At 72.0% G+C, this 56,769-nt stretch carries 52 protein-coding genes, 1 tRNA gene and 1 pseudogene (2 of these 54 running past the window's edge); 23 read left to right on the top strand and 31 right to left on the bottom strand.

The window, feature by feature from the left end; all coding sequences use genetic code 11:
- The 8 genes from tmk to bldG all read right to left on the bottom strand — a co-directional run.
- Positions 1-273: the start of a dTMP kinase gene (tmk, locus tag ACKUU6_RS17775; RefSeq protein ID WP_407989554.1), read on the bottom strand. The gene continues 2,790 nt to the left of window position 1, outside the view; 273 of the gene's 3,063 nt are visible here — the first part of the coding sequence; it begins with the start codon at positions 271-273; its stop codon lies off the left edge, out of view.
- Between the two features lie 171 nt (positions 274-444).
- Positions 445-3,294: a type I DNA topoisomerase gene (gene topA / locus ACKUU6_RS17770; protein WP_407989553.1), complete on the bottom strand. Its 2,850-nt coding sequence runs from the start codon at positions 3,292-3,294 to the stop codon at positions 445-447.
- 358 nt (positions 3,295-3,652) lie between these two features.
- Positions 3,653-4,108 carry a DUF3592 domain-containing protein gene (locus ACKUU6_RS17765; protein WP_407989552.1) on the bottom strand — a complete coding sequence of 152 codons (456 nt, stop codon included), beginning with the start codon at positions 4,106-4,108 and terminating at the stop codon, positions 3,653-3,655.
- 121 nt (positions 4,109-4,229) lie between these two features.
- On the bottom strand, positions 4,230-5,780 hold the full coding sequence (locus tag ACKUU6_RS17760) for a methyltransferase (RefSeq protein WP_407989551.1): 1,551 nt from the start codon (positions 5,778-5,780) through the stop codon (positions 4,230-4,232).
- Between the two features lie 31 nt (positions 5,781-5,811).
- A complete protein-coding gene (locus ACKUU6_RS17755) occupies positions 5,812-6,552 on the bottom strand; it encodes a hypothetical protein (RefSeq protein WP_407989550.1) in 741 nt (246 codons plus the stop codon).
- A gap of 44 nt (positions 6,553-6,596) precedes the next feature.
- Complete coding sequence (locus ACKUU6_RS17750; RefSeq protein WP_407989549.1) at positions 6,597-6,965, bottom strand: cyclophilin-like fold protein; 369 nt, start codon at positions 6,963-6,965, stop codon at positions 6,597-6,599.
- A 95-nt stretch (positions 6,966-7,060) separates the two neighbouring features.
- Positions 7,061-7,486 carry an ATP-binding protein gene (locus ACKUU6_RS17745; protein WP_407989548.1) on the bottom strand — a complete coding sequence of 142 codons (426 nt, stop codon included), beginning with the start codon at positions 7,484-7,486 and terminating at the stop codon, positions 7,061-7,063.
- 178 nt (positions 7,487-7,664) lie between these two features.
- Positions 7,665-8,006, bottom strand: coding sequence for an anti-sigma factor antagonist BldG (gene bldG / locus ACKUU6_RS17740; RefSeq protein WP_057232018.1), 342 nt, complete (start codon positions 8,004-8,006; stop codon positions 7,665-7,667).
- 221 nt (positions 8,007-8,227) lie between these two features.
- Between bldG and ACKUU6_RS17735 the strand changes: the two genes are divergently transcribed.
- Entirely contained in the window at positions 8,228-10,564 is a 2,337-nt protein-coding gene (locus tag ACKUU6_RS17735) for a DEAD/DEAH box helicase (RefSeq protein ID WP_407989547.1), read from the top strand.
- A 149-nt stretch (positions 10,565-10,713) separates the two neighbouring features.
- On the opposite strand, the pseudogene ACKUU6_RS17730 reads toward ACKUU6_RS17735, so the two are convergent.
- From ACKUU6_RS17730 to ssd, 7 genes and pseudogenes are all read right to left on the bottom strand, one after another.
- Positions 10,714-10,947: pseudogene (locus ACKUU6_RS17730) on the bottom strand (Rv3654c family TadE-like protein); the annotation flags it as partial.
- Between the two features lie 68 nt (positions 10,948-11,015).
- Positions 11,016-11,372, bottom strand: a complete 357-nt coding sequence (locus tag ACKUU6_RS17725; protein WP_407989546.1) for a TadE family type IV pilus minor pilin — start codon at positions 11,370-11,372, stop codon at positions 11,016-11,018.
- Positions 11,373-11,412: 40 nt separating this feature from the next.
- Positions 11,413-11,685 (bottom strand): DUF4244 domain-containing protein, encoded by a 273-nt coding sequence (locus ACKUU6_RS17720; protein WP_407989545.1) that lies wholly within the window; start codon positions 11,683-11,685, stop codon positions 11,413-11,415.
- Between the two features lie 47 nt (positions 11,686-11,732).
- Positions 11,733-12,356, bottom strand: coding sequence for a type II secretion system F family protein (locus tag ACKUU6_RS17715; RefSeq protein ID WP_407989544.1), 624 nt, complete (start codon positions 12,354-12,356; stop codon positions 11,733-11,735).
- Between the two features lie 203 nt (positions 12,357-12,559).
- Positions 12,560-13,555: a type II secretion system F family protein gene (locus tag ACKUU6_RS17710; RefSeq protein ID WP_407989543.1), complete on the bottom strand. Its 996-nt coding sequence runs from the start codon at positions 13,553-13,555 to the stop codon at positions 12,560-12,562.
- Positions 13,556-13,679: 124 nt separating this feature from the next.
- A complete protein-coding gene (locus ACKUU6_RS17705) occupies positions 13,680-14,984 on the bottom strand; it encodes a TadA family conjugal transfer-associated ATPase (RefSeq protein ID WP_407989542.1) in 1,305 nt (434 codons plus the stop codon).
- Positions 14,981-16,093 carry a septum site-determining protein Ssd gene (gene ssd / locus ACKUU6_RS17700; RefSeq protein ID WP_407989541.1) on the bottom strand — a complete coding sequence of 371 codons (1,113 nt, stop codon included), beginning with the start codon at positions 16,091-16,093 and terminating at the stop codon, positions 14,981-14,983. The genes ACKUU6_RS17705 and ssd overlap by 4 nt, the downstream gene beginning before the upstream one ends.
- Before the next feature lie 579 nt (positions 16,094-16,672).
- Between ssd and ACKUU6_RS17695 the strand changes: the two genes are divergently transcribed.
- Positions 16,673-17,599 (top strand): HAD family hydrolase, encoded by a 927-nt coding sequence (locus ACKUU6_RS17695; protein WP_407989540.1) that lies wholly within the window; start codon positions 16,673-16,675, stop codon positions 17,597-17,599.
- A 470-nt stretch (positions 17,600-18,069) separates the two neighbouring features.
- Here the strand turns inward: ACKUU6_RS17695 and ACKUU6_RS17690 are convergent, their stop codons facing one another.
- Positions 18,070-18,963, bottom strand: a complete 894-nt coding sequence (locus ACKUU6_RS17690; protein ID WP_407989539.1) for an oxidoreductase — start codon at positions 18,961-18,963, stop codon at positions 18,070-18,072.
- A gap of 212 nt (positions 18,964-19,175) precedes the next feature.
- Between ACKUU6_RS17690 and ACKUU6_RS17685 the strand changes: the two genes are divergently transcribed.
- Positions 19,176-20,162, top strand: coding sequence for an ATP-binding protein (locus ACKUU6_RS17685; protein ID WP_407989538.1), 987 nt, complete (start codon positions 19,176-19,178; stop codon positions 20,160-20,162).
- Positions 20,163-20,504: 342 nt separating this feature from the next.
- Positions 20,505-22,847: a SulP family inorganic anion transporter gene (locus tag ACKUU6_RS17680; protein ID WP_407989537.1), complete on the top strand. Its 2,343-nt coding sequence runs from the start codon at positions 20,505-20,507 to the stop codon at positions 22,845-22,847.
- A 7-nt stretch (positions 22,848-22,854) separates the two neighbouring features.
- Here ACKUU6_RS17680 and ACKUU6_RS17675 read toward each other — a convergent pair whose 3' ends face one another.
- Positions 22,855-23,409, bottom strand: coding sequence for a hypothetical protein (locus ACKUU6_RS17675; RefSeq protein WP_407989536.1), 555 nt, complete (start codon positions 23,407-23,409; stop codon positions 22,855-22,857).
- A 311-nt stretch (positions 23,410-23,720) separates the two neighbouring features.
- On the opposite strand from ACKUU6_RS17675, the gene acs reads away from it, so the two are divergent.
- Positions 23,721-25,676, top strand: coding sequence for an acetate--CoA ligase (gene acs, locus ACKUU6_RS17670; RefSeq protein ID WP_407989535.1), 1,956 nt, complete (start codon positions 23,721-23,723; stop codon positions 25,674-25,676).
- A 75-nt stretch (positions 25,677-25,751) separates the two neighbouring features.
- On the opposite strand, the gene ACKUU6_RS17665 is transcribed toward acs, so the two are convergent.
- Positions 25,752-26,900 carry a serine hydrolase domain-containing protein gene (locus ACKUU6_RS17665; RefSeq protein ID WP_407989534.1) on the bottom strand — a complete coding sequence of 383 codons (1,149 nt, stop codon included), beginning with the start codon at positions 26,898-26,900 and terminating at the stop codon, positions 25,752-25,754.
- Positions 26,901-27,261: 361 nt separating this feature from the next.
- Between ACKUU6_RS17665 and nhaA the strand changes: the two genes are divergently transcribed.
- From nhaA to ACKUU6_RS17645, 4 genes are all read left to right on the top strand, one after another.
- Positions 27,262-28,560 carry a Na+/H+ antiporter NhaA gene (nhaA, locus tag ACKUU6_RS17660; RefSeq protein WP_407989533.1) on the top strand — a complete coding sequence of 433 codons (1,299 nt, stop codon included), beginning with the start codon at positions 27,262-27,264 and terminating at the stop codon, positions 28,558-28,560.
- Between the two features lie 153 nt (positions 28,561-28,713).
- The gene (locus tag ACKUU6_RS17655) at positions 28,714-29,190 is read left to right on the top strand and encodes a phage holin family protein (RefSeq protein ID WP_407989532.1); all 477 of its coding nucleotides are present in this window, start codon (positions 28,714-28,716) and stop codon (positions 29,188-29,190) included.
- A gap of 105 nt (positions 29,191-29,295) precedes the next feature.
- Complete coding sequence (locus tag ACKUU6_RS17650) at positions 29,296-30,246, top strand: alpha/beta fold hydrolase (protein WP_407992156.1); 951 nt, start codon at positions 29,296-29,298, stop codon at positions 30,244-30,246.
- A 115-nt stretch (positions 30,247-30,361) separates the two neighbouring features.
- Positions 30,362-30,628 (top strand): hypothetical protein, encoded by a 267-nt coding sequence (locus tag ACKUU6_RS17645; protein WP_407989531.1) that lies wholly within the window; start codon positions 30,362-30,364, stop codon positions 30,626-30,628.
- A 19-nt stretch (positions 30,629-30,647) separates the two neighbouring features.
- On the opposite strand, the gene ACKUU6_RS17640 is transcribed toward ACKUU6_RS17645, so the two are convergent.
- The 4 genes from ACKUU6_RS17640 to nth form a co-directional block, all read right to left on the bottom strand.
- Positions 30,648-31,349 carry a metal-dependent hydrolase gene (locus ACKUU6_RS17640; protein WP_407989530.1) on the bottom strand — a complete coding sequence of 234 codons (702 nt, stop codon included), beginning with the start codon at positions 31,347-31,349 and terminating at the stop codon, positions 30,648-30,650.
- A 148-nt stretch (positions 31,350-31,497) separates the two neighbouring features.
- Complete coding sequence (locus tag ACKUU6_RS17635; protein WP_407989529.1) at positions 31,498-32,682, bottom strand: MarP family serine protease; 1,185 nt, start codon at positions 32,680-32,682, stop codon at positions 31,498-31,500.
- Positions 32,683-32,757: 75 nt separating this feature from the next.
- Positions 32,758-33,420 (bottom strand): NUDIX hydrolase, encoded by a 663-nt coding sequence (locus ACKUU6_RS17630; RefSeq protein WP_407989528.1) that lies wholly within the window; start codon positions 33,418-33,420, stop codon positions 32,758-32,760.
- Positions 33,417-34,241, bottom strand: coding sequence for an endonuclease III (gene nth / locus ACKUU6_RS17625; RefSeq protein WP_407989527.1), 825 nt, complete (start codon positions 34,239-34,241; stop codon positions 33,417-33,419). Before nth ends, ACKUU6_RS17630 begins: the two co-directional genes overlap by 4 nt.
- 219 nt (positions 34,242-34,460) lie before the next feature.
- Between nth and ACKUU6_RS17620 the strand changes: the two genes are divergently transcribed.
- From ACKUU6_RS17620 to ACKUU6_RS17595, 6 genes are all read left to right on the top strand, one after another.
- Positions 34,461-35,720: a hypothetical protein gene (locus ACKUU6_RS17620; protein ID WP_407989526.1), complete on the top strand. Its 1,260-nt coding sequence runs from the start codon at positions 34,461-34,463 to the stop codon at positions 35,718-35,720.
- Between the two features lie 82 nt (positions 35,721-35,802).
- Positions 35,803-36,213: a VOC family protein gene (locus ACKUU6_RS17615; RefSeq protein WP_407989525.1), complete on the top strand. Its 411-nt coding sequence runs from the start codon at positions 35,803-35,805 to the stop codon at positions 36,211-36,213.
- A 25-nt stretch (positions 36,214-36,238) separates the two neighbouring features.
- Positions 36,239-36,568, top strand: a complete 330-nt coding sequence (locus tag ACKUU6_RS17610; protein WP_407989524.1) for a helix-turn-helix domain-containing protein — start codon at positions 36,239-36,241, stop codon at positions 36,566-36,568.
- Between the two features lie 5 nt (positions 36,569-36,573).
- Positions 36,574-37,200, top strand: coding sequence for a glyoxalase (locus ACKUU6_RS17605; RefSeq protein ID WP_407989523.1), 627 nt, complete (start codon positions 36,574-36,576; stop codon positions 37,198-37,200).
- A 111-nt stretch (positions 37,201-37,311) separates the two neighbouring features.
- Positions 37,312-37,980, top strand: a complete 669-nt coding sequence (locus ACKUU6_RS17600; RefSeq protein WP_407989522.1) for a GAP family protein — start codon at positions 37,312-37,314, stop codon at positions 37,978-37,980.
- Between the two features lie 160 nt (positions 37,981-38,140).
- Entirely contained in the window at positions 38,141-38,815 is a 675-nt protein-coding gene (locus ACKUU6_RS17595; RefSeq protein WP_030392646.1) for a Crp/Fnr family transcriptional regulator, read from the top strand.
- Positions 38,816-38,907: 92 nt separating this feature from the next.
- On the opposite strand, the gene ACKUU6_RS17590 is transcribed toward ACKUU6_RS17595, so the two are convergent.
- The 5 genes from ACKUU6_RS17590 to ACKUU6_RS17570 all read right to left on the bottom strand — a co-directional run bounded on the left by ACKUU6_RS17590 (position 38,908) and on the right by ACKUU6_RS17570 (position 41,598).
- Positions 38,908-39,729 carry an MBL fold metallo-hydrolase gene (locus ACKUU6_RS17590; RefSeq protein WP_407989521.1) on the bottom strand — a complete coding sequence of 274 codons (822 nt, stop codon included), beginning with the start codon at positions 39,727-39,729 and terminating at the stop codon, positions 38,908-38,910.
- The gene (locus tag ACKUU6_RS17585; protein WP_407989520.1) at positions 39,726-39,908 is read right to left on the bottom strand and encodes a hypothetical protein; all 183 of its coding nucleotides are present in this window, start codon (positions 39,906-39,908) and stop codon (positions 39,726-39,728) included. Before ACKUU6_RS17585 ends, ACKUU6_RS17590 begins: the two co-directional genes overlap by 4 nt.
- Before the next feature lie 26 nt (positions 39,909-39,934).
- Complete coding sequence (locus tag ACKUU6_RS17580) at positions 39,935-40,780, bottom strand: NUDIX hydrolase (RefSeq protein WP_407989519.1); 846 nt, start codon at positions 40,778-40,780, stop codon at positions 39,935-39,937.
- Between the two features lie 198 nt (positions 40,781-40,978).
- Complete coding sequence (locus ACKUU6_RS17575; protein WP_407989518.1) at positions 40,979-41,443, bottom strand: RidA family protein; 465 nt, start codon at positions 41,441-41,443, stop codon at positions 40,979-40,981.
- Positions 41,443-41,598: a DUF4177 domain-containing protein gene (locus tag ACKUU6_RS17570; protein ID WP_157531528.1), complete on the bottom strand. Its 156-nt coding sequence runs from the start codon at positions 41,596-41,598 to the stop codon at positions 41,443-41,445. Before ACKUU6_RS17570 ends, ACKUU6_RS17575 begins: the two co-directional genes overlap by 1 nt.
- Before the next feature lie 165 nt (positions 41,599-41,763).
- On the opposite strand from ACKUU6_RS17570, the gene ACKUU6_RS17565 reads away from it, so the two are divergent.
- Positions 41,764-42,822, top strand: a complete 1,059-nt coding sequence (locus ACKUU6_RS17565; RefSeq protein WP_407989517.1) for an ArsA-related P-loop ATPase — start codon at positions 41,764-41,766, stop codon at positions 42,820-42,822.
- On the top strand, positions 42,819-43,955 hold the full coding sequence (locus ACKUU6_RS17560; RefSeq protein WP_407989516.1) for an ArsA family ATPase: 1,137 nt from the start codon (positions 42,819-42,821) through the stop codon (positions 43,953-43,955). The genes ACKUU6_RS17565 and ACKUU6_RS17560 overlap by 4 nt, the downstream gene beginning before the upstream one ends.
- A gap of 87 nt (positions 43,956-44,042) precedes the next feature.
- Here the strand turns inward: ACKUU6_RS17560 and ACKUU6_RS17555 are convergent, their stop codons facing one another.
- Positions 44,043-44,366, bottom strand: a complete 324-nt coding sequence (locus ACKUU6_RS17555; RefSeq protein WP_033333275.1) for a WhiB family transcriptional regulator — start codon at positions 44,364-44,366, stop codon at positions 44,043-44,045.
- Between the two features lie 400 nt (positions 44,367-44,766).
- Here ACKUU6_RS17555 and ACKUU6_RS17550 point away from each other — a divergent pair, with 400 nt between their 5' ends.
- Positions 44,767-47,004 carry a transglycosylase domain-containing protein gene (locus ACKUU6_RS17550; RefSeq protein WP_407989515.1) on the top strand — a complete coding sequence of 746 codons (2,238 nt, stop codon included), beginning with the start codon at positions 44,767-44,769 and terminating at the stop codon, positions 47,002-47,004.
- A 91-nt stretch (positions 47,005-47,095) separates the two neighbouring features.
- On the opposite strand, the gene ACKUU6_RS17545 is transcribed toward ACKUU6_RS17550, so the two are convergent.
- Positions 47,096-47,548, bottom strand: coding sequence for a GatB/YqeY domain-containing protein (locus ACKUU6_RS17545; RefSeq protein WP_407989514.1), 453 nt, complete (start codon positions 47,546-47,548; stop codon positions 47,096-47,098).
- 180 nt (positions 47,549-47,728) lie between these two features.
- Here ACKUU6_RS17545 and ACKUU6_RS17540 point away from each other — a divergent pair, with 180 nt between their 5' ends.
- Together ACKUU6_RS17540 and ACKUU6_RS17535 are read left to right on the top strand one after the other, a co-directional pair.
- The gene (locus tag ACKUU6_RS17540; protein ID WP_407989513.1) at positions 47,729-48,670 is read left to right on the top strand and encodes a metallophosphoesterase; all 942 of its coding nucleotides are present in this window, start codon (positions 47,729-47,731) and stop codon (positions 48,668-48,670) included.
- Between the two features lie 100 nt (positions 48,671-48,770).
- Positions 48,771-48,844 (top strand) — tRNA-Pro (locus ACKUU6_RS17535).
- Positions 48,845-49,188: 344 nt separating this feature from the next.
- Here the strand turns inward: ACKUU6_RS17535 and ACKUU6_RS17530 are convergent.
- Together ACKUU6_RS17530 and ACKUU6_RS17525 are read right to left on the bottom strand one after the other, a co-directional pair.
- On the bottom strand, positions 49,189-50,340 hold the full coding sequence (locus ACKUU6_RS17530) for a serine hydrolase domain-containing protein (RefSeq protein ID WP_407989512.1): 1,152 nt from the start codon (positions 50,338-50,340) through the stop codon (positions 49,189-49,191).
- A 312-nt stretch (positions 50,341-50,652) separates the two neighbouring features.
- A complete protein-coding gene (locus ACKUU6_RS17525; RefSeq protein ID WP_407989511.1) occupies positions 50,653-53,172 on the bottom strand; it encodes a PKD domain-containing protein in 2,520 nt (839 codons plus the stop codon).
- 331 nt (positions 53,173-53,503) lie between these two features.
- Between ACKUU6_RS17525 and ACKUU6_RS17520 the strand changes: the two genes are divergently transcribed.
- The 3 genes from ACKUU6_RS17520 to ACKUU6_RS17510 form a co-directional block, all read left to right on the top strand.
- On the top strand, positions 53,504-54,394 hold the full coding sequence (locus ACKUU6_RS17520) for a TetR/AcrR family transcriptional regulator (protein WP_408649636.1): 891 nt from the start codon (positions 53,504-53,506) through the stop codon (positions 54,392-54,394).
- A gap of 588 nt (positions 54,395-54,982) precedes the next feature.
- Positions 54,983-55,759: an ABC transporter ATP-binding protein gene (locus tag ACKUU6_RS17515; RefSeq protein WP_407989509.1), complete on the top strand. Its 777-nt coding sequence runs from the start codon at positions 54,983-54,985 to the stop codon at positions 55,757-55,759.
- Positions 55,756-56,769, top strand: the beginning of a protein-coding gene (locus tag ACKUU6_RS17510) for an FtsX-like permease family protein (protein ID WP_407989508.1). It continues 1,788 nt past the right edge of the window; 1,014 of the gene's 2,802 nt are visible here — the first part of the coding sequence; it begins with the start codon at positions 55,756-55,758; the stop codon falls past the right edge of the window. The genes ACKUU6_RS17515 and ACKUU6_RS17510 overlap by 4 nt, the downstream gene beginning before the upstream one ends.

Genomic DNA, 56,769 nt, shown 5'->3' with positions numbered 1-56,769 from the left:
CAGCCGGGCCGCCAGCACGGCGGCGACCGCCAGCGCCTGGCCCCGGTAACCGTGCCCGAACTGGCCGCCGACCAGCGCCGCGACCCAGGTCAGCCCGATCAGCACCAGCAGTCCGAGCCGGTCCCCCGCGCCACCGACCAGCTGGGTGATCCAGAGCCGCCGGTACGGGCGCAGCCGCAGCAGCGCCCTGGCCCGCTCGCCGGGTGTCCCGGCGGGACGCACCTCGATCAGGTCTGGGACGCTCGGCTGGGGTGGCTGCTCCTCGCTCGTCATACCGTCAGCGTAGCGGTCGGCGCCCACTGCCAAAGGGGGGAAGGCCCTCCGGATACCCGGTCATGACTGGGTTGTGACACACCGACGCAGAGCTAAGCGGTCCACCCGGAGACCTGCCGGAGGACGGACCGAGGGCCCGCGCCGTGGCACGGGCCCTCGGTTCCGACCGCGTCAGCTCTCGTCCGGAGCCGCCGTCTTCTTCGCCGCGACCTTCTTGGCGGTGGTCTTCTTCGCCGCCGTGGCCGTGGTCTTCTTCGCCGCGACCTTCTTGGCCGCCGCCTTCTTCGCCGGGGCGGCCTTCTTGGCGGTGGTGGTCTTCTTGGCGGGGGCCTTCTTCGCCACCGCCTTCTTCTTCACCGGTCCGCGGGCCCGCTTCTCGGCCAGCAGCTCGTAACCGCGCTCGGGCGTGATGGTCTCGACGTCGTCGTCCTTGCGGAGCGTCGCATTGGTCTCGCCATCGGTCACGTACGGTCCGAACCGACCATCCTTGACCACGACCGGTCGCTCGCTGACCGGGTCGTTACCGAGCTCCTTGAGCGGCGGCGCGGCCGCGGCCCGGCCACGCTGCTTGGGCTGCGCGTAGATGGCCAGGGCCTCCTCGATGGTGACCGTGAACATCTGCTCCTCGTCGGTGAGCGACCGCGAGTCGGTGCCCTTCTTGAGGTACGGGCCGTAGCGGCCGTTCTGCGCGGTGATCTCCACGCCCTCGGCGTCGGTGCCGACGACCCGGGGCAGCGAGAGCAGCCGCAGCGCGTCCGCCAGCGTGACGGTGTCCAGCGACATCGTCTTGAGCAGCGAGGCGGTGCGCGGCTTGACCGCGTTCTTGCCCGTCTTCGGGGTGCCCTCGGGCAGGATCTCGGTCACGTACGGCCCGTAGCGGCCGTCCTTGGCGACCAGCATGTTGCCGGACTCCGGGTCCTTGCCCAGCTCGAAGTCGCCGCTCGGCTTGGCCAGCAGCTCCTCGGCCAGCTCGACGGTCAGCTCGTCCGGCGGCAGCTCGTCCGGGATGTCGGCGCGCTGACCGGGCTCGCCCTCGACCTGGGACGCCTTCTCGACGTAGGGGCCGTACCGGCCGACCCGCAGGGTGATCTCGTCGTTGAGCGGGAAGGAGCTGATCTCCCGGGCGTCGATCGCGCCGAGGTCCGTGACCAGTTCCTTCAGGCCGCCGAGATGGTCGCCGTCGCCGTTGCCGGCCTCGGCCGCGCCGCCCTCGGCCGCGCCCTCGACACCGCCGAAGTAGAACCGCTTGAGCCACGGTACGGACTGCGCCTCACCGGCGGCGATCCGGTCGAGGTCGTCCTCCATCCGGGCGGTGAAGTCGTAGTCGACCAGCCGGCCGAAGTGCTTCTCCAGCAGGTTCACCACGGCGAAGGACAGGAAGGACGGGACGAGCGCCGTGCCCTTCTTGAAGACGTACTTCCGGTTGATGATCGTGTCGATGATCGACGCGTACGTCGAAGGCCGGCCGATCTCCCGGTCCTCCAGCTCCTTGACCAGCGAGGCCTCGGTGTAGCGGGCCGGCGGCTTGGTGGAGTGGCCCTCGGGGTTGAGCTGCTCGGCGGCCAGCGCGTCGCCCTCGGTGACCTGGGGCAGTCGGCGCTCGCGGTCGTCCAGCTCGGCGTTCGGGTCGTCGGCGCCCTCGACGTACGCCTTCAGGAAGCCGTGGAAGGTGATGATCTTGCCGGAGGCGGAGAACTCCACGTCCTGCCCGGTGGCGGCCCGGCCACCGACCTTGACCGTCACGGACTTGCCGACGGCGTCCTTCATCTGGGAGGCGACGGTGCGCATCCAGATCAGCTCGTAGAGCCGGAACTCGTCACTGCTCAGCCCGGTCTCGGCCGGGGTGCGGAAGCGGTCGCCGGAGGGGCGGATCGCCTCGTGCGCCTCCTGGGCGTTCTTGACCTTGGAGGCGTAGGTGCGCGGCGCGTCCGGCAGGTAGTCGGCACCGTAGAGCTGGGTGACCTGGGTCCGCGCGGCGGTGATCGCGGTCTCCGACAGCGTGGTGGAGTCGGTACGCATATAGGTGATGAAGCCGTTCTCGTACAGCTTCTGGGCCACCTGCATGGTCCGCTTGGCACCGAAGCCCAGCTTGCGGCTGGCCTCCTGCTGGAGCGTGGTGGTGCGGAACGGCGCGTACGGCGAGCGGCGGTACGGCTTGGACTCGACGCTGCGGACCGTGAAGGCGGTCTGCTCCAGCGCGGCGGCCAGCGCGCGGGCGGCCGTCTCGTCCAGGTGCAGGGTGTTGGCGCCCTTGATCCGGCCGTCCGACCCGAAGTCCCGGCCGCTGGCGATCCGCTTGCCGTCCACGGTGGACAGTCGGGCGCCGAAGCTCTCCGGGTTCGCCGCGTCGGCGGCCGTCCGGCCGGTGCCGAAGGTGCCGGTCAGGTCCCAGTACGAAGCGGTGCGGAAGGCGATCCGCTCACGCTCGCGCTCGACCACCAGGCGGGTCGCGACGGACTGGACACGGCCGGCCGAGAGCTTCGGCATGACCTTCTTCCACAGCACCGGCGAGACCTCGTAGCCGTACAGGCGGTCGAGGATGCGGCGGGTCTCCTGGGCGTCCACCAGGCGCTGGTTCAGCTCGCGCGGATTGGCGACGGCCTCCTGGATGGCGGCCTTGGTGATCTCGTGGAAGACCATCCGCTTGACCGGCACCTTGGGCTTGAGCACTTCCTGCAGGTGCCACGCGATGGCCTCGCCCTCGCGGTCCTCATCGGTGGCGAGGAAGAGCTCGTCGGACTCCTTGAGCAGCGCCTTGAGCTTGGAGACCTGGGACTTCTTGTCCGCGTTCACCACGTAGATCGGGGCGAAGTCGTGGTCGACGTCGACGCCGAGGCGGCGCACCTCGCCGGTGTACTGGTCAGGGACCTCGGCGGCCGTGCCGGGCAGGTCGCGGATGTGCCCGACGCTGGCCTCGACGATGTAGCCGGGGCCGAGGTAGCCCTTGATCGTCTTCGCCTTGGCCGGCGACTCGACGATGACGAGTCGCTTGCCGTGCGCGGTCTCACTGCTCGGGGACACCTTCGCTCTTCTCTCCCGGTCGTTATGTCTGCTGGCGGCGCGGCCGAGGACCGGTGGCGTTCGACCCGCCCCCGACCTCGTCTACTGCTCGTGGTCCTCATCCGAGGCTGCCACTGTGCGACGGCCCCACCAGCGGAGTGTGACCGTACCCTGGCCACTCTTGTCAAACGAACGGATCGCACTTTTTCACCGGCAAGGCCGACCGACGCCACTCGAACGGTAACCCGATGATGCGCGTTCCTGCCGCGCGGCGTGGGTTGCGGGGTGTCCCGGCGTCGGATTCAGGTCGTCCTGAAACGGACCGGCGCCCACGGCGGGCGGACCGGTGCCCAGGGCCCGGACCAGGTGCGGGGGCTGCCTAACCGGCCAGGACGCTGCCGAGCAGGCTCAGCCCGACGGCCAGCGAGCTGGTGCCGATCAGCGCCCAGAACACGTCGCCGGCCACCGCCGAGGCGATGCCCGGCGTGGCCAGCACCACGCGATCCGGCCGTTTCGCGTCGTATGCGACCGGTACGGTCACGCCCGGCCGCAGCCAGGACGGTCGGCGCAGCGGGGTGTGCCCGCGCGGCCTGGCCAGCGCCGAACCACCACCGTCGGTCGGGAAGCTCAGCAGCGGCGCACTGTCCAGTTCACCGGGGGCGTCCTCGTACGGCTCGCCGTACGGGTCCCGGTCGGCGATCACCCGCGCGGTCGCGGGAACCCCGTGGCGGCGCAGGTGGTGGCGTAGGCGCAGTTCGACGGCGCACCAGAGCAACAGGGCGCCACCGAAGCAGGTGAGCACCACCCCTGCGACCACCGCCGTCGGCGTCTCCATCGCTCCCCCGCCCGATCCCTGTCCACAGCCTGTGGACAGGGATCGTGGCAGGCGGCGGCCAACCGGCGGCTGCCGCCCGGCGTCCACCGGGCAACCGGCAGATGAACCGGACCGACCCCGGCTACCCGACCGGCTCGATGAAGCCCTGCTCGGTCAGCATCCGCAGCGACTCGGGAACCCGGTCCCGCAGCACCACCCGGTCCTCGCCGAGCAGTTGGGCAATGGCGTCGACGATCTCGCCGGCCGCCAGGGTGCCGTCGCAGACGCCGACGAAGCCGGCCCCGACGGTGTCCACCTTGGTGGCCCGCCGCATGCCCCGGTTGTGACGGAGGATCACGTGCTCGGGGTCCTCGGCGCCGGGCGCGCCGATCTGCTCCTGCACCACCTCGTCGGCCAGCTGGTAACGGGCCGCCAGCAGCGCCGCGTCGTCGTGCGTCCGGAGGAAGTCCTGCCGGGCGAACCAGCTCTCGATGTGCGGGCCGAGCGGCTGCTCCACGGTGTGCGGCCACTCCTCGATCCGGACCGTCGGCTCGGCCGAGCCGCCCGCGCGCAGGGTGATCCAGCCGAAGCCGACGCCCTCCACCTTGGCGGCCTCGAAGGCGTCCAGCCACTCGCCGTACCTGGCCTGGTAATCCGACCCGGGGCCGCGGTGGTCGCCGCCGTCGCGGAGCCACAACTCGGCGTACTGGGCCACGTCCTGGACCTCGCGCTGGACCACCCAGGCGTCCAGCCCGGTCCCGGCCACCCAGCCGGCCAGCCGGTCCTGCCAGTCCTCGCCCCTGACGTGCTGCCAGTTGGCGAGCAGGTGGCAGTACCCGCCCGGCTCCAGGTGCGCGGCAGCGCCCCGGACGATGCTGCGGCAGAGCTCGTCGCCGGCCATCCCGCCGTCCCGGTAGACGAAGCGGCTGCCGGGCGAGATGACGAACGGCGGGTTGGAGACGATCAGGTCGAAACGCTGCTCCCCGACCGGCTCGAAGAGACTGCCCTCGGCGGTCTCGAAGTCCGCGAAGCCGGACAGCGCCAGGGTCAGCGCGGTGAAGTGCAGCGCACGGGGGTTGAGGTCGGTCGCGGTGACGTGCCGACCGTGCCGCGCCGCGTGCAGCGCCTGCACGCCGGAGCCCGAGCCGAGGTCCAGCACCCGGCGCACCGGTCGCCGCACGGCCAGGTTGGCCAGGGTGGTGGAGGCGCCGCCGACGCCGAGCACCAGGTCCTTCCTCGCCACCCCGTGCGCGGCCTCCGCGGCCCCGATACCGCCTGCCCCGCCCACGGCGCAGCCGAGGTCCGACACCACCCAGGCATCCGCGCTGGGCAGCCCGGCCACCTCGTTGGCGTACGGGCGGACGTCCACGGTGGCCCGCACCGGTCCGTCACCCTCGCGGGTCAGCCAACGGTCCGCCAGACAGAGCTCGACCGGCAGGGCGGCCGCCGCGGCGGCGTACGGCACCGGCTGCTGGAGCAGGAACAGCCGCACCAACGTCTCCAGCGGACTGCCGCCGGTGGTCGCCCGCAGCGCGGGCACCACCTCACTCCGGGCCAGCGCGGCGTACCCGGTGGACCCGAGCAGGTCGAGGCAGCCGTCAGCGGTGTACGAGGCGGCGAGCAGCGCCTCGCGCAGCTCGGCGAGACGGGCGTGGTCGAGGACAGGGCGGTCAAGGACAGGGCTGTTGGTCACCCGCCCATTGTCGCGCGGCCACCGGCCCGGTTCAGCCGCCGGCGCTCGGCGTCGGAGAGGCGTTCCCTGCGCCGGCCGGTGTCGCGACGGGAGGTGTGGGAGCGGCCGACGAGGCGGCGGGAGGCGTCGCGGCAGGAGGCGTGCCGGGCGCGGCCGGGTCGGTGGCGGCACCGCCGCTCGCGCTCGGCGAGGTCTTCGGGGCGGCCTTGCAGCCCGGCTGCTTCGCGAGGGCGGTACCGAGCTCGCCGCTCTGCACCTTGGTGAGCGCCGCCGTGGACTGCTGCGCGAGGCGCTGGATCTGGTCGCCGATGCTGCGCAGGCCGTCCGCGAACTTCGCCTGCTCGGTGTTGGGCAGCGCGGTGAGCTTCTGCTGGACCTCCAGGTAGCCCTGGGACGCCTTCTTCAACTCGTCGACCGCGCCCTGCTGTACGGTTGCCCCGCCCTCGGTCTTCGGTGCACCGGCCTTCGAGATCGCGTCGGCGAGCTGCTGGTCGGTGGCCGCCAACACCCCCAGGTCGGTCGCCAGCCGCTGCTGCAGCTCGGGGGGTGCCTCGCCGGGCACCACCTTGGCGGTGTCGGCGAGCGCGGTCTGCGACTGCCCGATCGGAGCCTGCACGGAGTCGCAGACCTTCTTCGCCCAGGAGTCGAGCGCGGCGGTGTCGTTGCCGCCACCGCACCCGACAGCGGCCGCTGCCAGCAGCAGGCCGAGCGCGGGGGTGGCCCATCGCCGCCTTTCGAGCCTCGGGTTCTCGAGCTTCACGTCACGCTTCACGCTGCGAACCTACACGGCGGCCGTCAGCGCCCGGGGCGCAGGGCTCAGGCCCGCTCCACCCTGATCGGGTCGCCGGCCCGCACGGTGCGCAGCACCCCGGGATCGCCGTCCAGCGCACCGAGCAGGTTGCAGGGGCTGGCCAGCCGGCACTCGTCCGCCCGCGAGATCGGCGTCGGCCCGTACGGCAGCGCAAGACTGTCGCCGTCGGTCCAGAAGGCCACCGTGCCGGGCTCGACCACCTGTTGGGCATCGTCCTCGCGGGCCACCGCGACCGGGGTGCCGATGTAGACCTCCTCGCCCCAGGTGCTGGCGGTGGAGCTGACCGGAAGAGCGGCCCAGAGCGCCTCGGAGGTGGGCGTCGAACGCAGGGTGGCGGTGGCCTGACCGGGCGGCCACAGAATGCGGATCCGCATGGGAAAGGTGTCCTTCTCTCGAACCGAAACCGTCGCGCCCGAGAGCAGGGAACCCCCTACTTCAACAATCTGTCAATGTTTCGCCCTGGGTGGGGTCAGCGCTCCACCGAATCGGTGGGCACGGCCCAGCTCATCCGGATCAGGCCGCCGTTCGCACCGGAGGTCACCTCGACGTCCTCGACGAGTGCGGTGATCACCGCGAGCCCGAGCGCGTCCTCGGCGTCCTCACCCATCTCCTCGGCGGCGGAGCCGACCGGCGGGAGACCGGCAGCACCGGCCTCGTCCTCCACCTCGATGAGGAAACGCTTCTCCTGATCGGTCAGCGCGACTCGTACCGCGCCGTCCAGACCGCCCCGCTGGTGCAGGCCCACCGCACGCGAGCACGCCTCGCCAACCGCGAGCCGCACCTCGTCGAGCACCGACTCATCGACTCCGGCGCGCCTCGCCACCGCCACGGCCACCAGTCTGGCCGTCCGGACATGCTCAGGAAGTGCGCTGAACCGAAGTTCGACCGTTGCCATTGTCTTCCCCTCCGGGATCACGCCCCGGACTCGCGCGGGCAGGCAGAAGCCCCGCCGGGGCAGTGCCCACCACCCGCCACCGGCGGGGCCGAGGGCCCCGCCGGTGCACGGACGGATGAGCTCAAGTGAGAGCGCCAGGGGCCGAAACGGTCGCCCGGACCGACCCGCTGACAGCGGGTCAGTCGGTGGCGGCGACCGCGTCGTCCACCGAGGTGTGAATCGGGAAGACCTTGGTCAGACCCGTGATCCGGAAGATCTTCAGAATGCGCTCCTGGTTGCACACCAGGCGCAGCGAACCCTCATGCGCGCGAACTCGCTTGAGGCCGCCCACCAGGACACCCAGGCCGGTCGAGTCCAGGAAGTCCACGCCCTCCATGTCGACGACCAGGTGGTAGTTGCCCTCGTTGACGAGCTCGACCAGCTGCTCGCGCAGCTTGGGGGCGGTGTACACATCGATCTCGCCGCCAACCTCGACGACCGTACGGTCGCCGACAGTGCGGGTCGACAGGGACAGGTCCACGGAACCTCCAGCACCTTGCCTTGCTACGTCATTGCGATCCTCGGCCGGGTGGCCGTCACCGCTTTGGTCGCAGGCCGGGCACGGCACGGCCGTGGCAGTTGAGCCCCGGCGGTGCGACCCTCGGCCATGCGGCCGTCACGGCTTCATTCAACCACTTGCGACCATGCCCGCACGATGGCTTGGCGCGATTCTCCGCCACGCCGGTGACACACTGGGTCCCCATGCCGCCCCGTCACCACCAGCCCGAGGCCCTGCTCGCCGCCCTCTCCGCCAGTCGCGGGCGGGCGGACCGCCTCACCCATACGGAGCATCTGGCGGCCCGCGAGGCCCGCTGTGCGCCGTGGCCGGACGGGATTCGTCCCGAGATCGTGGCGTCCGCGCAGGCCCTGGGCATCGACGAGCCGTGGGCGCACCAGGCCGAGGCGATGCAATTGGCGAAATCCGGCCAAACTGTGGTGCTGGCCACAGGAACCGCCTCGGGCAAGTCGCTCGGCTACCTGGCGCCCGTGCTCAGCGAACTGCTGGAGGGCACCGAGGCCCGCAACGGCCGGGGCGCCACCGCGCTCTACCTGGCGCCGACCAAGGCACTCGCCGCCGACCAGCGCCGCCGGGCCGCCGAGTTGGCGCCCCAGCGGGTCCGGGCCGCCCTCTACGACGGGGACACCCCGCCCGAGGAACGCGAGTGGGTCCGCCAGTACGCCTCGTACGTGCTGACCAACCCGGACATGCTGCACCGCGGCATCCTGCCTGCCCACGCGCGCTGGGCCTCGTTCCTGAAGACGCTCAAGTACGTGGTGATCGACGAATGCCACAGCTACCGGGGCGTGTTCGGCTCGCACGTGGCCCAGGTGCTGCGGCGGCTGCGACGGGTGTGCGAACGGTACGGCTCCTCGCCCACCTTCCTGCTCGCCTCGGCCACCACCGCCGACCCGGCGGTCACCGCCCACCGGCTCACCGGGCTGCCCGCCGTCGCGGTGACCGAGGACGCCTCGCCGCGCGGGCCGCTGGTCTTCGCCCTCTGGGAGCCGCCGCTCACCGAGAACGTCGGCGAGCAGGGCGCGCCCGTCCGGCGGACCGCGACCGCCGAGGCCGGGTACCTGCTCACCGAGCTGGTCGAACGGGGCACCCGCACGGTGGTCTTCGTCCGCTCCCGCCGCTCGGCCGAACTGGTCGCCCTCCAGGCCCAGGACCAGCTCGGCACACCGCTGGCCGCCCGGGTCGCCGCCTACCGGGGCGGCTACCTCGCCGAGGAGCGCCGGGCGCTGGAACGCGACCTGCACTCCGGCCGGCTGCTCGGTCTGGCCTCCACCTCCGCGCTGGAACTCGGGGTCGACGTGTCCGGATTGGATGCCGTCCTGATGGCCGGCTACCCCGGCACCAGGGCCTCGCTCTGGCAACAGGCCGGACGGGCCGGACGGGAGGCCCAGGGCGCGCTGGCCGTGCTGATCGCCCGGGACGACCCTCTGGACACCTACCTGGTGCACCACCCGGAGGCGCTGTTCGCCACCCCGGTGGAGGCCACCGTGCTGGACCCGGACAACCCCCACATCCTGGCCCCGCACCTGTGCGCAGCCGCCGCCGAACTCCCGCTGACCGAGGCCGACCTGCCACTCTTCGGACCCTCCGCGCGGCAGCTGCTGACCGTGCTCGAACAGCGCGGCCTGCTCCGACAACGGACCAAGGGCTCCTGGTACTGGACCCGCCGCGAGCGCGCCGTCGACTCGGTGGACCTGCGGGGCAGCGGCGGCAGCCCGGTGCAGATCGTCGAGTCCTCGACCGGCCGGCTGCTCGGCACGGTGGACGCGGCCGCCGCCCACACCACCGTGCACACCGGCGCGGTCCACCTGCACCAGGGCCGCAGCTACCTGGTGCAGAACCTCGACCTGGAGAGCTCGGTGGCCCTGGTCGAACCCGCCGCACCGCCCTACACCACCGCCGCCAGGGACATCACCTCCATCTCGGTACTGGCCACCGACACCACGGTGGAGTGGGGCGAGGCCCGGCTGAGCTTCGGCTCGGTGGAAGTGGTCAACCAGGTGGTCGGGTATCTGCGCAAGCGGATCTCCACCGGCGAGATCCTGGGTGAGAGCAAGCTCGACCTACCGCCCAGGACGCTGCGCACCCGCGCGGTCTGGTGGTCCGTCACCGAGGACCAACTGCTCGAAGCCGACATCCCGTTCGACCGGCTGCCCGGCGCGGCACACGCAGCGGAACACGCCTCCATCGGCCTCCTCCCGCTGTTCGCCACCTGCGACCGCTGGGACATCGGCGGCGTCTCGGTGCCGCTGCACCCGGACACCCAGCTGCCGACCGTCTTCGTGTACGACGGCCACTCCGGCGGCGCGGGCTTCGCCGAACGGGGCTTCCACAACGCGGAGCAGTGGTTGACCGCGACCCGGGACGCGATCGCCGCCTGCGAGTGCGAGCGGGGCTGCCCGTCCTGCGTCCAGTCGCCCAAGTGCGGCAACGGGAACGACCCGCTGGACAAGGCGGCGGCGGTGCGGCTGCTGAACATCCTGCTGGCGGGTGCGCCGGGACGGTCGACGGAGAGCTCCTGACGACCAGCCATGTCCCTAGCGTGCAAAGGCAGATCTCGGCGGTGGTCGGCTGCCGCTGCCACCGGGTCGCCGTCGCCCCAGGCCCAGACCGGGCCCGCCCGGGAGCGCGCCCGGGCCGGGCCGACCGGCACCGGCAGGCCGGGGACCGGCACCTCGACCACCACGTCCACCGCATCGATGCCTTCCCGCACCGTGCAGCTGACCAACCGGGCCCGGTGCTCGTCGGCGATCCGGGCGGCCCGCCCGCAGCCGCCGTCCTGATCCACCATCAGGTGGCCGGCGGCAGCCAGCGCGGCGAGGTCGGCGGCCGACTCCGCCCGGTGCCGGGCCGACACCGCTGCGCCGAACGCCAGGCTGACCGCGAACACCACGCAGCCGAGCATCCCGAGCGAGACCAGCCAGATCGTCGCCGAGCCCCGGTCCGCCCGCGCACCGCAACTCCCATCGGGCCTCAGGCCGGCCATGGCGAACCTCCACCGAGCGAGCCGATCACGTCCTCCCTCTCGGCCACCGCCTCGGCGTGCAGCCGTACCGACAGCGCCCCGCCGAGACGGCCCGGTGCGGGACTCGGCGCCTCGACCGTGACGTGGACCGTTTCCCCGCCCGTCGCGACGCTCACCCTGGCCCCCGCCGGCGCGGCGGCCTGTGCCAGCGCCTCGGCGTTTCCGTCTCCCCTGGCGGCGGCCCTGGCACCCACCCGAGCCGCGTCCACGCAGCGGATCTGGGCAGCGGCGGTGACCACGCCCCAGATCAGCAGCGCGCACAGCAACACCAGCGCGGGGAGTGCCACCGCCGTCTCCGCCGTCACAAACCCGCGCTCCCGCCGGTGCCCCGGGCCCGCAGGCCGGTCAGACCGCATGGAGGGCTCGGTTGAGCAACTCGCTGAGCGCGCCGGAGACCACCCCGCTGGTCACCACCTTGTAGAGCACCGCGCCGAACGCGCAGGCTGCCACCGTCCCGACGGCATACTCCGCCGTCGTCATGCCCGCATCCGCCCGGCCTCCGCCCAGTCGGCGGGCCCGGACGGTCAGCCAACCGATCCGGCGACGCAACAACACCCGGATCCGGCGGACCGGACCGACCGACCGGCGGTCTCCGATCGGCACCACGTGAACAGTCATCAGAACTCCCTCGTCGAGATTCGAGATCGGAAAGAGCGCCCGGCCGGTCAGACCCGTTCGGCGAACAGCGCGGTCAGCCCCATCACCACCGGCACCACGCCGATCAGGACGAACGCCGGGAGGAAGCAGACCCCCAGCGGCGCGGTGGCCAGCACCCCCGCCCGCCGGACCCGGGCGTGAGCAGTACGGCCTGCGGCAGCCCGCTGGGCGTGCGCCAGGCCGACCAGCGGAGCCATCGGCGGCGAGCCGCTGACGCTCGTCCGGACCAGGCAGCGGGCCAGTGGGGCGAGCGGTGGGCACTCGGTACCGAGCCGGTCCCAGCAAAGCTCCGGCGGTGCGCCGAGCGCCAACTCCGCCGCCACTGCGGCCAACCGGCCGCTCATCGGCTGATCAACGCTGTCGGCCACTGCGGCGGCGGCCGCCGCAGGTGACGAACTGGCGCCCAGGCAGGCGGCCAGCAGCTCTGCGGCAAGCGGCAGTTGGCGGGTCAGCCGCTCCTGCTCCAGGGCCGCCCGGCGGGCGCTCGGCGACCGGACCCTCGGCAGCCAGCGCCGGGCCGCCAGACCGACCAGCAGCCCCAGCGCCAGCCCCGCCGGGCCACCGATCAGCACCGCCGCACCGGCACCCGCCGCCGCCGGAACCGCCCGGTCGAGCAGTACCACCCGGGTCACCCCGGGCGCTCCCAGCGCCGCCCCGAGCCGCCCGGACCGGCGTCGGCGCCACCGGGCGACCGGCCGCCCAGCCGGACCGCCCCACCGCCGGACCCGTCTCCTGACTCGCCGTCGGACGGACCGTCGCCGGACGGCTTCCAGCAGTTCGGCCGCGAGCCCGGCCGACACCGGCCCAGCCAGCAGACCGAACAGCAATGCCCGTCTCACCAGGCCACCTCCGCCCGGACCGCCGACAGGTCCGAGCGCATCCAGCGGTCCTGCGGAGGCGTCCCCCCACGCGTTCTGGAGAGCCCGCAGCCATCACCCGCTCTGCCACCATGCTCCGGCGCGTCCTCGGCCGCCCTGACGATCCGTGCCGTCCAGGCCAACCCGGCCGCCTCCAGCAGCGCCCCGGCCACCAGGCAGGCCAACCCGGCCGGGGTGTGCAGCAGGATCCGTACGGGCTCCGCCCCCAGCGCGGCGCCGAGCAGCAAGCCGAGCAGCGGCAACGCGGCCAGCACCGCGACCGTGGTCCTCGGGCCGGAGAGTTCACTCTCGATCTCTTCCGCCAGGGCCCGCTCCGCCCGTAGCGCGTCGGCGAGTTGGTCCAGGCCCGGAGCGAGACCGGTGCCGCTCTCGGCGGTGACCTGCCAGCAGGCCGCCACAGCGGCCGCGCCACGACCGCCGGGCAGTTCGGCGACCGACCGCAGGGCCGCCGGGACATCGCCCCCGTAACGGCCCGCCGCCAGCCGGGCCGAGGACTCGGCTCCGAGCCCCTGGGTCAGGGTCGACGCCCGGCCCAGCACCGAGTACAGGGCCTGCTGCGGCGTTGCTCCGCTGCGGAGTTCGGCGGCCAGTCCGGCACACAGCTCAACCACTGCGGCGGCCCGCCGCCGTGCCTCCGCCGCCCGACGGCGGCGGCTGCGCCAGCGCCGCACCGGCGGCACCGCGACAGCGGCCAGCACCAGCGGCACGGGTGAGCGGCTGAGCTGGCCGGCCAGCAACCCGGCTGGGAGCAGCAGGAGTTCCGGAACCAGCCAGAGCGGCCTGGCCCTCGCGAGCACCGACCACCGGCCCGTGCGCACGCTGCCCTGCGTCGGTCCGCCGAGTAGCACTCCGGCCCGGCGCACCGTCCGGGAGTGCCGCCACCGGCGGAACAAGAGCCCGCCCACAAGACCGCTGACCCCGGCCGCGACCACTAGCCACTGATCGATCGTCACTTCGTCTTCCCCGTCCAGTTCCTGAGCGCGTAGCGGGCGACGCCTGCCGCCCCGCAAAGCAGCAGTGCCCAGCCGAGCTGCCACACGCCGGGCGCCATCACCTCGGGCGTCAACACCGCGGGCGTCATCGCGCCACCGCCGTCAGCTCCGGAAGCGCGACGCCCCTCTCGCCACAGCGCCGGCGCAGCCGCTCCCACCCCGGTCCCGGCGTACAGCCGCCCTCGGCCGTGAAGGCCAGGGCCGGAACGGTCAGCGCCAGCCCACGGTCGTCGCCAGCCACCATGTGCAGCTCGGCCACCCGCCGTTGCCCGGTCCGCTGGTCGCGGACCAGGTGAATCACCACGTCCAGCGCGGCGCGCAGCTGGCTGTGCAGCGAGAGCCGGTCCAATCCGGCCAGCGAACCGAGCGCCTCCAGCCGGGCCGGGACGTCGGCAGCCGTGTTGGCGTGCACCGTCCCGCATCCGCCCTCGTGTCCGGTGTTGAGCGCGGAGAGCAGGTCCACCACCTCCTCGCCCCGGACCTCGCCGACCACCACCCGGTCCGGACGCATCCGCAGGGCCTGCCGGACCAGGTCCCGAAGGGTCAGTTCACCCAGGCCCTCCTGGTTCGGCGGACGGCTCTGCAGGCGTACGACGTGCGGGTGGTCGGGCCGGAGCTCGGCCGAGTCCTCGGCCAGGACGATTCGTTCGTCCGGCTCGACCAGACCGAGCAGCGCCGCGAGCAGCGTGGTCTTTCCCGTCCCGGTGCCCCCACTGACCAGCAGTGAGAGCCTGGCTCGGAGCACGGCGGTGAGCAGCTCCGCGCCGAACTGCGGGAGTGAGCCACCGGCCACCAACTCGTCCATGGTGAAGGGCCTGGTCCGGCAGATCCGCAGCGAGATGTGGGTACAGTCGGCCGCGATCGGCGGGAGCACGGCGTGCAGCCGGGTGCCATCGGGCAGCCGGGCGTCCACCCAGGGCCGGGCGTCGTCGAGGCGGCGGCCCGCCGCAGTGGCCAGCCGGTGAGCCAGCCGCCGGACCGACTCGACGTCCGGGAAGCGGATCTCCGGGACGCGGCGCAGCCCACCACCCCGGTCGACCCAGACCTGGTCGGGGCCGTTCACCAGCACGTCCGTCACATCGGGCTCGCCGAGCAGCGCGTCCAGCGGCCCGGCTCCGACCAGCTCGGAGCGGAGCACCCGGACGGCGTCGAGCACGTCGTCCCCGCCCAGCGGTGGGCGAGCGGCCCGCAGTGCGGCCGCCACCGAACCGGCGGTGGGTGCGGCCCCGGCTTCGGCCAGCCGGATCCGGACGGCGTCGACGAGTGCCGCCGCCCGCTCGTCCGCAGCAGGGGGAGTCCGTGGGCCAACGGCTCCGCGCCCCGGGGGCCGCCGGTGCGATCCCGCTCCCGCCCCGCCGGGCCAACCCGACCCGCGCTGGCGAATCGTCATGACGTCCCCCCTCCGGCCGCCTGGACCGGCGGCATGACCTCAGCCAGAAAGCCTCCGCAGAAGCGGGCCAGCGGCCCCTTCTCCCGGATGCCAGGCGGCGATCCGCGCTCGACGTCCACCACGAGCCCCGGCTCGGTGGGCAGTTCGCCTGCCAGGCGCAGCCGCAGCCCCCGGGCCACCTCCACCCCGGTCAGCCCGCCCGGCCCGGGCACCCGCACCACCGCCCGGAGATCGGTGAGCCGCATCCGGGCAGCGGCCGCGACCCGGTCGGCCGCCGCCATCGCGCGCAGCTCCGCGGGGACCACGAGGAGCCCGGTGTCAGCCTGTTCGAGGGCCTGCCCGGCCGCCGGATCGAGGTGTCTGGGCAGGTCGAGCACCACCAGGCCACCTCGGCGGCGGGCGGCGGCCAGTACGCTGCGCATCGCCTCGGGCGGCACGGCCAGGGTGTCGCCCCGGTCCCAGGACAGCGCGGTGAGCTGGTGCAGCGAGGGCAGCGCCTTGGCCAGTTCGGAGCCGCTCACCCGGCCACGGGAACCGGCCAGGTCGGGCCAGCGGAGACCGCCGGCCTCCTCACCGCCGAGCAGGATGTCCAGGCCGCCGCCGAGCGGGTCGGCGTCGATCAACATGGTGCGGTGACCCGCCCTGGCCGCCGTGACCGCCAGCGCGCAGGCCAGCGTCGAGGAGCCCGCGCCACCCCGGCCGCCCAGCACCGCGACGGTCAGGGCGGGTGCCCCGACGCCCTCGGCGGCGTCCGCGATCCGGTCCAGCAGCCAGGCTTGGGCGTCGGGCAGGAAGATGACGTGCTCGGCGCCGAGCTGGACCGCCCGGACCCAAACGTCGCAGTCGTCCAGATCCAGCCCGAGCAGCAGCACGCCCGCCCGGCGGGTCAGCCCCGCACAGCGCTCGGCCTGGTCGTCGCCGACCAGCACCAGCGGTGCGCTCTCCCAGAGCCCCCGGGGCGGCGGGGCGCCGGAGAGCAGTTGCGGGTCGGTGCCTGCTGCGGCGCACAGCCGCAGCAGATGCTCGGCGAGGCTCTCGTCCTCGGTGACGATCAATGGACCCCGAGCGGCCGGTCGGTCGGTGGGTCGGTGGGTGATCGGTGACGACATGGCTGTCTCCCCCGGTACGGCTGCTCCCTCTCGCGAGGTGCGGTCGGACGGTGCCCGACCGGACACCACGGTCGGGCACCACTCATCGTCCGTCAGCCGCGATCCGATTCCCTGGGGACAACTCGGGGCTGTGGATAACTTTGTTCACTCGCACGGGGGGCGATTGCCCGACGAATTGACCCGGACTTCGTCGCCGAGTAGATCCGGAAGACGCCGAAGGACACAAACGAAGATCAACCAAGCCGCGAAAGACGGCATCAGAGTCGATACACAGAGTGACGAACCAGCCTCGATGGGCGGCCCGCCGATCCGCCGTACCCGCTGCGGGGAACACCACACCGCAGACCCCTGCCCGACCCGGTAAACGGCCCCGGACGTGCGACGACCCCCGCCGGGGGGGAGAGCGGGGGTCGTCTATCCACGGTCCGACTCGGGGGGGAGGAGCCGGACCGGGTTAGCACGGTCGCGAACGATCCGTGACTTCCATGGTGTACCCGACGGCCCAGAAACACAAACCCACGTGGCCGCGAGTACGCCATATGGCGGGGTCTTTTGCCCAGCCCTCTATCCTCTGATCCCGTGGACACCACCGAGAACGCCGACACCGCCGACCACGGCGAGAACTCCGCCCCCGGTACGGTGCCGAACGGCGCCCCGCAGGGCCCGCCGCCGACCTCCGAGACGGCCGCAGTTCGCCCGTTCAGAGCAGCGCGGACCGCCGCGTTCTTCGACCTCGACAAGACGATCATCGCCAAATCGAGCGCCCTGGCGTTCAGCCGCCCGTTCTACCAGGGCGGCCTGATCAACCGTCGGGCCGTACTGAAGAGCGCCTACGCCCAGTTCGTCTTCCTGGTCGGCGGCGCGGACCACGACCAGATGGAGCGGATGCGTGAGTACCTGTCCGCCCTCACCAAGGGCTGGAACGTCCAGCAGGTCCGCGAGATCGTCGCGGAGACGCTGCACGGGCTGATTGACCCGATCATCTACGACGAGGCCGCCTCGCTGATCGAACAGCACCACCAGGCCGGCCGGGACGTGGTGATCGTCAGCAGCTCCGGCTCGGAGGTGGTGGAGCCGATCGGGCAGCTGCTCGGCGCGGACCACGTGATCGCCACCCGGCTCCAGGTCGAGGACGGCCGGTACACCGGGGCGATCGACTACTACGCCTACGCCGAGAACAAGGCGGCCGCGATCCGGGAGTTGGCCCTGAGCGAGGGCTACGACCTGACCAACTGCTTCGCCTACAGCGACTCCTCAACCGACCTGCCGCTGCTGGAGGCGGTCGGCCACCCGTCCGCCGTGAATCCGGACCGCGCCCTGCGCAAGGAGGCACAGAACCGGGACTGGCCGATCCTGGTCTTCGACCGGCCGGTCGAACTTCGCCGCCGGCTGCCGCAGTTCTCCGCCCCCAGCCGCTCCGTACTGCTCGCGGTCGCCGTAGGGGCGGCAGTGCTGACCGGCGGGCTGCTCTGGTACGCCGCGAAGCGTCGCCGACCGGTCGCCTGAACGGCGCCGCGCCCAGACGGCAGCCGGTCGGGCGAGGACGGCCGACCCCAGGCCCGCCCACGCCGCAGGAGCACGGAAAGACTTCTCGTTTCGGGTTCCCCTTTGTCCGCTTTCGCGGTAGAAAGGACTTACGGCCCGCGAGACCCGGTCAGGACCCAGAGAGGTCAAACCGACAACGCAGTTCAGGCCCCACGGACCGAGTACAGATAACTGAGCACCCACATGCAGCCGACCCGCTGTCGGGCCGCCGCACCAGGTGAACGGGCAGTAGATCCCCACCTGATGGGCAATTTCGGTGCATGCTTGGTAACCCGGTACCTGTACCAGCGGCGGCGCCCAGTTCCATCGGGCGTCGCCGCAACTCGTTGTCGCAGATGCACCTCGCGCCGTCGACCGTGAACTCTCGCCGGTCGCTCGGGCCCGCCCGTCAACCAGGCCGTGCCCGGGGAGCCGACCGCCCCCGTCGGGCCTCAGACCATCCCGCGCTGCATCGCCTCGCAGACCGCCGTACTCTCCCGGACGCCGAGCCGCAGCGCCCGCCCGCAATGCTCGATCCAGGCCGCCATGCCGTCCGCCGTGCCGCTCAGGTAGCCCTGCAGGGCGTGCCGGTAGGCCGCGGTGCCGAGTTCTGCCAGGCCCACCTCGGCGGGGCAGATCGCCTTCGGGTCCAGCCCCTCGGCGATCAGCACGATCCGCTGGGCGGCCCGGGCGATCACACCGTTGTGCGAGGCGAACGGCCGCAGCGCGAGCAGCTCGCCGTGCACCACCGAGGCCACCACGAGCGCCGGGGCGCCCACGCCAGGGGCGCGGTCGGCGCGGGCGGCCAGCAGCTGGGCCAGTTGGTCGAGCCGGGCGGCCGCCTCCTCGGCGGACGGCGCCGGGGGCAGCGGGCTTGCCGTCGGCGGCGGACCGTCGGGCCCAACCCCCTCGGCCATCGCCAGCTCCAGCGGGAACAGCTCCGGGGACTGCTCGTCAGCCCGCCTGGGCCGGCCCGCGTCGGCTTCGCTGTCGCCCACCGCGAGCAGGTGCAGCCGGGCCAGCACCTGCATGGGCGAGTGCCGCCAGACGCTGAGCAGCTGCCCGGCCTCGGCGGAGATCCGCAGCGCGCCGCCGACCGTGCGGGCCTGCGGGTCGGCGCTGAAGTCGGTCCGGCGACGGACCTCCTCCAGCGGCCAGTCGGCACCGTCCAGGGCGGCGGAGGCCCGGGCCCCGCGCAGGGCGGACTCGGAGGTCACCTCGGCGGCGCGGCGGCGCATCGCCCGGTGCCCGTACAGCCGGTCGACGGCCTTGCGCACCTCCGCGACGGCCTCGGGGACTCCGGGGAGCTCGGCCAGCGGGGCGAGGGGATCAGTTCCAGTGGTCACCTACCCGAGGGTAATGAACGCCTCCCCCAGGGCCGCACAGCAACCCCACCATCACCCGTTCGAGGCAATCCGACTTTCCCGCCCGCGCCGTCGACCAAACCCCCGATAGCATGAGCGCTATCGGTGACGATAACGATTACCAAGAGCCGAATTAGACCTGAACGCCACGAACTTCAGCCGCCCAGCGGCTGGTCCGAGAGCCGGAGTCTCAGATGAAGATCGCCTTCGTCGGCAAGGGCGGCAGCGGGAAGACCACGCTGTCCGCACTGTTCATCCGCCACCTCGCCGCAGCGGGCTGCCCGGTGATCGCCGTCGACGCCGACATCAACCAACACCTGGGTCCAGCCCTTGGGCTGACGGACGATCAGGCTGCCGCGCTGCCCTCCCTGGGTGCGCACCTGCCGGAGATCAAGGAGTACCTGCGCGGCAGCAATCCGCTGATCGGCTCCGCCGAGCAGATGATCAAGACCACGCCGCCCGGCCGGGGTTCGCGACTGCTGCGGATCGTCGAGGACAACCCCGTGTACGCCGCCTGCGCCCGGCCGGTCGCGCTGGACGAGGGCTCGGTCAGGCTGCTGGCCACCGGCGCCTTCACCGAGGAAGACCTGGGGGTGGCCTGCTACCACTCCAAGGTCGGCGCGGTCGAGCTGCTGCTGAATCACCTGGTCGACGGCCAGGACGAGTACTTCGTCACCGACATGACCGCGGGTTCGGACTCGTTCGCCTCGGGCCTCTTCACCCGCTTCGACCTGACCTTCCTGGTCGCCGAGCCGACCCGGAAGGGCGTCTCGGTCTACCGCCAGTACAAGGAGTACGCCCGGGACTTCGGCGTGGCCCTGAAGGTGGTGGGCAACAAGGTGAACGGCGCCGAGGACCTCGCCTTCCTCCGCCGGGAGGTCGGCGAGGACCTGCTCACCTGTTTCGGCCAGTCCGACTGGGTGCGCCGCCTGGAGCAGGGCGCGGAGCCGGAGCTGCGGACCCTGGAGCCCGCCAACCGGGCCGTGCTGGCGCGGCTCAGGGAGCAGGCGGAGCTGGCCTTCGCGGCCCGCGATCCTGAGCTCTGGACCAGCCAGGCCGTCCACTTCCACCTGCGCAACGCGGAGAGCTGGGGCAACGCCAAGACCGGCATCGACCTCGCCGACCAGGTGGACGCCGGCTTCGTGCTCGGCGCCGCGCAGCTGGACACAGCCGGCGTCTGAGTCGGCGGCGGCCATGGGCGAGCCATCGCCGTAGCGCACTGGGCGACCTCGGGAGACCGGGGTCGCCCAGTGCGTTCCTGCATACTCCCCGGCGGTTCGCCAACCCCCCGAAGGGGTGAATCCGGGCCTTCGCCCTATCGCTCGATTTCACGCTGTGCAAAGATCCCATTACTCTCAGTTTACCGAGTCTTGATGGTCCCAGGGGTGGACGAGCCGACCCCGCCGTGCCCGCACCCCACGACCATCCCCCGCCACACCGTCGCGACCCACGACAGCCGATCCGATCCCCCGAAGCACCGCCCGGACCTGACTGCGTTCGTTCCCCCGGAAAGACGGGACACCATGACCTTCGACGTCTCCGCCGCACCCATCGCCTCCGACACCACCGACCATGCCCCGCCGGGCCGCCGTGGGCGGCTGGCCCGGGATCTACCGGCCTCCCTGGTGGTCTTCCTGATCGCCGTCCCCTTCTCGCTCGGCATCGCGCTGGCCACCGGCGCCCCACTCACCTCCGGGCTGGTGGCTGCCGCCGTCGGCGGCGTGGTCGCCGGAGCGCTCGGCGGCACCCCGCTCCAGGTGACCGGCCCTTCCGCCGCACTCACGGTGGTCACCGCCGGGCTGATCGCCCAGTTCGGCTGGCAGGTGACCTGCGCGGTCACGGTGGCCGCCGGGCTGCTGCAACTGCTGCTCGGTACCTTCCGCGTGGCCAGGTCCGCACTGGCCGTCTCCCCCGCCGTCGTGCACGGGATGCTGGCCGGGGTCGGGCTCACCATCGCCATCGCCCAACTGCACGTGGTGCTCGGCGGATCGCCGCAGAGCGCCGCGCTGGCCAACCTGATCGCGCTGCCCGGCCAGCTCTCCGGACCGCACCTGCCCGCGCTCGCGGTCGGCGGCTTGGCGATGGCGCTGCTGTTCGGCTGGCCCCGGCTCGGGCTACTGCCCGGCAGGGCGGGCCGGATCGGCGCCGTCGCCGCCCGGATGCCCGCCGCCCTGGTCGCGGTGGCGGCCGCCACCGGGCTCTCGATCGGCCTCGGCCTCACGCTGGCCCGGGTCGAGCTGCCCAGCTGGGAGCAGCACGACTTCGCCGCCCTCCCCTCACTCGGCCAACTCAGCGCGCACTGGCCGGTGTTGCTGGCCGCCGTGCTGACCGTGACGGCGGTGGCGGGTGTGGAGTCACTGCTCTCCGCCGTCGCGGTAGGCCGGATGGCACCCGGCCCAATCGACCTGGACCGCGAGCTGCGCGGCCAGGGCTTCGCCAATCTGCTCACCGGTCTGCTCGGCGGTCTGCCGGTGGCCGGTGGCGCGGTCCGCAGCACCGCCAACATCCGGGCGGGGGCGGTCAGTCGGTGGTCCGCCGTGCTGCACGGCGTCTGGGTGCTGGTGGCCGCTCTCGCGCTCGGCGGCGGCCTCCGGCAGATCCCGCTGGCCGCACTGGCCGCCCTGGTGCTGGTGGTCGGCATCCAGATGGTCAGCTTCGCGCACATCCGGCGGGTGCACCGGCACCGGGAGTTCCCGGTCTACCTGGCCACCGTGCTCGGGGTGGTGCTGCTCGGCGTCCCGCTCGGGGTGCTGCTCGGCGGAGGGGTCGCCGCCCTGCTCGCGCTCTACCGGCTGACCCGGGCCCACGTCGACGTGCTGCCCGAGCCGGACGGCTCGTGGACGGTGCGCACACACGGCCCGCTCACCTTCGCCGTGGTGCCCCGGCTCAGCCGGGCCCTGGCCGCCATCCCGGCCGGCGCCCGGGTGACGGTCAGCCATGACGGTTCCTTCCTGGACCACGCCGCCTACGAGCAGGTGCACGCCTGGCGGGCCGACCACCAGGCGACCGGCGGGCAGGTCACGGTGCTGACCGAGCCCGACGAGCACGAACAGGTGCTGGACCCGGACGGCACCCTCAGGGTGGGCAGTTCGCCCGGCCCGCACCGCTGCCGGGCCTGGACGCCTTGGGGTGGCCACCACTGCATCGAGCCCGGTGCCGACGACCCGCACGGCCGCCTGCTGGACGGCGTCCGCGGCTTCCAACAGCACACCGCCCACCTGGTCAGGCCCGAGCTGGCCCGGCTGGCCCGGGAGGGCCAGACGCCCTCCCAACTCTTCCTCACCTGCGCCGACTCCCGGCTGGTGACCAGCATGATCACCAGCAGCGGGCCGGGCGACATGTTCACCGTCCGCAACGTCGGCAACCTCGTCCCGGCCCCGTACGAGCCCGGCGCCGCCGACGACTCGGTGGCGGCCGCCGTGCAGTACGCGGTCGAGGTGCTGGAGGTCCGCTCCATCACCATCTGCGGCCACTCGGGCTGCGGCGCGATGAAGGCACTGCTGGACGGCGTGCACCTGGCCCCCGGGCCGCCCACCGCGCTCAGCCGCTGGCTACGCAACGGCCGGGGCTCGCTGGACCGGCTGCGCCGGGCCCCCGCGATGTTCGCCGACCGGCCGGTGGTCAGTGAGGTGGAGCAGCTCTGCATCACCAACGTGGTACAGCAGTTGGACCAGCTCCTGGCCCACCCCGCGGTGGAGCGCAGGGTCGCGGCGGGCACCCTCCGGCTGGTCGGCATGTACTTCGACTTCGCCGACGCCCAGGCCTACGTGCTCGACCCGGTGCTGCGCAGCTTCGTCCCGGTGTCGGAGCGACGGCGGAGTCCGACCGCTCCTGGCCCCGGCGAGAGCACCGGCCTGGCGGCCTGACGAGCAGTCAGGCCGACGGGTCGCCGATCAGTGCGGCCAGGTCCGCCGGAGTGACGTAGCCGGGCCAGCGGCCGTCGTTGAAGAGGTGCACCCCGGCGTCCCAGTAGCACTGGTCGACCAGTTGGGAGCAGATCATGTGCCTGCTGTCGGCGACGTACCTCCTGAGCAGTGGTCCGCCCGGGAGGTGGAAGCGGAGCGCGGCCATCGCGAAGTAGTCGGCCACGCTGTACGGGGTGCCGATATAGCCCCGGGCGGCCGCGACCACCGCCCTGCGCTGCTCCCCGGTCAACGGGATCCGTCCTGTCGACCAGCGGATCGGGCGGTCGTCGTAGACGGAGAGCGGTCGGAGCTCGGCCCCGCCGGGCTGGGCTTCGACCAGCTCGCCGTTGCCGACGTGGACGAAGGCGTGCTCGAAGTCGGCGAAACCGTCGCCGTTGAGCCACTGGCCGATCCTGATCAGGTGGCCGCCGCGGCCGCCCATCCGGACCACGGCGAAGTCGCCGGGCTGCGGTTCGGAGCGGGGTGCGGAAAGGGAGTCGGTGCTCGCGGCAAGTCCGGACATGGCTGTCCCCCCACCGAGGCGGGCCGCGGTCGGCCCGGTGCCGGTCGGGGTCCCACCCGTACTGTCAGTGGAGTACCGCCCGGACGGTCCGTCAAGGTCCGCCGCACCGAGCGGGCGCCCGAAGCGGCCGCATCGCAAGCCGCCCAAACGGAACCGGCAGAGCGGCCGTACCGATCAAAGGTCTACACCAATTCTCCGACGCCTCTTGTCAACATGCCGGTTCGCCTGGTGAGCTGTGCGCTGGGACACACGGGACAATCCCTTCCGCACGGGATCCCCCGGCAGATTTGAGACTCGATGAGGAGTGCGCGTTGAGCAACGAGAGCCTGGCCAACCTGCTCAAGGAGGAGCGCCGCTTCGCTCCCCCGGCGGAGCTGGCGGCGAACGCCAACGTCACCGCGGCCGCGTACGCGCAGGCCTCCGAGGACCGGCTCGGCTTCTGGGCCGAGCAGGCCCGCCGTCTCAGCTGGGCGGTCGAGCCCACCGAGACGCTGGACTGGTCGAACCCGCCGTTCGCCAAGTGGTTCAACGACGGCAAGCTCAACGTGGCGTACAACTGCGTGGACCGCCACGTCGAGGCCGGCCACGGCGACCGGGTGGCGATCCACTTCGAGGGTGAGCCCGGCGACAGCCGTTCGATCACCTACACCCAGCTCAAGGACGAGGTCTCGCAGGCCGCCAACGCGCTGCTGGAGCTCGGTGTCCGGAAGGGCGACCGGGTCGCGGTCTACCTGCCGATGATCTCCGAGGCGGTCGTCGCGATCCTCGCCTGCGCCCGGATCGGTGCCACCCACTCGGTGGTCTTCGGCGGCTTCTCCGCCGACGCCGTGGCCTCCCGGATCCAGGACGCCGACGCCAAGCTGGTGATCACCGCCGACGGCGGCTACCGCCGTGGCAAGCCCTCCGCGCTCAAGCCCGCCATCGACGAGGCGCTGACCAAGGTCGACGGCGTCGAGAAGGTCCTGGTGATCCGGCGCACCGGCCAGGAGGTCTCCTGGACCGAGGGCCGGGACGTCTGGTGGCACGAGATCACCGAGCGCCAGTCCACCGAGCACACCCCTGAGGCGCACGAGGCGGAGCACCCGCTCTTCATCCTGTACACCTCCGGCACCACCGGTAAGCCCAAGGGCATCCTGCACACCTCCGGCGGCTACCTGACCCAGGCCGCCTACACGCACCACGCGGTCTTCGACCTCAAGCCGGAGACCGACGTCTACTGGTGCACCGCCGACATCGGCTGGGTCACCGGGCACTCGTACATCGTCTACGGGCCGCTCGCCAACGGCGCCACCCAGGTGATCTACGAGGGCACCCCGGACACGCCGCACCAGGGCCGGTTCTGGGAGATCGTGCAGAAGTACGGCGTCACCATCCTCTACACGGCGCCGACCGCGATCCGCACCTTCATGAAGTGGGGCGACGACATCCCGGCCAAGTTCGACCTCTCCAGCCTCCGGGTGCTGGGCAGCGTCGGCGAGCCGATCAACCCCGAGGCGTGGATCTGGTACCGCGAGCACATCGGCGCGAACCGGACCCCGATCGTCGACACCTGGTGGCAGACCGAGACCGGCGCGATGATGATCAGCCCGCTGCCCGGCGTCACCGAGACCAAGCCGGGCTCCGCCCAGCGCGCCCTTCCGGGCATCGCCGCCACGGTGGTGGACGACGAGGCCAACGAGGTGCCGAACGGCTCCGGCGGCTACCTGGTGCTGACCGAGCCGTGGCCCTCCATGCTGCGCACCATCTGGGGCGACGACCAGCGCTACGTCGACACCTACTGGTCCCGCTTTCCGGGCCGGTACTTCGCCGGTGACGGTGCCAAGAAGGACGAGGACGGTGACATCTGGCTGCTCGGCCGGGTGGACGACGTGATGCTGGTCTCCGGCCACAACATCTCCACCACCGAGGTCGAGTCCGCCCTGGTCGGCCACCCCGCCGTGGCCGAGTCGGCGGTGGTCGGCGCGACCGACGCCACCACCGGCCAGGCGATCGTCGCCTTCGTGATCCTGCGCGGCACCGCGACCGAGACCGAGGAGCTGGTCGCCGAGCTGCGCAACCACGTCGGCAGGACGCTGGGCCCGATCGCCAAGCCGAAGCAGATCAAGGTGGTCAGCGAGCTGCCGAAGACCCGCTCAGGCAAGATCATGCGCCGGCTGCTGCGCGACATCGCCGAGGGCCGCGAGGTCGGTGACACCACCACCCTGGCCGACTCCTCGGTGATGAACCTGATCCAGTCCCAGCTGCCGGGCGGCTCGGACCGCAGCTGACCCGTCGTCACCGTCGCTGCGGCGGGACCCTCACGGACCCCGCCGCAGCGCGCGGACGCCCGCGCCGCGCGCAGGTCAGGCTGCGAGCCGCCGCAACGTCGCGAACGCGGTCTGGTTGAACCGGCGGCGCAGCCCCGGCAGCGTGCTCGCCATCGCGACCAGCCCCACCTGGGCCCCCGGGTGGTAGCCGGCGAACACCGCCGAGGCCGGCCCGCTGTCCCGCCCTCCCGAAGCCTCGGCCCTCGCGCCGCGCACCCGCAGCGAGCCGGTCGTCCCCGTGTGGAAGAGCAACTCGCCCTCCTCCTCGGTCCGGTGATTCCAGGTCACGGCGATCCGCGCGCCGGACCTGCGCCGCTCGACCCGGGGCAGCCTGACCTCCCGGAGCGCCGCCTTCAGGGCGGCGGCGGCCGTCCCATTCCGGTCCTGGATCGGGACCGCGTCCACCGCCAGGTGCGCCTGGAGGTAGCGCAGCATGTCGTCCGCCGTCGAGCTGAGCGCGGCCGCACCCGGCAGGGCCGGCAGCCGGAAGGACGGCACCCGGCGGCCCCGCCGGTACCCGTGCGCCTGCTCGCGGTCGGGCCCGCACGACGTGTCGATCAGCCCGAGTGGCCCGCAGATCCGACTGGCCAGCAGCTCCTCGTAGCGGACCCCCGCCGCGCTCTCCAACGCCAACCCGAGCAGCCCGCAGCCGAGGCTGGAGTACCGGACCTGCGCCCCGGGCGCGCCGCGCACCGGCGTCCGCGGCAGTGCCCGGAACAGGTGCGGCCGACTGAAGGTGGCGTACGGCGCGGTGAACCAGCGCGGCAGGGCCGAGGGCAGCAGGCCGACCGGCAGCCGGGGCAGGCCCGAGGTGTGGGTGGCCAGGTGCAGCAGGGTGATCGGCCGGTCCTGCGGGTAGCCGGGCAGCACCTCGGCGGGCAGGTGGCGGTCGATCGGGTCCTCGTAGCCGACCTCGCCCCTGGCCACCATCTCGGCGAGCAGCAGCCCGGTGAAGGTCTTGGTGACCGAGCCGAGTGCGAAGCGGGTGTCGGCGCGGACCGGCCTGGCCCCGGAGCGGTCGACGTACCCACGGCAGACCACCGTCCGCTCGTTCCCCCGGATGACGGCGATCGCGACGCCACCGGTCGGCGAGACCCCGCTGAACAGCGGCCGGAGCAGGTGGGCCAGCTCCGGGGAGGGGACGGGCAGCAGTGTGGGAGGCCGGTCGCTTGTCTGGCTGGACATCAGGTGCTCCGGGGTCGAGAGAAGCGGCCCGGTCCGGGCCGCCTATGCCCGACGGTAGGAACGTCCCCGACCGGCCGCACCGCACGGCACCCTTCCGAGGGAGCGCACGGGACGGCGCGCGGCAGGGCGCGTGGCGGCGCGCGGAGCCGCCGTCGCGTTCCCGGGCGGAAGCCGGTTCGCTCCCTACAGTGGGCACACCGGACCCCGCCTCACGGCTCCAGGCCCGGGCCGCCCGCCGGCTGGGCCGGCCCGTTAGACTGTCAAAAACACAACAAGATTTCTGAGGCGCGCCGGGAAGACTGGTCGGCACCGCACCACCGGTGTATCCATCTGCCGCTCCCCGCCCTGGAGGTCTCCCGTCGTGGCCACGCCACCGCCCACCCCGACACGTCGTCAGCTCCTCGGCCGACTCCCGCTGCCCGAGCGGACGTACCTCGCCGACGCGCTGCGCACCGAGACCGTCGGCGGCATCCTGCTCCTGCTGGCCGCCGCCACGGCACTCGTCTGGGCGAACCTCTGGCCCGGCTCGTACGAAGCCGTCCTGGACTACACCGTCGGCCCGTCCGCGCCGCTGCACCTCGACCTCAGCCTGGACGCCTGGGCCAAGGACGGGCTGCTGGCAATCTTCTTCTTCGTGGCCGGGATCGAACTCAAGCGCGAGTTCGTCGCCGGTGAGCTGCGCAGCCCGAGCGCCGCGATGCTGCCGGTGGTGGCGGCGGTCTGCGGCGTCACCCTGCCCGCGATCGTCTACACGGTGGCCAACTCCGGCGCGGGCGGGCACCCGGCCGGCTGGGCCGTTCCGACCGCGACCGACATCGCCTTCGCGCTCGGCGTGCTGGCCGTGGTGGGCAGTCACCTGCCGTCGGCGCTGCGGGCGTTCCTGCTCACGCTGGCCGTGGTCGACGACCTGATCGCGATCCTGATCATCGCCGTGTTCTACAGCTCGGGCATCAAGTTCTGGGCGCTCGGGCTGTCGCTGGCCGGTCTGGTGCTGTTCTGGTTCCTGCACCGGCGCGGGGTGCACGGCTGGTACCTGTACCTGCCGCTGGCCTTCCTGATCTGGGCGCTGATGCACGAGAGCGGGGTGCACGCCACGGTCTCCGGCGTCGCGATGGGCCTGATCCTGCGCTGCCACCGGGTCGGCGACGAGAAGGTCTCCCCCGGCGAACACATCGAGCACCTGGTCCGGCCGCTGTCGGCGGGCTTCGCGGTGCCGGTCTTCGCGCTGTTCGCGGCCGGAGTAGCGATCACCGGCCCGGCGCTGGGCGAGGTGTTCACCCAGGCGGCGCCGCTCGGCATCGTGCTCGGCCTGCTGGTCGGCAAGACCGTCGGCATCTTCGGCGGCACCTGGCTGGCCGCCAGGTTCACCCGGGCCGAGCTGAACCCGCAACTCAAGTGGGCCGACCTGTTCGCGCTCTCGACCGTGGCCGGCATCGGCTTCACCGTCTCCCTGCTGATCAGCGAACTGGCCTTCCCCGACGACCCGGAGCTGGCCGACCGGGCCAAGGCCGCCGTCCTGGTCGGCTCGCTGCTCTGCGCACTGGTCGCCACCGTGCTGCTCAAGCTGCGCAACCGGCACTACCGGCAGCTGGTGGACGAGGAGAACCTCGACTCGGACGGCGACGGCATCCCTGATGTCTACCAGCAGCCCTCGCACTGACGCCGCATCAGCCGTGAGGTCCCGTCAGGTGACACGCCGTCGCCGAAGGGACGCCCCGGAGTGGTGCCGGACTGGCCGGTAGGGGCATGATTCAGAGCTGTCGGCACAAACCGCGCCACCGCAACTGCCCGGCCTCGTGAAGGAGAACCGCTGATGCCCGCAGGAACCGCAGAACCGACCAGCGACGGCCGGGCGCCCTACGAGGGTGAGCGTTCGGTGGGACAGCTGTTCGCGGCGGCCACCGCCGACCTGTCCGCCCTGGTACACGACGAGATCGCGCTCGCCAAGGCGGAGATCCGGCAGGACGTCAAGCGCGGGGTCTCCGGCGGCGTCTCGCTGGTCGTCGCCGGCGTGGTCGCGCTGGCCGCCGTGCCGATGCTGAGCTTCGCCGCCGCGTACGGACTGCAGGCGCTCGGGCTGACTCTCGGCTGGTCGTTCCTGATCGTGGCCGGTGCCTATCTGCTGCTGGCGGCGCTGCTCGGGCTGCTGGCGCTGCGCTCGTTCAAGAAGATCGAGAAGCCGCACCGCACCATCGAGGGCGCGCAGAAGACCGCCGACGTGCTGCGGAACGCCCGGCCCCGGCCGGCCACCCAGGAGGAGATCGACCGGGGTCTCGGCCGCCGTCCCTGACCGCCCGGCGGCCCCCGCGTCACCGGGCGTTCACCCGGTCCGGTGAGTGCCGGAGCCGCATCGCGGAACCGGGTGTGACAGGCTCTCGGTATGCCGCTGGACCAGATGCCCGTGCCCTCCCGGGCCAGTACCCCGAGGACCGAGATCACCGAGACCCCGTGGGAGCTCCGCTCGGCCGGACCGTGGACCCACCGCGACCTGGCGGCGAACGGCGCCCGGTTCCACATCGCCGAGGCCGGTGAGGGCCCCTTGGTGCTGCTGGTGCACGGCTGGCCCGAGTACTGGTGGGCCTGGCGGCACCAGTTGACCGCACTGGCCGAGGCCGGCTTCCGGGCCGTGGCGCTGGACCTGCGCGGGGTCGGCGGCAGCGACCGTACGCCCCGTGGCTACGACCCGAGCAACCTGGCGCTGGACATCACCGGCGTGATCCGCTCGCTCGGCGAACGGCAGGCGCACCTGGTGGGGCACGCGCTGGGCGGTTCGCTGGCCTGGGTGGCGGCCGTGATGCGGCCCTCGGTGATCCGCAGCCTGACCGTGGTCTCCGCCGCCCACCCGCGGCAGCTGCGCCGCTCCCTGCTGACGGACCGTCGGCAGATGGCCGCCTTCGACCACGTGCTGAACTTCCAGCGGCCCTGGGTGCCGGAGCGCCGCCTGGTCGCGGACGACGCGGCCCTGGTCGGCCGCTACCTGACGGAGTGGAGCGGACCGAACCAGCCGGACGCCGAGGCGCTGCACGCGTACCGGCAGGCGGTACAGGTCCCGAGCACCGCGCACTGCTCGATCGAGCCGTACCGCTGGCTGCTGCGCTCGATGGCGCGGCCGGACGGCATCCAGTTCGCGCGCCGGATGAAGAAGCCGATCACCGCGCCGACCCTGCACGTCCAGGGGGCGGCCGATCCGGTGCTGCTGGCGCACACCGCGCTGGGCGCGGGCGAGTTCGTCGAGGCGCCGTACCGCTGGCGGCTGCTGCCCGGGGTGGGTCACTTCCCGCACGAGGAGGCGCCGGCCGAGTTCTCGGCGGAGCTGATCGGGTGGGTCGAGGAGCACCAGGGCTGAGCGGGCAGGGTGCTCCCGGGCAGCAGACTTGACGCATGTTCATATGACAACTGCATAGGACAGTCGGGTCATCCGGCCACGGTTACTTCGCCCGAAGGGCGGGCATCCATCCGGTATGACCTGGATGCCCGACCGCGAAGCTGTCACGCGCCGACGCCGCCGCACCAGCAGCTCGCAGCACACCGACCCACAGCACGCCGAACCGCAGCTCACCGAACCGCTCGCCGAGCAGCGCCCCACGCCTGGTCGCTGGCCGCACGACTACGAGAACTACGGCCGGATCGGCCGACAGCGCGAGGGGGAGGCGCATCCCATGGGCATCCCGCGCATCCTCGGGCGGCGCGCCCGCTGGGTCGGGGCGCGCCTCCGTCGCGAGGAGTGAACTGCCGCTGGAAGCGCTGTCAGGTCAGGACGGTCGGCGAGACCGCCGTGAACCACAGCAGCACGAAGGTCGCCACCGACATGATCGGCACCAGCACCTTGGTCTCCACCGAGTTGCCGGTGCGCTTGATCAGGACGATCTCGTAGCGCTCCTTGTGCGGCCAGAGCAGCGGCGCGCCCTTCTTGGTCAGGCAGTCCCCCAACAGGTGCGCCAGGGTGCCCAGCGCGACCGCGTACGGCAGCCAGCCGGGCGCGTTGGGCATCCAGTTGTTCATCCCGGCGGTGCCGAGCACCGAGAGGCCGATGATGGTGATCCACATCGTCGGGCCGTCGCCCGGCGGGTGCAGGCGCAGCGCCCGGATCGCCAGCGCGATCAGGAAGAAGGTCATCGCCAGGGTGAAGTTGCGGCCCAGGAAGCTGACGCCCGCCCAGGTGCCGCCGCCCATCAGCGCGACGAACAGCAGCGAGTGGGTGGCCTTCCGGTGCCCGCCGGAGGCCCAGGCGACGAAGCGGCAGAGCACCTTGGAGATCGGGCCGAGGAAGTTGGCGATCGTCCCGTCGTGGTGGTCCAGGTCCGGCAGCAGGGCCGCCCCTGCCGCCAGGATGGTGCCCATCATCACGTCGGCGGGCGCCAGCTGGACGTGGAACAGCATCGGCGCCAGGAACGGCGCGGTCCCCGCGTACAGCATCGCTCCGCTGACCGCGTGCGAGTGACCCATCATGACCGGCCGTCCTCCAATGCCCCGTACCGCTTCTGACCTGCCGTCGGACCCGGTGCACCGCAGGCTGGTTGAGCCGAACGAGTGAGTCCGGGGCGACGCTACCAGCCGGGGGCCGCCCCGCGCGGCAGGCATGGGAACTGACGGCGGATCAGAGCGCGCAGCCCTCGGTGTCCACCCGCGTACTGGCGCTCGCGCCGGTCTGTGCCTCGCCGCGCACCTCGGCGGCGGTCAGCACGTAGCCGGTGTCCGAGCTGTCGAGGGACTTGGCGAAGACCACCCCGTACACCCGGCCGTCCGGGGAGAGCAGCGGGCCGCCGCTGTTGCCCTGGCGGACCAGCGAGCGCACCGAGTAGACGTCCCTGACCACCTGGCCGCGGTGGTAGATGTCCGCGCCGGTCGCCTGGATCCGGCCGCGGATGCGGGCGGGCTGGACATCGAACGCGCCGTTCTCCGGGAAGCCCGCGACGATGGCGCTGTCGTTGCTCTTCGCCTCCTCGGCGAAGGCCAGGGCGGGGGCGTTCAGCTTCGGCACGTCCAGCACCGCGATGTCGCGCTGCCAGTCGTAGCGGACCACGGTGGCGTCGTAGAGCGGGCCGGTGCCGCCGATCTGCACGGTCGGCTCGTCCACCCCGCCGACCACGTGGGCGTTGGTCATCACCCGGTGCGGGGCGAACACGAAACCGGTGCCCTCCAGCGTCTTGCCGCAGGCGGTGGCGGTGCCGACCACCTTGACCAGGCTCTGCCTGGCCTTCGCCACCACCGGGCTGGCGGCCAGCGCCGGGTCGGGCGGGCTGACCTCGGTGATCGGCTCCCGCTCGAAGGGGTTGAAGACCTGCGGGAAGCCGTTCCTGGCCAGCGCCTTGGTGAAGTCGGAGAACCAGGTCGGCGCGCCGTCCGGCAGGACGGCGGTCACCCCGCCGAGCACCTGGGAGTTGCGGACCTGCTTGGAGACCGTCGGCATCGAGGTGCCGGCCAGTGCGGAACCGATCATCCAGGCCACCAGCAGCATGGAGATCACGTTGACCACGGACCCGCCGATCCCGTCCAGCACCCGGGCCGGCCGGCGGCCGATGTGACCGCGCAGCTTCCAGCCGAAGTGGGTGGTCACCGCCTGGCCGATCGCCGCGAAGACGATCACCACCACGACCGCGACCACCGAGGCCACCGTGCCGGGGTCGAGGTGGCGCAGCAGCAACGGGAGCAGCTGAACGGCGATCAGGCCGCCGCTCAGGAACCCCAGCACCGACAGCACGCCGACCACGAAGCCCTGCCGGTAGCCGGTCACGGCAAAGCCCAGGGCGGCGACGATCAGCAACAGATCCAGGACATTCACCCGGCTACCCTCCCACGGGCCGACGCCCGAACGGCGGTACACCCGGCGACGTCATGGAACTCGCCGTCCCCGGCGCTACAGGCTCAGCGTCCGGGACGCGTCCCACTCCCGCTCCAGGCCGCTGTAGTGCAGCACCCGGTCGATCACCCCCGCCGTGAAGCCCCAGACCAGCCGCCCCGCGACCTCGAAGGCCGGGCCGACGTGGCCGGACGGGTGCCGCAGCCTGGCCCGGTTCGCCGGATCGGTCAGCTCGGTCAGCGGCACCCGGAACACCGCGCCGGTCTCGGCCGGATCGACCGGCGCGACCGGGGTCTCCCTGCGCCACCAGCCCAGCACCGGCGTCACCACGAAGTCGCTGATCGGGATGTACAGCGCGGGCAGGGTGGCGAACACCTGCACCCCGGACGGGTCGAGCCCGGTCTCCTCCTCCGCCTCGCGCAGCGCGGCGGCCACCGGGCCGACACCGGCCGGGTCGCCGTCCTCCGGGTCCAGCGCACCCCCCGGGAAGGACGGCTGGCCGCCGTGCGAGCGCAGCGCCCTGGCCCGCTCGATCAGCAGCAGGTCGGGCCCCGAAGGACCGTCACCGAACAGCACCAGTACGGCCGACGCCCGACCGCCCCTGGCCGGCGGCAGGAACCGGCTGAGCTGCTCGGGCCGTACGGTCTCGGCGGCCTCCCGTACCGGCAGCAGCCACTGCGGCAGCCCGTCCCGCTCGATCAGTTCCGCCGCCCCCGTCACTCGGACACCTCCACCGTCGCCGTCCCGGCCGGTCGCGCGGGCTCGCCCGGGTAGTCGGCCGGCGGCTTGAGCCGTTGGCCCGGCTGGCCACCCTTCTCGTACTTCAGCAGTTTTGCGGCCTTCTCGGGGTCGGTTTCGCCGACTCCGTACGAGGGGCAGAGGTCGGCGATCGGGCAGGCGCCGCAGGCCGGGCGGCGGGCGTGGCAGATCCGGCGGCCGTGGAACACCACCCGGTGCGACAGCATCGTCCAGTCGGACTTCGGGAAGATCTCCGCCACCGCCGCCTCGACCTTGACCGGATCCTCGTCCGCCGTCCACCCGAACCGCCGGGCCAGCCGCCCGAAGTGGGTGTCCACGGTGATCCCGGGCACGCCGAAGGCGTTGCCGAGCACCACGTTGGCGGTCTTCCGCCCCACGCCCGGGAGCGTCACCAGATCCTCGAGCCGCCCCGGCACCTCGCCGCCGAAGCGGTCCCGAAGCGCGATCGACAGCCCGATCAGCGACCGCGCCTTCGCCCGGAAGAAGCCGGTCGGCCGGATCACCTCCTCCAGCTCCTCCGGCACCGCCGCCGCCATGTCCTCCGGCGTGGGGTACTTCGCGAACAGTGCGGGGGTGGTCTGGTTCACCCGCAGGTCGGTGGTCTGCGCCGACAGTACGGTGGCCACCAGTAGCTCGAACGGGTTCTCGAAATCCAACTCCGGGTGCGCGTACGGATAGACGTCCGCCAACGCCCGGTCGATCTTCCGGGCCCGCCGCACCATGCCCAGGTGGGTCTCCGGCTTCCGCGGCTTCGCGGGCGACTTGACCTTGCTCTCTGCCATGCACGCAGGCTACGCCGGGCCGACCGTCGGCTGCGGCCGGATCCGTACGGACCAGTGGTCCCGGCCGTCGGATTACGCCGGCGCTTCCGACACCCGAGAGCCGCCCCGGCGCGGTGACCGGCTCACCGTGGCCTTGTCCCGCGGGGCTCCGGGCCGCTTGGTGATCCATCTGGCTTATCATGACCGGCTTCTGATGGAGCATCGGGTCGGGGGAGAGTCATGAGGTTCACGCATCGGGCATCGGGCATCGCGACGGCGCTCGCGGTGGCGCTGTTGGCGGGCTGCGGCGGCACGACGGGGACCGCCGGAACGGCCGGGACCGCCTCGCCGCCGAGCGGCGCTGCGGCGGGCGACAGCGCGTCCGGCGGGAGCACTGAGGGCTCGGCGTTCCGGGCCAAGGACCTGGTGATCAGCGCCGGCTGCACCGTTCCCGCCTCCCGGCCCGCCACGGTCTGGGTCCACGGCTACGACCCGGCCACCTGGAACAGGGTGGCCTCGGTGGAGTTCACCCTGCCCGCGCAGGCGGTGATCGACAAGCGGGACCACGAGGAGCTGAGCGCCCTCTACTCGCTCTGCGCGGAGAACCTCCCGCACCAGGAGCCGGACGACGGCACCGCCACCTCCGACGCGGCGTTCGGCCCCCGGGTCCGGCAGCTCTTCGACCGCGACTTCACCAAACTCGCGGTGGTCACCGCCGACGACCGGACGGGTGCGCGCCACGTCGGGTACGTCGACCGTGCCGGCAAGTTCACCGACCTCACCGGGGACGGCGACGGCTTCGCCAGCACCCCGAAGGAGCAGGACGCCCTGTTCGCCCCCGACGGCGAGAGCGTCTGGTTCACCCACCTCGACGCCGCCCGCCGGCAGCACATCGCCAGCCGCTCCCTCTCCGGCGCCCACCAGATCACCGAGCAGTGGGCCGGCGAGCCGCCCTCCACCCTGGACAACATCCTGCTGCTCGGCGGCTCACCGCTGCGCGGCCTGCTCGGGCCGACCCCGTACGTCAGCCCCGACGGCAAGCGGGTCGCCGGCTTCGTCTCCGGGCACGGCCCGAGCGTCACCCCCGTCACCGCGAGCGGCCCGCTGGGCACCAAGGGCCTCCTCCGCATCCCCGACTTCGCATGCGAGCCGGCCGGCTGGGTGGACGCCCACACGCTGCTCTGTACGCCCGACCGCACGATTCCGGGCACCGAGCACCTCAACAACATCTGGACCATCGACGTCGACCAGCTCCGCCCCGAGGAGTCCAGCAAGCCCACGGACGGCGCCGGCCCCGACCTGCTCCCGGTGACCGACCGGCGGAACCTGCCTCTGGCCGTCTCGGCGGACGGCAAGCGCCTGCTCTTCCGCTCCGTCCAGGGCAAGGTCGAGCAGCCGTACGTCACCGCCCTCACCCCAGGGGCCCAGCCCCAGCAGATCACCGCCCAGGAGGCTGCCACCGCACTCGGGTACGGCGACGTCGTCCTCGAATGGCGCTGACGCCGGACGGTCCGTCAGGCCCGGCACAAGCGGTCAGGATTCGAGAAGCGGCGGTCGTCGGGCCACGGCTAGCGTGAAGTCCATGGACATCACCATTCACACCACCGCCCTTCCGCACAGCGACGCCGACGCCTCGCTGGCCTTCTACCGGGACACCCTCGGTTTCGAGGTCCGCAGCGACGTCGGGCAGGGCAGGATGCGCTGGATCACCGTCGGTCCGGCCGGGCAGCCGGGGACGTCGATCCTGCTGGCGCCGCCGGCCGCCGACCCCGGCGTCACCGAGGAGGAGCGGCGGACCATCACCGAGATGATGGCGAAGGGCACGTACGGCTGGATCCTGCTGGCCACCCCGGACCTCGACGGCGTCTTCGAACAGCTGAAGGCCCGCGACGCCGAGGTGGTGCAGGAGCCGACCGAGCAGCCGTACGGCATTCGGGACTGCGCGGTCCGCGACCCCGCCGGGAACCTGGTCCGGTTCCAGGAGCTCCGGTAGCCCGGTCGGACGAGGGGGATCCTCCATGTGCCACCCCGCCTGGGCGCGTGCCCGCATCGCGGCGCAGCGCCTGACCGAGTTCGCCCGGCTGCGCCGCGTCCGTGACCGGATCGACCGCGAGTACGCGCAGCCGCTGGATGTCGAGGCGCTCGCCCGCAGCGCGGGCATGCCCGCCGGGCAGCTCAGCCGACAGTTCCGGCTGGCCTACGGCGCCTCACCGTACGGCTACCTGACGGCACGCCGCCTCGAACGGGCGCGGACCCTGCTGCACCACGGCGTCACCGAGCCCGCCGGGACGGTGGCGCGATCGGTCAGGAATCGAGAAGCCCCGGCCAACGCCCCGAAAGTAGCGTGAACGACATGACCTCCATCGAAACCCTCACCCTCGAGGTGGCCGACGTCGCGGCCGCCGAACGCTTCTACGCCGCCTTCGGTCTGGACGACCGGGTGCGCCTGCGCGCCTCGGAGACGCCGACCACCGGCTTCCGCGGCTTCACGCTCTCGCTCACCGTGTCGCAGCCCGCCGACGCCGACGCCTTCCTCGACGCCGCCCTCGCCGCCGGTGCCACCGCGCTGAAGCCCGCCGCGAAGTCGTTCTGGGGCTACGGCGGCGTCGTCCAGGCTCCGGACGGGACGGTCTGGAAGGTCGCCACCTCGACCAAGAAGAACACTCGCCCGGGCGCCCGGAAGTTCGACGAGATGGTGCTCCTGATCGGCGCCTCGGACGTGCTGGAGAGCAAGCGGTTCTACGTCGGGCACGGCTTCACCGTGGCGAAGAGCTTCGGCCGCAAGTACGTCGAGTTCGCCGCTCCGTCGAGCCCGGTCAAGCTCGCGCTGTACGGGTACCGCGCGCTCGCCAAGGACGCCGGCCTGCCCGCCGAGGGCACCGGATCGCACCGGCTCGTCATCGGCGGCGGCACCGCGCCGGCCACCGACCCGGACGGCTTCGCCTGGGAGGCCGCCGCCACAATGACGCCCGCCGCCTGAGCCGCCCACCCGTTCGGCGGGCAGCGGTAGCCCGGCCCGGCGCCTGCCGCAAAGGTGTTGTCAGGGCGTACCCGCAGGCGGCCCGCCGGGACGTCCGAGAGGAGCAGGCGGATGGGCGAGGCGATCGGTTCGATGCTGTTCTCGGCGGTCGCGATCGCGATCAGCCCGGTGGCACTGATCGCGATGATCCTGATGCTGGCGACCCCGCGCGGCCTGGCCAACGGGATCGCGTTCGCGGCCGGCTGGCTGGGCGCCCTGGCCACGGTGGTCGCGGCCGCGGTGGTGCTCGGCAGCGGACTGACCACCGAAGGGGAGAAGCCCACCTGGGCCGCCTGGCTCAGGTTCGCCCTCGGAGTGCTGTTCCTCCTGATGGCCGGCCGGCAGTGGCGTGGACGGCCGCGCGAGGGGCACGTGTCCGCCCCGCCGAAGTGGATGCAGGCCGCGGACCGCTTCACCCCGCCGAGGGCGGCCGGGCTTGCGGCGGTCCTGATGGCGGCCAACCCGAAGAACCTGATGCTGGCGGTGGGCGGCGGGGTGGCGATCGCCACCAGCCCCTCGGGTCCGGGCGGCAAGACCGTCGCCGCCGTGCTGATGGTGCTGCTCGGCTCGCTCTGCACGCTGCTCCCGCTCGGGGTCCACCTGTTCGGCGGCGAGGACTCGCCCCGGGTGCTGGCCGAGTGGAAGGCCTGGATGGCGGTCCACAACGGCGCGATCCTGGCGACCGCGCTCGCCGTCCTCGGCACCAAGTACGTCGGCGACGCGATCGCCGGCCTCTGGTGACACGCCCATTACGGCGTTCGGGGACCACTGATGAGTACAAATGGCCCCGTACCGTACTCCCGGCCCGTACCCCTCCTCATATGATCGGAGCGACATGCGTCATCCTTGGTGAGGCAAGTCATGACCGGAAGCACCACCCACCACCAGCAGGAGGAAGCACGTGGACGACGTTCTGCGGCGTGCCGCGCTGTTCGCGGCTCTCGATGACGAGCAGGCCGGCGAGCTGCGTGCCTCCATGACCGAGGTGACGCTGGCCCGTGGTGAGTCGCTCTTCCACGAGGGCGACCCGGGTGACCGGCTGTACGTGGTGGCCGAGGGCAAGGTCAAGCTGCACCGCGCCTCCCCGGACGGCCGGGAGAACATGCTCGCCGTGCTCGGCCCCAGCGAGATGATCGGCGAGCTCTCGCTCTTCGACCCGGGCCCGCGCACCGCCACCGCCAGCGCGCTGACCGAGGTCAAGCTGCTCGGCCTCGGCCACGGCGACCTGCAGCCCTGGCTGCACGCCCGACCCGAGGTCTCGATCGCCCTGCTCCGGGCGATCGCCCGACGGCTGCGGCGTACCAACGACGTGATGTCCGACCTGGTCTTCTCCGACGTGCCCGGCCGGGTGGCCAAGGCCCTGCTGGACCTGTCCCGCCGGTTCGGCGTGCAGTCCGACGAGGGTATCCACGTCGCGCACGACCTCACCCAGGAGGAGCTGGCCCAGCTGGTCGGCGCCTCCCGCGAGACCGTCAACAAGGCGCTGGCCGACTTCGCCGGCCGCGGCTGGCTGAAGCTGGAGGCCCGCGCGGTGGTCCTGATGGACGTCGAGCGGCTCTCCCGCCGCTCCCGCTGACGCCGTAACGGAGGGCCCGTGAGTTGCTGCTCACGGGCCCTCCGGCGTCTTTTGGCACGGCCCTCCGGCGCTTGCGGCTGCCTTACGGACGGTCAGATCAGGCCGTGGTCCTCCAGGTAGCGCAGCTGCGCGCGGACGGACAGCTCGGCGGCGGGCCAGAGCGCGCGGTCCACGTCCGCGTAGACCTTGGCGACCACCTGCTCGGCGGTCCGGTACCCCGCCTCCACGGCGGTCTCCACCTGGGCCAGCCGGTGCGCCCGGTGGGCCAGGTAGTAGTCCACGGCACCGAGCGCGTCGGTCAGCACCGGACCGTGGCCCGGCAGCACCGTACGGACGCCCTGCTCGGCGGCCATGGTGTGCAGGCGGCGCAGCGAGTCCAGGTAGTCGCCGATCGTCCCCTCGGGGTGGGCGACCATCGTGGTGCCCCGGCCGAGCACGGTGTCGCCGGTCAGGATCGCGCCGTCGGCGGGGAGGTGAAAGGTCAGGGAGTCGGCGGTGTGCCCGGGGGTGCCGACCACCCGGATCTCCAGGCCGCCAATCTCCAGCACCTGGCCGCCGCGCAGGCCCTCGGAGCCGAGGCGGTGGGCGGGGTCGAGCGCCCGGACCTCGGTCCCGGTCAGCTCGGCGAACCGCGCCGCGCCCTCGGCGTGGTCGTGGTGGCCGTGGGTCAGCAGGGTCAGCGCCACCCGCTTGCCCTGCTGCTCGGCGGTGTCGATCACCCGGCGCAGGTGGCCATCGTGCAGCGGGCCCGGGTCGATCACCACCGCGAGCTCGGAGCCGGGCTCGGACAGCAGCCAGGTGTTGGTGCCGTCGAGCGTCATCGGCGAGGGGTTCGGCGCCAGCACGCAGAACGCCCGGGGGGTGGCCCCGCCGCCGATCTCGGCGGCGGGGTCACCGGGAAGAGGACCGCTCACCGGCCGCCCTCGCAGATCCGGTGCAGGCTGCGGGGGTGCAGCGGCCGCTCCAACGAGCGCAGGTACGGCTCCGCCGGGACGGGGTCGAGCTGCCCCGCCAGCGAACGGAGGGTCAGCGGCCGGACCGACAGGGTGGGCTGGGGGTACGCCGCGCGGCGAACCACGTCGTTGTGGGTCATCGGGCGATCCTTCCTGGGTGGAACGGTCAGTTGAGAGGAAAAATACCGTCGATGGTCAGCTCTTCATACCCCGACCATCGCACCGAGATCCGATCGCCGGCCAGCTCCGCCGTACCGAGGATCGGCTCGATCTTCCGGTCCGCCGCCAGGGCGGCCGCGTGCGCCGCCGTACCGGCGGGCAACAGCTCCCGGAGCACCGTCACGGTCGGCGGCATCATGCCGTACCGGCCCACCGCGTGGCCCTCGACCGCCTCGGCGGGGGTCAGCCACGCGACCCGGTCCGCCTCGCCGACCGAGTCGGCGGCCCGCTGGCCCGCGGGCAGTGCGGCGACGAAGAACCAGGTGTCGTACCGGCGCTCCTCGAAGGCCGGGGTGATCCACCTGGCCCAGGCCGACAGCAGGTCGGAGCGGAGCAGCAGGCCGTGTGCCCGCAGGAAGTCGGCGAAGGAGAGCTCGTGCGCCTCCAGTGCGGCCCGCTCGGCGGACCAGTCCGCGGCGTCGGCCATGGTGGTGGGGTCCGGGCCCGCCAGCAGTACGCCGGCCTCCTCGAACGTCTCCCGGACGGCGGCGCAGACCACCGCCTGCGCGGTGGCGGCGTCCACCCCGAGCCGCTCGCCCCACTCGGCGGGGCTCGGCCCGGCCCAGCCGAGCTCGACCTCCGCGTCCCGCGGATCGACGCCCCCGCCCGGGTAGGCGTACATCCCGGCGGCGAACGGCATCGAGGTGCGGCGCCGCAGCAGGTACGTCTCCGGGCCTCCGGCCCCGTCCCGCAGCAGCACCACGGTGGCGGAGGGCTTCGCGACCGGCGGGGTCAGCTCGCCCGCCGCGAGCGCCCTGATCCGGGCGGGCCAGGACGGCGGCATCGGCATCATGCCCCGGATGCTAGGTCATGGTCCCCGGAACGTAAACGGACAACCCAGGGGCTCGGCGAACTGCGAGGAGATCTGGCGCCGGGGTCACCACGAAGGTTCCTGACCGTCTACGCGACGATCACCTTGCGAGGGCCGGCTTCGCAGTTCCCCGAGCCCCTGGACCGTGAACGGTTGATGCCCGGAGCGCCCGACCCGGCGTCAGGCGGAGACGCGGACCTGGAACTCGATCTCGACCGGTGCGTCCAGCGGCAGCACCGCCACGCCGACCGCGCTGCGCGCGTGCACGCCCGCCGCACCGAAGACCTCGCCGAGCAGCTCGCTGCACCCGTTGATCACGCCGGGCTGGCCGGTGAAGTCGGGGGCGGAGGCGACGAAGCCGACCACCTTGACGATCTGCTCGACCTTGTCCAGGTCACCGATCACGGACTTGATCGCGGCGAGGCCGTTGAGCGCGCAGACCTGCGCGAGCTGCTTGGCCTCCTCGGCGGTCACCTCGGCGCCGACCTTGCCGGTGCTCGGCAGCTTGCCGCCGACCATCGGCAGCTGACCGGCGGTCAGCACGTACTCGCCGCTGCGGATCGCCGGGACGTACGCGGCGACCGGCGGGACCACCTCGGGGAGGACCAGACCCAGTTCGGCCAGCTTCTCCTCAACCTTGCTCATCAGCTCTTCTCCCGCTTCAGGTAAGCGACCAGCTGCTCCGGGTTCGGGCCCGGAACGACCTGGACGAGCTCCCAGCCGTCCTGACCCCAGGAGTCCAGGATCTGCTTGGTGGCGTGAACGAGCAGCGGCACGGTGACGTATTCCCACTTGGTCATGGGGGTGACTCTAGTACGCGGCCGGGGTGTGATCCGGGCCACAGGCCGGGCATGAATCCGGACGGTTCCTCCCGGGCTCCCGGCATCGGGGGCGGCGGCTGGTTACGCTCGCGGGAGGAGGCACCCACCGGGGTGCGGTGCCGCTGAGACGGACGGAGACGGAGCGTGGACCAGGTGGACCGGCGCGATCCGGACTGGGAGGGTGTCCGGCTCCACGTGGTCAGTGGCAAGGGCGGCACCGGGAAGACCACCGTCGCCGCCGCACTGGCGATGGCGCTGGCCGCCGACGGGGGCCGGACGCTGCTGATCGAGGTGGAGGGCCGGCAGGGCATCGCGGAGATGTTCGGGATCGCGGCGCTGCCGTACGAGGAGCGCAGGATCGCCACCGTCTCGCGGTCCCGGCTCGGGCTGGACGGGCGGGCCCCGGCCGGTGAGCTGTACGCGCTGGCGATCGACACCGAGCAGGCGCTGCTCGAGTACCTGGACATGTTCTACAAGCTGGGCCGGGCCGGGAAGGCGCTGCAGAAGGTCGGCTTCGTCGACTTCGCCACCACTATCGCCCCCGGGGTGCGGGACGTGCTGCTGACCGGGAAGGCCTGCGAGGCGGCCCGGCGCAAGGGCCCGGACGGGCGACGGGCGTACGACGCGATCGTGATGGACGCGCCGCCGACCGGACGGATCACCAGGTTCCTGAACGTCAACTCCGAGGTGGCCGGGCTGGCCAGGTTCGGGCCGATCCACGGGCAGGCGCAGGCGGTGATGCGAGTGCTCAGGTCGCCGGAGACGGCGGTGCACCTGGTCACCCTGCTGGAGGAGATGCCGGTGCAGGAGACCGTGGACGGCGTCGCCGAGCTGACCGAATCCCAACTCCCGCTCGGTGGCGTGCTGGTGAACATGGTCCGGCCGCCGGTACTGGACGCCGCCGCGGTCGGCGCGGTGCACGGCGACCACCGGGAGGAGGTCGCGCTGGCCCTCGGCGAGGCCGGACTGGGCGGACGGTCCAAGTCCGCCACGACGGTCCGGGCGGCGGTGGAGCCACTGCTCGACCCGCTGCTCGACCAGGCCCGCGAGCACGCCGAGCGGGTCCAGCTGGAGCGCGAACAGCGCTCGGTGCTCCAGCAGTTGAAGCGGCCGACGTACGAACTCCCCTTGCTGGGCGGGGGCGTGGACCTGGGCGGGTTGTACCGCCTGGCGGGCGAGCTGAAGCGGCAGGGGGCGGCATGACCGAGCTCGACATCGACATCCTGATCGGGGACCCGGAGACCCGGATCGTGGTCTGCTGCGGCTCCGGCGGGGTGGGCAAGACCACCACGGCGGCGGCGATCGGCCTGCGGGCTGCGGAGCGCGGCCGGAAGGTGGTCGTGCTGACCATCGACCCGGCCAGGCGACTGGCCCAGTCGATGGGCCTGACCGAGCTGGACAACACCCCGCGGGTGGTCAAGGGCGTGACCGGCGACGGTGAACTCCAGGCCATGATGCTGGACATGAAGCGGACCTTCGACGAGGTCGTGCTCACCCACGCCGAGCCCGAGCGGGCCAAGGCGATCATGGAGAACCCGTTCTACCAGTCGCTCTCCGCCGGATTCGCCGGCACCCAGGAGTACATGGCGATGGAGAAGCTCGGCCAGCTGCGGGCGGCCGGCCAGTGGGACCTGATCGTGGTGGACACCCCGCCGTCCCGTTCCGCGCTGGACTTCCTGGACGCGCCGAACCGGCTGGGTTCGTTCCTGGACGGCAGGCTGATCCGGATCCTGACCGGCCCTGCCAAGGTCGGCGGGCGGAGCGCGATGAAGTTCCTGAACGTCGGCATGGGCCTGATCACCGGCACCCTGGGCAAGATCTTCGGCGCCCAGCTGCTGACCGACGTGCAGACCTTCGTCTCCGCGATGGACTCGATGTTCGGCGGCTTCCGCGAGCGCGCCGACCGTACCTACCAGCTGCTCAAGGCGCCGGGCACGGCCTTCCTGGTGGTGGCCGCGCCGGAACGGGACGCGCTGCGCGAGGCGGCTTACTTCATCGACCGGCTGGCCGCCGACGAGATGCCGCTGGCCGGCCTGGTGCTCAACCGGGTGCACCGCACCGGGGCGCCGCAGCTCACCGCCGAACGCGCGCTGGCCGCGGCCGAGGCGCTGGAGGAGAACGGCACGGGCAGCACCACGGTGGCGGCGGAGACGCTGGCCGCCGGGCTGCTCCGGCTGCACGCGGAGCGCATGCAGGTGATGGACCGCGAGCGGCTCACCCGGGACCGGTTCGTCTCGGTCTACCCGGACGTGCCGATCGTCGAGGTGCCCGCCCTGCCGGGCGACGTGCACGACCTGGACGGCCTGCGCGCCATCGGCGAGCGGCTGGGCGGCTGACCCTCCGTCAGCCGTCCTGTCCCGTACGGCGGCAGGGCGCAGTCGGCCCGTACCTACGGCGGCGCGCCTGCCCCGGAGCCGTACGGGCTAGCCCGCCTGTGCGTAGTCGGTCAGGATGACGCCCGTGGCGAGCGACTCCTCGTACTCGGTGCGGGCCGTCTCCAGCAGCCTGCGCCAGGACATCACCGTCGGCCTGCGGCGGAGCAGGGCCCGCCGCTCGCGCTCGGTCATCCCGCCCCAGACGCCGAACTCCACCCGGTTGTCGAGCGCGTCCGCGAGGCACTCGGTACGCACGGGGCACCCGCTGCAGACCGCCTTGGCGCGGTTCTGCGCGGCCCCCTGAACAAACAGCTCGTCCGGATCACTCGTGCGGCAGGCTGCCTGCGCACTCCAGTCGTCCACCCAGCCCATCACGGCGCCGTCCTCTCCCGAATCGGGGCTCCCCCACGGCGGCAACGGCATATTCACCGCTGCCAGTTGAGGACGTTACGGAAGAACGACAGGACGCAACAGCCCCTTCGGGCCCAATCTCAAATGACCCGATCGGACTATGGGTATCCGTCTTCTCACTCGTTGGAGTGACCGCAGGTCGGGGGCCTTGCCAGGGGCATTCGGGGCACTTTCGTCACCCTCTGCCACAGTGCGGCCGGCGGAGGTGGCGGCAAGTCACCCAACAACGGGTCATTTCGGGCAAAGCTCATCACTCACAAGAGTGACGATGATGAACAGAGCGAAGCTGTCGCAGTGTTGTGACAAGCCTAGGCGAACACCTGCCCCCATGTCCGGGAATCCGCGACGTAGTGTTCTCTCCATGGCACCTCAGCGACCCGCGGGATCCCCGCTTGACAAGGCCGGGCTCGGGCTCAAGTTCCTGGGCATCAGCGTGCTGGCCGGAGTTCTCGTCGCGGGCATGGCGCTGCCCGCCATCGGCGCACTCGGGCTGACCGCGAAGGACACCGCCGAGAGCTTCGACAACGTCCCGACCGACTTCAAGGCGCCGACCCTCTCGCAGGCCTCGTTCATCTACGACGCCAAGGGCGGTCTGATCGCCAAGGTCTTCGACCGTGACCGGACCATCCTGACCCAGGAGCAGATGGCCCCGATCATGCGGCAGGCCCAGGTCGACATCGAGGACGCCCGGTTCTACGAGCACGGCGCGATCGACCTCAAGGGCGTGCTCCGCGCGATCGGGAAGAACGCCGAGTCCGGCGAGGCGACCCAGGGTGCCTCCACGCTGACCCAGCAGTACGTGAAGAACGTCAACGTGGAGCTGGCCGGCGAGGACAAGGACGCCTTCCGCGAGGCCACCAAGAAGAGCCTGGGTCGCAAGATCCAGGAGCTGAAGATCGCCATCAAGCTGGAGGAGGACCTGACCAAGGATCAGATCCTCACCAACTACCTGAACATCACCTTCTACGGCCACCAGGCGTACGGCGTCGAGTCGGCGGCCAACCGCTACTTCAGCAAGAGCGCCAAGGACCTGACCATCGCCGAGGCCGCCACGCTGGCCGGGCTGGTGCAGAACCCGACGGCGTACGACCCGCTGCTGCACCCCAAGGCGACCCAGACCCGCCGCGACACGGTGATCGGCAAGCTGCTGGAGAACAAGCACATCACCGAGGCGCAGGCCAAGGAAGCGATCGCCACCCCGCTGAACCTCAAGTACAAGGAGCCGCTGAACGGCTGCATCACCGCCCAGGCGGGGATGGGCTTCTTCTGCGACTACGTCCGGCACGTGGTGAAGCAGGACCCGGCCTTCGGCAAGAGCGCCACCGACCGGCAGCGGCTCTGGTCCCAGGGCGGCCTGAAGATCTACACCACCATCGACCCGGAGAAGCAGGCCGCCGCGTACAAGGCGGTGACCACCAAGGTCTACCCGACCGACTCGGTCGCGGCCGCCGCCACCATGATCAAGCCCGGCACCGGCGAGATCCTGGCGATGGCGCAGAGCCGCCCGTACGGCATCGACTCCAAGCAGAACCAGACCGTGATCAACCTTAACGCCGACGCGGCGATGGGCGGCGGCAACGGCTTCTCCCCCGGCTCGACCTTCAAGCCGATCCTGGCGGCGGCGGCGCTGGAGAGCGGCATCCCGATCACGCAGGAGTACCCCTCCCAGTACGAGATCGACTACCCGAAGATGACCCAGTGCTCGGGCACCTGGAACGAGAAGGGCGTCAAGCTCAAGAACGAGAGCACGTCCGAGTCCGGCCCGTACGCACTAAAGGAGGCGATGGCCAGGTCGGTCAACACCTACTTCGTGCAGATGGAGGCCGACATGGGCCTCTGCGCGGTCAAGCAGATGGCCGACAAGCTCGGCATCAAGAACCTGGCCAGCGGAAAGCCGCTGATGGAGGTCCCCTCCATGGTGCTCGGCACCCAGGAGGTCTCCCCCATGGTGATGGCCAACGCCTACGCGACCTTCGCCGCGCGCGGCAAGTACTGCGCCCCGATCGCCGTCAAGTCGGTGGTCAACACGGCCGGCACCCAGCTGCCGGTACCGCAGGCGAACTGCAACCAGGTGATCAGCGAGACCACGGCGGACGGCATCAACACCCTGCTGCTCGGTGTGACCGAGAAGGGCACCGCCTCCTCCCTCACCCTGGACGACCGGCGCCAGATCGCCGGCAAGACCGGTACCACCGACGAGCGGTACGCGGCCTGGTTCACCGGCTACACCCCCGAGCTGTCCACCTCGGTCTGGCTGGGCGGCCCGACCGTGAACGTCTCGATGAAGAGCATCAAGATCGGCCCGACCTGGTTCAGCAGCGGCGTCTACGGCGCCACCGGCCCCGGGCCGATCTGGCAGATGGCGATGAGCCAGGCCCTGGAGGGGACGCCCAAGAGCACCTTCCAGACCGTCAACATCCCCGACCCGCAGCCCAAGCCCGACCCCAGCGCCACCGCGTCCCCGCCGTCCGGCGACGCCGCAGCGGCCAACGGCGGCCTGATCGGCGGCAACTTCTCCCTGCCGCCCGGCATCATCGGCGGCAACGGCAACGGTGCCGGCGGCAACGGCGGTAACGGCAACGGCGGCGGGCGGCACTGAGTCGGCCGTGACGCGCAGAGGGCCCGCCCCGGTTCGACCGGGGCGGGCCCTCTGCGCTGTCTCCCTACCGCCTCAGGGCTCTACCGCTCCACTACGTCAGCGCGGCCTTCACCGCGGCGGCCACCCGGCCGCCCTCAGCCAGGCCGTCCACCTTCGGCTTCACCAGCTTCATCACCGCGCCCATGCCCTGCGGACCGGTCGCCCCGCTGGCCGCCACCGCCTCGGCCACGATCGCGGCCAGTTCCTCGTCGCTGAGCTGCTTCGGCAGGTACCGCGCCAGGAACTCACCCTCGGCCCGCTCCTTCGCGGCCGAGTCGGTGCGGCCGGCCGCGTCGAAGGCCGTGGCCGCCTCCCGGCGCTTCTTCGCCTCCCGGGCGATCACCTTCCGCACGTCGTCGTCCGAGAGCGTCCGCTCCGTCTTACCGGCCTTCTCCTCGGCCGTGACGGCGGACAGAGTGAGCCGGAGGGTGGAGGAGCCGAGCTCGTCCCGGGACCTGATCGCGTCGGTGAGGTCCTCCTGCAGTTGCTGCTTGAGCGTAGTCATAGGCCATTCATATGCCGCCGACCGGCCACGGGCAACCGGATTGCCCACTGACGGGCCGTCAGTCCGGTAGCCGCCTTCTGCTCCTTGGCGGCTGCTCGGCGAGTGTCGGGCGGCTGTGTGCGCGTCCTCATGGAGCACCGGCCGTTCCCGTTCCGATCATGGGTCTGAGAGCATGGACCGATGCGACCGCTGTACTCCGTCCCACTCGGAATCGCCGCCACCGGCGCCGCCTGCCTCGCCTACTCCGCCGGGTTCGAGGTCCGCTCGTTCCGGCTGCGCCGGGTCGAGGTACCGATCCTGCCGAAGGGAGCGCGGCCGGTACGGGTACTCCAGGTCTCCGACATCCACATGGTCAACGGGCAGACCAAGAAGCAGCGCTGGCTGCAGAGCCTGGCCGGGCTCCGCCCCGACCTGGTGGTGAACACCGGCGACAACCTCTCCGACCCGCTCGGCGTACCCGCCACCCTCGACGCACTCGGCCCGCTGCTCGACTTCCCCGGCGTGTACGTCTTCGGCTCGAACGACTACTACGGCCCCAGCCCGAAGAGCCCCACCCGCTACCTCAAGGCCCTGAAGAGCGGCGTCCACGGCCTGAACAACCCCGACGGCTCCGGCCGCCGCGGCATCACCGGCGCCGTCCACAACCCGTGGGAGGGCCTCCGCGACGGCTTCGACGCGGCCGGCTGGCTCGACCTCACCAACACCCGCGGCCGCCTCAAGCTCGCCGGCCTCGACGTCGAGTTCACCGGGCTGGACGACCCGCACATCCGCCGCGACCGCTACAACGCCGTCGCCGGCGGCCCCTCGGCCGACGCCGACCTCTCGATCGCCGTCGTGCACGCCCCCTACCTCCGCGTCCTGGACGCCTTCACCGCCGACCGCTACCCCCTGATCCTGGCCGGCCACACCCACGGCGGCCAGCTCTGCATCCCCTTCTACGGCGCCCTGGTCACCAACTGCGACCTCGACACCCGCCGCGTCAAGGGTCTCTCCGCCCACCGGGCCGGCGGCCACCAGTCCTACCTCCACGTCTCGGCCGGCTGCGGCACCAACCGCTACACCCCCGTCCGCTTCGCCTGCCCCCCGGAAGCCACCCTGCTCACCCTCGTCCCCCGCCGCTGACCTGCAGCTGCGAACCCCCGGATACCGGATTTCGCCTCACGGCACCCGTCCGGTAGAGTTCTACTCGTTGCACCGGAGACGGAGAGCAACGAAGCAGGACCGGGGTGTGGCGCAGCTTGGTAGCGCGCTTCGTTCGGGACGAAGAGGCCGTGGGTTCAAATCCCGCCACCCCGACCCAGCAGGAAGGGCCCTACCGGAGAAATTCGGTAGGGCCCTTTCTCGTTGTGCGGGTCCGACTGAGTGACCGAACCTCAGAACAGGTCGCCCGTCACCACGGCGCCGGTCTGGATCACCGGCCGATCCGCATCCGGTAGACCAGCTCGGTGACGGCGGTGCTGAAGTGGCCGACGGGGCGTGAGATCTCCTCCGACAGTGCACCGTTGTCGACAACCAGCTGAGCCGGAGCTCACGTGGCGTTCGCACCCTCACCCCACCACCGCGTCCAAACCGACGTACGTCAGGCCATAGCACTCTCACAAGCCCCGGCACAGCCTCGCCCGCGGCAGCTGGGGCGTGGGTCAGTTCTGGTCGGACGCGTCGCCGTAGACGTTGCCCGGGCTGACCACCTGGGTGATGGCGCGGCCGAGGAGGGTGCTGGGGTTCTCGCCGTTGGAGCGGATGTCGGTGTTGAGGAGGATCACCATCGTGGCCTTCTGGGTGGGGAGGTAGACCGTCAGGCTCTGGTAGCCGGGCAGGGAGCCCGCGTGGCCGATCCAGCCGTGGTTGATGTCGATGCCCAGCCCGTAGGCGTCACCCGGTGCGCCGGTGGGGTGTGCGTCGAGGCGCTCCGCCTGGGTCTGCGGGCTCAGCAGTGCGCCTGTCGCGACGTTCTCCGCCCAGGAGTGCATGTCGTCGAGGTCCGAGATCATCGCGCCGGCTGCCCAGCCCCAGCTGGGGTTGAAGTCCGTGGCGTCCGCCACGGTGCCGTCCGGCGTCAGGTCGGTGTAGCCGTGGGCGTGCGGCTGCGGGAACTCCGCCGCCTCCGGCAGGAAGGTGTGGTCCAGGCCGCTCGGCCGCGTGATCAGGTGCCGGATCACGTCCCTCAAGGGACGGTGGGTGACCTTCTCGACGACCAGGCCGAGCAGCACGGTGTTGGTGTTGGAGTAGTCGAACTGCGTGCCGGGAGGGAACTGGTTGGGGTGCTCGAAGGCGATGCCGAGCAGCTCACTCGGCGACCACTGGCGGTGCGGCTCGGTCGCCAGCAGGTGCTGGAAGCCCGCGTCCTTGCTGTAGGCGAACAGGCCGCTGCGCATGTCCGCGAGCTGACGCAGCGTGATGTGCTCGCCGTCGGGCACTCCGTCAACGTACGCGGAGATCGGGTCATCCAGGCCGACCTCGCCACGGTCGACGAGCTGGAGCAGCGCGGTGACGGTGAAGGTCTTGGTCTCGCTGCCGATCCGCATGTTCAGGTCGGTTCGCATCGGGGCGCAGTCGCTGGTGTCCGCGACGCCGAAAGCTCGCACGTAGCGCGGCTGTCCGGGCTGCCAGACGCCCACGATCACTCCGGGGACACCGGCGTCGGTGGCCGTCTGCTGGATCACCCGGTCCAGTTCCGCCGCGTTCGCCTCCCAGGGCTGTGACGCGGCGGCCGGTTCCCTGGGGACCGGTGCGGCCGCTGCGGGAGCGGCAACGGCGGGCAGGGAGGCCGCCGCGCAGGTAGAGACGACCATGGCGATGCTGAGCAGGGCAGTTCGGCCCGTCCGGATCCACATGCCTCCTGGGTACGTCGCTCCGGGTCCTTGCCCGCAGCGCCACGCGGCCTCCCGGCGCGCATTCATCCGAACGCTTCGGGCTCGCTCCGCGGAGAACGAAGCCCTCGGACCCTGATGAGGGGCGTCCGCCAGGAGAGGAGCCGGTGGCCCCTGCTGACGCCCCGCCCGTCGCGGCTGGAGCGGCTTCGCCGACCTCCGGGGCGAGGCCGTCAACACAGCCAGCTGCCGGCAGGGCCGCCCAGGTGGGCGGCCCTGCCGGCAGCGAGGGAGTCAGCGCAGGGCGAGCGAGACGGAGGTAAGTTCGCCTCCCTGGTAGACCGGCGTGGCCGAGTCGTACCAGGTGCCCGCGTTGGTGTAGATCTCGTGCAGGGAGTTGTTCTCGACGGCCTCGATGACGCGGTCGCCGGTGGGCCGGATCTTGAGTGTCAGGTTCTTGATGTTCGCTCCGGCGCCCTGGACCGGGTTGTCGTGCCAGCCGTCCGGCGCCGAGTAGATCTCGTGCAGGACACCGTTCTCGACGGCCTCGATCACCCGGCGGCCGGAGGCATCGAACGCGAAGCTCATGGCCGTGACGTTCGGAGCGACACCCTCGATCGGGTTGTCGTGCCAACCGTCCGGCGCCGAGTAGATCTCGTGCAGAACGCCGTTCTCGATCGCCTCGATCACCCGGCGGCCGGAGGCATCGAACGCGAAGCTCATGGCCGTGACGTTCGGAGCGACACCCTCGATCGGGTTATCGTGCCAACCGTCCGGCGCCGAGTAGATCTCGTGCAGGACACCGTTCTCGATCGCCTCGATCACCCGCGCACCCGACGGGCTGAACGCGAAGCTCAGCGCGGTGATGTTCGCTCCGGCCCCCTGGACCGGGTTGTCGTGCCAGCCGTCCGGCGCCGAGTAGATCTCGTGCAGGACACCGTTCTCGACGGCCTCGATCACCCGCGCACCCGACGGTGCGTAGGTGAAGTCGAGCGTGCTCGCGGGGATCAGCGACGGGATGGTGAGGCCGCTGTCGTGCCAGACGTTCCCGTCGTTGTAGATCTCCGTCACCCGCCCGTACTTCACCGCCTCGATCGTGCGGTTCAGCGGCAGCAGCTTGCCTATCTCGACCTGCTGCGACCTGGTCCCCGTACGGCCGTGGTCGTCGGTCACGATCGCGGTCACCTGGTACGTCCCGGGGCCCGGGAAGGTGTGCACGAACGGGTCCGGCGAGTACGGCCCGGGACCCTCCACCGTCGGTGAGCCGTCACCGAAGTCCAGCGTGAACTTGGTGATGGGCCAAGGGCTTCCGGCGTACACGTTGAACGACGCGCGGGGCACGGACCAGTCCTGCTGCCACACCGAGAAGGCCGGCTCGATGGGGTTGAGCGGGGCAACGGTGACCGTGCTGCTGCTCGTGCGGGTGACCACGCCGTCGGTGACGGTGACCGACACGGTGTAGGTGCCGCCTGCCGGGTAGGTGTGCGTCGGGTGGGTCCAGCCGTCGGCCACCGGTACCTTCGGGCTGCCGTCACCGAAGTCGAGTTCGCCGACGACCGGTCCCCAGGCATTCGCGACGGTCACGCTGAGGTTCACGTCCAGCGGATGCCAGATCTCCTGACTCGGTACTCCGGACACCGAGACCAGGAGCGGGTCCTGGGTTTCGGTCGCCCCGCGGTCGGTGAAGCCGGCGCCGGTTCCGGTGTTGGCGACCTGCGGGTCGTCGACCCGCGGATTGCCGAGGATGTCGGTGGCCAGCTCACCGGGCGCGGTGGCGTCGGCCGAGTCGACGGCCTCCCGCGGGTAAGCGCTCGCAGCAAGCTGGGCACTGGTGACGTCGTGGGTGCCCTGTCCGGTCGCGGCGGAGAACCCGGCCGGCGACGTGTACGTGGCGTCGCCCCACTGGTAGTTGACCAGGTCGACCCGGGCGGGCACCACGTTGTAGTCCGCCTTGGTGCCACTGACCGAGGCGGCCGAGACGATCAGGTCGGGCTTCATGGCACACCCCGACGGGAAGCCGCTGGACGCGGCGACGTTGTTCTCGACCGTGGAGTTCGCCGAGTTCCCGGCGAGCGTGACCGGGACCGCGCAGTTCGATACGACAGTGTTGCTGGTCACCACGGTGCCGGGAGCATCGGTGACCGTGACGCCCGGACCTGCGAGCCTGATCTGGTTGGTGGTGACGACCGCTCCGGTGACCCCGGCGTCGATCGCGACGCCGGCCTTGCCCGTGCTGATCAGGTTACGGCTCACCGTCGAAGCCGTGGTCCTCCCGGTGACCCGGATGCCCGGTGCCGCTCCCGAGGCTCCGCTTCCCACCGTTCGAAGAGCGTTCCCGTCCACCGTGATCCGGTCGGAGTCGGAGACCAGGACCGCCTCCTGGAGGCCCTGGAGACCCAGGCCCGTCACCGTGACGTCATGAACGCCGGAGAGCACGAAGGCATGCGGCAGGGCCTGCGCGTCCGCGCCGGTGGGGGCGACGCCGACCAGGCTCCTGGCCTGCGCGTGGTTCGCACCGCCCCGGAAGGTGACGGGATGGCCCTGGGTGCCCGAGCGGGTGACGGTGACCTGCTCCGGGTAGTTACCGGGAGCGATCTGTACGGTCTGGCCGGGCTGCGCGGCGTCCGCTGCGGGCTGCACCTTGCAGAACGGCTGCGCCTCCGACCCCGTTCCGCTGTCCGAGCAGTTCGCGGCCGCGCTGTTGACGTAGAGCGTGTTCGAATCGGCGTGCGCGGCGAAGACCGGCAGCGCCGTTCCGAGCACGGTGGAGCTGACGAACGCCGCGGCAAGGCCGACATGACGACGTGTTGGCACGGTTGGATTCCCCCAGAGAACGAGCGAAAGCGCTGGGCGCACCTCCTCATCGGGAGGATGTCGATCACTCAGCGACGCGGACAGCAGTATTCACGAGCCGTGTCGCGCGGTGCGCCCGGGGTACCTGAAGAGCCTGGCGCAGTCGGCCCCGATTCGGCCGCGCACCGCCCGTGCGCACACCGTCGAATCCTGGACCGCACAGGGTCGAAGCGGCCACCGGTGTACGGCGGACCGGTGTGCCACTTTTTTGTGAGCAATCGTTCAACTAAATGGGAGGCCGACCGTGGGGCCCACCCAACTCTGGTATCGGGCAGAGGTGTTGGCCTCCGCGATGGGGCTCTTCCGTCGTCGGGGCTACCTGGGCGCCTCGCTGCGGGACATCGAAGAGGCGACCGGACTCCACCCGGGCAGCCCGTACCGGACGTTCAAGAACAAGGACGGCCTGTTCCACGCGGCCCTGGAGGCCTACAACGAGCAGGTGGTGCAGGGACGGGTCCGGGCGCACCTGCTGGAGCCGACCGATCCGGTGACGGGCATCCGGTCGTTCTTCACCTCGGCGTACGAGAGCGGGCTCGATCCCGATCCCGGCTGCCTGTTCACCAACACCGCGGTGGAGTGCTTCGCCGTTCCCCAGGCGGCCGCCGGGGTTCGTGAGGGCCTGGAGACCATCGAGTCCGGGCTCTCCGACGCGCTGACCCGGGCCCGAGCGCTGGGCCGCGTACCGGCGGAACTGGACGTCGAGATGGCGGCCGCTCAGCTGTTGCGCTCTACCAGGGCCCGTTGGTGCTCGTCCGGGCCGGCACGCCGATCACCAAACTTCACACCGTCACCGAGGGCGCGCTCACGTCGATCGGCCCACGAAACGAGAAACAGCGATGAACGACTCACAGCAGCTCTGGACGGACTACGCCGCCTGCTGGTCGGCCGGGCCGGACGTGCGGATCGCCGCGCTCGGGGCGGTCGCCCTGGACGAGGTGGGCTACCGGGATCCGGGCACGGGGTCAGCAGCCTGACCGAACTGGCCGCCTACATGGGCGGATTCGTGGAGGCCTTCCCCGGCCACCGCTTCCGCATCGACGAGGTGCTGGGCCACCACGACCGGTCGCTCGCCCGGTGGACCCAGCTCGACGAGCAGGGCAACCCCGCGATGACGGGCGTCAGCACCGCGGTGCACCGCGACGGCCGGCTCGCCGACGTGACCGGGTTCTTCATCCCCGCGTAAGCAGCTTCCGATTCCCCGCGTAAGCAGCTTCCGATTCCCCGCATAAGCAGCTCCCGATCCGGGCGTAAGCAGCTCGTGATCTCGACGTAAGCAGCTCCCGCAGGCGCCACGGGCCCAGCCCCGGCGACCGACGCGGCGAGCCCTCCCCAGGGCTGGTGTCCGTCAACGGCAGCAGCCCTGACGGAATTTCAGCAACGGATCACCCGGCCCGGTACGCCCACAGGCAGGCCGGCACCCCGGCCTCGGCCCAGCGGTCGCACCCTCCCTGACCAGCGGGAGCACACCGTGGTGTGAGCGCTGCACGATCGCGTGCGAGAGCAGCGCCATGACGTGGCCACTGACCACCACGGCGCCCCCGGGGCGACGGCTCCCACCACCACCTGCGGATCCCTGACCGCTTGAACCGGGCCTGCATACCGGGTATACATACTCGGTATGCAGGCATGCTGGGGTGGTCGACCGGCGGCCCGCCAGGACAGTGACCGGGGTGCCATTCCCCGGCGGAGCCGTCACCCGGCTCCGTCGGCGGGACGGCAGCTGTGCTGCGCCCGGTTCCTCGGGTGACGGCCGACGAGAAGGAGCCGACGAGTGACAGCCACAGAGTTCAGGGAAACCGAAGGGGCCGTTCTGCGCCTGCGGGGCGTGTCCCGCGTCCACGGCCAGGGAGCGACCCAGGTGCACGCCCTGCGCGGGGTGGACCTGACGGTCCGGCCGGGCGAGTTCGTCGCGGTGATGGGCCCCAGCGGCTCGGGCAAGTCCACCCTGCTCACCCTGGCCGGCGGGCTGGACACCGCCAGCTCGGGCCAGGTCCGGGTGGAGGGGCAGGACCTGGGCAAGCTGTCCAGGTCCGCACTGTCCGCCGTTCGCCGCCGGGCGATCGGCTACGTGTTCCAGGACTACAACCTGATCCCCGCACTGACCGCCGCCGAGAACGTGGCGCTGCCGCGCGAACTGGACGGCGTGACCAGCCGCCGGGCCAGGTCCGAGGCGCTGACCGCACTCGCCGAGACCGGCATGGCAGAGTACGCCGACCGCTTCCCCGACCAGCTGTCCGGCGGACAGCAGCAGCGGGTCGCGATCGCCCGGGCGCTGGTCGGCGAGCGGCGGCTGGTGCTCGCGGACGAGCCCACCGGCGCGCTCGACTCAGCCACCGGCGAGACCGTACTGGCCGTCCTGCGCGCACGCTGCGACGCCGGGGCGGCGGCCGTCATGGTGACGCACGAACCCGGCCACGCCCAGTGGGCGGACCGGGTGGTGCTGCTCACCGACGGTCAGGTGGTGGAAGAGCACCGGAAGGGTGCCGAAGCCGACGCCCCCCAGGGCCGCCACGCGCACGCCGCCACCGGGACGGACGAACGCCGATGAGCCTCTCCGCCTGGCGGGCCGCGCTCCGCATCGCCCGCCGTGACGCACTGCGGGCCAAGGGCCGCAGCGCACTGATCATCGCCATGATCGCGCTCCCGGTGGTGGGTGTCACCGGCGCGGACATCGTCGCCCGCAGCTCGCACGTCTCCCCGCAGGAGCAGGGCACCCGCCTGATGGGCACCGCCGACGCGTACGTCAGCACCAGCGCGCGGCCCGGCTGGCGGCTGGTGCAGGGCGCGGATCCCGCTTCGGGCCGCGTCTCCGTCCTGTCCCTGAACGGGCCGAAGCCGACGCCGACCCCCGAGGAGCAGGCCCGCAACGCCCAGCCGCTGGAACGGCTGCTGGAGCAGGCGCTGCCGGGCGACGCCAAACTGCTGCCCGTCGAGGCGCCCAAGCGTTCCCACCTGACCAGCACCACCTACGGCCTGGGCCAGGTGCAGACCTGGGGACTGGACCTGACGGACCCGCTGACGGCCGGCATCACCACACTCCGTCAGGGCAGCTGGCCCGCCGCGCCGTTCGAGGTGGCGGCGACCAGCGGCTTTCTGGCCGACTCCGGGCTGACGGTGGGGCAGAGCACCACGCTCAAGGGCACCACCCAGCCGCTGCGGATCACCGCCGCCGTCGAGTACCCGGGCGACCTGAGGGTGAGCCGGCTGATCGGCCGCCCCGGCGAGCTGAGCGGACTGCTCGCCGCCCTGCCGGAGGAGGCCCAGTCCGAGCCTGCGGCCGGCTCGCGGGACTACCTGGTCTCGCTCCCCAATCACGCCCCTTTCAGCTGGGAGGCGGTGCAGCAGGCCAACACCTTCGGCTTCACGGTGACGTCGCGGGCCGTGCTCGCCGACCCGCCGCCCGCTCTCGCCGTCAGCTCCAGTGCCGACCCCGAGGCCGCGCGGACCGCGCTCAGGACCGAGACCATCGCGGCCACCGCCGTCGGCCTGGCGCTGCTGGAGATCGTGCTGCTGGCCGGTCCGGCGTTCGCGGTCGGTGCCCGCCGGTCCCGGCGGCAG

The sequence above is a fragment of the Kitasatospora sp. CMC57 genome (assembly GCF_045866025.2).
Taxonomy (GTDB): domain Bacteria; phylum Actinomycetota; class Actinomycetes; order Streptomycetales; family Streptomycetaceae; genus Kitasatospora.
The sequence above is the reverse complement of the archived record's forward strand: the minus strand, read 5'-3'. Positions and strand labels throughout refer to the sequence as shown.

Coding starts and splice junctions, on each gene's coding strand:
- ACKUU6_RS17720 (WP_407989545.1), bottom strand. CDS start 11,685: ATGACTGTTCACGTGGTGCCGATCGGAGACCGCCGGTCGGTCGGTCCG.
- ACKUU6_RS17640 (WP_407989530.1), bottom strand. CDS start 31,349: ATGATGGGTCACTCGCACGCGGTCAGCGGAGCGATGCTGTACGCGGGG.
- ACKUU6_RS17600 (WP_407989522.1), top strand. CDS start 37,312: ATGGGCGAGGCGATCGGTTCGATGCTGTTCTCGGCGGTCGCGATCGCG.
- ACKUU6_RS17620 (WP_407989526.1), top strand. CDS start 34,461: ATGAGGTTCACGCATCGGGCATCGGGCATCGCGACGGCGCTCGCGGTG.
- ACKUU6_RS17645 (WP_407989531.1), top strand. CDS start 30,362: ATGACCTGGATGCCCGACCGCGAAGCTGTCACGCGCCGACGCCGCCGC.
- ACKUU6_RS17735 (WP_407989547.1), top strand. CDS start 8,228: ATGCCGCCCCGTCACCACCAGCCCGAGGCCCTGCTCGCCGCCCTCTCC.
- ACKUU6_RS17685 (WP_407989538.1), top strand. CDS start 19,176: ATGAAGATCGCCTTCGTCGGCAAGGGCGGCAGCGGGAAGACCACGCTG.
- ACKUU6_RS17675 (WP_407989536.1), bottom strand. CDS start 23,409: ATGTCCGGACTTGCCGCGAGCACCGACTCCCTTTCCGCACCCCGCTCC.
- ACKUU6_RS17680 (WP_407989537.1), top strand. CDS start 20,505: ATGACCTTCGACGTCTCCGCCGCACCCATCGCCTCCGACACCACCGAC.
- nth (WP_407989527.1), bottom strand. CDS start 34,241: ATGGCAGAGAGCAAGGTCAAGTCGCCCGCGAAGCCGCGGAAGCCGGAG.
- ACKUU6_RS17520 (WP_408649636.1), top strand. CDS start 53,504: ATGGGGCTCTTCCGTCGTCGGGGCTACCTGGGCGCCTCGCTGCGGGAC.
- ACKUU6_RS17570 (WP_157531528.1), bottom strand. CDS start 41,598: ATGACCAAGTGGGAATACGTCACCGTGCCGCTGCTCGTTCACGCCACC.
- ACKUU6_RS17560 (WP_407989516.1), top strand. CDS start 42,819: ATGACCGAGCTCGACATCGACATCCTGATCGGGGACCCGGAGACCCGG.
- ACKUU6_RS17650 (WP_407992156.1), top strand. CDS start 29,296: ATGCCCGTGCCCTCCCGGGCCAGTACCCCGAGGACCGAGATCACCGAG.
- ACKUU6_RS17615 (WP_407989525.1), top strand. CDS start 35,803: ATGGACATCACCATTCACACCACCGCCCTTCCGCACAGCGACGCCGAC.
- ACKUU6_RS17580 (WP_407989519.1), bottom strand. CDS start 40,780: ATGATGCCGATGCCGCCGTCCTGGCCCGCCCGGATCAGGGCGCTCGCG.
- ACKUU6_RS17555 (WP_033333275.1), bottom strand. CDS start 44,366: ATGGGCTGGGTGGACGACTGGAGTGCGCAGGCAGCCTGCCGCACGAGT.
- ACKUU6_RS17585 (WP_407989520.1), bottom strand. CDS start 39,908: ATGACCCACAACGACGTGGTTCGCCGCGCGGCGTACCCCCAGCCCACC.
- ACKUU6_RS17545 (WP_407989514.1), bottom strand. CDS start 47,548: ATGACTACGCTCAAGCAGCAACTGCAGGAGGACCTCACCGACGCGATC.
- ACKUU6_RS17665 (WP_407989534.1), bottom strand. CDS start 26,900: ATGTCCAGCCAGACAAGCGACCGGCCTCCCACACTGCTGCCCGTCCCC.
- ssd (WP_407989541.1), bottom strand. CDS start 16,093: ATGTCGTCACCGATCACCCACCGACCCACCGACCGACCGGCCGCTCGG.
- ACKUU6_RS17610 (WP_407989524.1), top strand. CDS start 36,239: ATGTGCCACCCCGCCTGGGCGCGTGCCCGCATCGCGGCGCAGCGCCTG.
- ACKUU6_RS17575 (WP_407989518.1), bottom strand. CDS start 41,443: ATGAGCAAGGTTGAGGAGAAGCTGGCCGAACTGGGTCTGGTCCTCCCC.
- ACKUU6_RS17550 (WP_407989515.1), top strand. CDS start 44,767: ATGGCACCTCAGCGACCCGCGGGATCCCCGCTTGACAAGGCCGGGCTC.
- ACKUU6_RS17605 (WP_407989523.1), top strand. CDS start 36,574: ATGACCTCCATCGAAACCCTCACCCTCGAGGTGGCCGACGTCGCGGCC.
- ACKUU6_RS17705 (WP_407989542.1), bottom strand. CDS start 14,984: ATGACGATTCGCCAGCGCGGGTCGGGTTGGCCCGGCGGGGCGGGAGCG.
- ACKUU6_RS17530 (WP_407989512.1), bottom strand. CDS start 50,340: ATGGTCGTCTCTACCTGCGCGGCGGCCTCCCTGCCCGCCGTTGCCGCT.
- ACKUU6_RS17540 (WP_407989513.1), top strand. CDS start 47,729: ATGCGACCGCTGTACTCCGTCCCACTCGGAATCGCCGCCACCGGCGCC.
- ACKUU6_RS17765 (WP_407989552.1), bottom strand. CDS start 4,108: ATGGAGACGCCGACGGCGGTGGTCGCAGGGGTGGTGCTCACCTGCTTC.
- ACKUU6_RS17655 (WP_407989532.1), top strand. CDS start 28,714: ATGCCCGCAGGAACCGCAGAACCGACCAGCGACGGCCGGGCGCCCTAC.
- ACKUU6_RS17750 (WP_407989549.1), bottom strand. CDS start 6,965: ATGCGGATCCGCATTCTGTGGCCGCCCGGTCAGGCCACCGCCACCCTG.
- ACKUU6_RS17745 (WP_407989548.1), bottom strand. CDS start 7,486: ATGGCAACGGTCGAACTTCGGTTCAGCGCACTTCCTGAGCATGTCCGG.